Source organism: Vagococcus acidifermentans (genome assembly GCF_003987655.1).
Taxonomy (GTDB): Bacteria; Bacillota; Bacilli; order Lactobacillales; family Vagococcaceae; genus Vagococcus_B; species Vagococcus_B acidifermentans.
The window spans coordinates 1-54,701 of sequence record NZ_NGKC01000017.1; the positions used below are offsets into that span (position 1 = coordinate 1).

53 protein-coding genes, 1 tRNA gene, 1 pseudogene and 1 other annotated feature are annotated in these 54,701 nt (G+C 44.5%); of the genes and pseudogenes, 39 read left to right on the top strand and 16 right to left on the bottom strand.

What is annotated here, in order from left to right; translation table 11 throughout:
- Positions 1-105: 105 nt before the first annotated feature.
- Positions 106-642 (bottom strand): ABC transporter transmembrane domain-containing protein, encoded by a 537-nt coding sequence (locus CBF27_RS12095; RefSeq protein WP_126814673.1) that lies wholly within the window; start codon positions 640-642, stop codon positions 106-108.
- 106 nt (positions 643-748) lie between these two features.
- On the opposite strand from CBF27_RS12095, the gene CBF27_RS12100 reads away from it, so the two are divergent.
- From CBF27_RS12100 to CBF27_RS12180, 17 genes are all read left to right on the top strand, one after another.
- The gene (locus tag CBF27_RS12100; RefSeq protein WP_126814675.1) at positions 749-1,606 is read left to right on the top strand and encodes a helix-turn-helix domain-containing protein; all 858 of its coding nucleotides are present in this window, start codon (positions 749-751) and stop codon (positions 1,604-1,606) included.
- 461 nt (positions 1,607-2,067) lie between these two features.
- Entirely contained in the window at positions 2,068-2,781 is a 714-nt protein-coding gene (gene purC / locus CBF27_RS12105; RefSeq protein ID WP_126814677.1) for a phosphoribosylaminoimidazolesuccinocarboxamide synthase, read from the top strand.
- An 18-nt stretch (positions 2,782-2,799) separates the two neighbouring features.
- On the top strand, positions 2,800-3,048 hold the full coding sequence (purS, locus tag CBF27_RS12110) for a phosphoribosylformylglycinamidine synthase subunit PurS (RefSeq protein ID WP_126814679.1): 249 nt from the start codon (positions 2,800-2,802) through the stop codon (positions 3,046-3,048).
- A gap of 2 nt (positions 3,049-3,050) precedes the next feature.
- Complete coding sequence (gene purQ, locus CBF27_RS12115) at positions 3,051-3,725, top strand: phosphoribosylformylglycinamidine synthase subunit PurQ (protein ID WP_126814681.1); 675 nt, start codon at positions 3,051-3,053, stop codon at positions 3,723-3,725.
- Complete coding sequence (purL, locus tag CBF27_RS12120) at positions 3,725-5,944, top strand: phosphoribosylformylglycinamidine synthase subunit PurL (RefSeq protein ID WP_126814682.1); 2,220 nt, start codon at positions 3,725-3,727, stop codon at positions 5,942-5,944. Before purQ ends, purL begins: the two co-directional genes overlap by 1 nt.
- The gene (purF, locus tag CBF27_RS12125; RefSeq protein ID WP_126814684.1) at positions 5,929-7,350 is read left to right on the top strand and encodes an amidophosphoribosyltransferase; all 1,422 of its coding nucleotides are present in this window, start codon (positions 5,929-5,931) and stop codon (positions 7,348-7,350) included. The genes purL and purF overlap by 16 nt, the downstream gene beginning before the upstream one ends.
- 46 nt (positions 7,351-7,396) lie before the next feature.
- Complete coding sequence (gene purM / locus CBF27_RS12130; protein ID WP_126814686.1) at positions 7,397-8,446, top strand: phosphoribosylformylglycinamidine cyclo-ligase; 1,050 nt, start codon at positions 7,397-7,399, stop codon at positions 8,444-8,446.
- A complete protein-coding gene (gene purN / locus CBF27_RS12135) occupies positions 8,443-9,027 on the top strand; it encodes a phosphoribosylglycinamide formyltransferase (RefSeq protein WP_126814688.1) in 585 nt (194 codons plus the stop codon). Before purM ends, purN begins: the two co-directional genes overlap by 4 nt.
- Positions 9,024-10,514: a bifunctional phosphoribosylaminoimidazolecarboxamide formyltransferase/IMP cyclohydrolase gene (gene purH, locus CBF27_RS12140; protein WP_126814690.1), complete on the top strand. Its 1,491-nt coding sequence runs from the start codon at positions 9,024-9,026 to the stop codon at positions 10,512-10,514. Before purN ends, purH begins: the two co-directional genes overlap by 4 nt.
- A gap of 38 nt (positions 10,515-10,552) precedes the next feature.
- The gene (gene purD, locus CBF27_RS12145; RefSeq protein WP_126814692.1) at positions 10,553-11,809 is read left to right on the top strand and encodes a phosphoribosylamine--glycine ligase; all 1,257 of its coding nucleotides are present in this window, start codon (positions 10,553-10,555) and stop codon (positions 11,807-11,809) included.
- A gap of 15 nt (positions 11,810-11,824) precedes the next feature.
- Positions 11,825-12,469 carry a GntR family transcriptional regulator gene (locus CBF27_RS12150; RefSeq protein WP_126814693.1) on the top strand — a complete coding sequence of 215 codons (645 nt, stop codon included), beginning with the start codon at positions 11,825-11,827 and terminating at the stop codon, positions 12,467-12,469.
- 283 nt (positions 12,470-12,752) lie between these two features.
- Complete coding sequence (locus CBF27_RS12155) at positions 12,753-13,619, top strand: ATP-binding cassette domain-containing protein (RefSeq protein WP_126814695.1); 867 nt, start codon at positions 12,753-12,755, stop codon at positions 13,617-13,619.
- Between the two features lie 12 nt (positions 13,620-13,631).
- Positions 13,632-14,372: a hypothetical protein gene (locus CBF27_RS12160; protein WP_126814696.1), complete on the top strand. Its 741-nt coding sequence runs from the start codon at positions 13,632-13,634 to the stop codon at positions 14,370-14,372.
- Positions 14,373-14,901: 529 nt separating this feature from the next.
- Positions 14,902-16,368, top strand: coding sequence for a helix-turn-helix domain-containing protein (locus CBF27_RS12165; RefSeq protein ID WP_170175111.1), 1,467 nt, complete (start codon positions 14,902-14,904; stop codon positions 16,366-16,368).
- Between the two features lie 174 nt (positions 16,369-16,542).
- Entirely contained in the window at positions 16,543-17,520 is a 978-nt protein-coding gene (gene guaC, locus CBF27_RS12170) for a GMP reductase (RefSeq protein ID WP_126814700.1), read from the top strand.
- A gap of 136 nt (positions 17,521-17,656) precedes the next feature.
- Positions 17,657-18,715, top strand: coding sequence for a histidinol-phosphate transaminase (gene hisC / locus CBF27_RS12175; RefSeq protein ID WP_126814702.1), 1,059 nt, complete (start codon positions 17,657-17,659; stop codon positions 18,713-18,715).
- Positions 18,716-18,966: 251 nt separating this feature from the next.
- Positions 18,967-19,161, top strand: a complete 195-nt coding sequence (locus tag CBF27_RS12180; RefSeq protein WP_126814704.1) for a hypothetical protein — start codon at positions 18,967-18,969, stop codon at positions 19,159-19,161.
- 23 nt (positions 19,162-19,184) lie between these two features.
- On the opposite strand, the gene CBF27_RS12185 is transcribed toward CBF27_RS12180, so the two are convergent.
- From CBF27_RS12185 to hisZ, 10 genes are all read right to left on the bottom strand, one after another.
- Positions 19,185-20,084: an Rgg family transcriptional regulator gene (locus CBF27_RS12185; protein WP_126814706.1), complete on the bottom strand. Its 900-nt coding sequence runs from the start codon at positions 20,082-20,084 to the stop codon at positions 19,185-19,187.
- A gap of 451 nt (positions 20,085-20,535) precedes the next feature.
- Entirely contained in the window at positions 20,536-20,850 is a 315-nt protein-coding gene (hisE, locus tag CBF27_RS12190) for a phosphoribosyl-ATP diphosphatase (protein WP_126814708.1), read from the bottom strand.
- Positions 20,843-21,172 carry a phosphoribosyl-AMP cyclohydrolase gene (hisI, locus tag CBF27_RS12195; protein WP_211334666.1) on the bottom strand — a complete coding sequence of 110 codons (330 nt, stop codon included), beginning with the start codon at positions 21,170-21,172 and terminating at the stop codon, positions 20,843-20,845. Before hisI ends, hisE begins: the two co-directional genes overlap by 8 nt.
- A gap of 5 nt (positions 21,173-21,177) precedes the next feature.
- A complete protein-coding gene (gene hisF / locus CBF27_RS12200) occupies positions 21,178-21,933 on the bottom strand; it encodes an imidazole glycerol phosphate synthase subunit HisF (protein ID WP_126814712.1) in 756 nt (251 codons plus the stop codon).
- The gene (hisA, locus tag CBF27_RS12205; protein WP_126814714.1) at positions 21,923-22,645 is read right to left on the bottom strand and encodes a 1-(5-phosphoribosyl)-5-[(5-phosphoribosylamino)methylideneamino]imidazole-4-carboxamide isomerase; all 723 of its coding nucleotides are present in this window, start codon (positions 22,643-22,645) and stop codon (positions 21,923-21,925) included. The genes hisF and hisA overlap by 11 nt, the downstream gene beginning before the upstream one ends.
- The gene (gene hisH / locus CBF27_RS12210) at positions 22,642-23,250 is read right to left on the bottom strand and encodes an imidazole glycerol phosphate synthase subunit HisH (protein WP_126814716.1); all 609 of its coding nucleotides are present in this window, start codon (positions 23,248-23,250) and stop codon (positions 22,642-22,644) included. The genes hisA and hisH overlap by 4 nt, the downstream gene beginning before the upstream one ends.
- A 1-nt stretch (position 23,251) precedes the next feature.
- Complete coding sequence (gene hisB / locus CBF27_RS12215) at positions 23,252-23,836, bottom strand: imidazoleglycerol-phosphate dehydratase HisB (RefSeq protein WP_126814717.1); 585 nt, start codon at positions 23,834-23,836, stop codon at positions 23,252-23,254.
- Positions 23,833-25,128, bottom strand: a complete 1,296-nt coding sequence (gene hisD / locus CBF27_RS12220; RefSeq protein ID WP_126814719.1) for a histidinol dehydrogenase — start codon at positions 25,126-25,128, stop codon at positions 23,833-23,835. Before hisD ends, hisB begins: the two co-directional genes overlap by 4 nt.
- The gene (gene hisG, locus CBF27_RS12225; protein WP_126814721.1) at positions 25,125-25,769 is read right to left on the bottom strand and encodes an ATP phosphoribosyltransferase; all 645 of its coding nucleotides are present in this window, start codon (positions 25,767-25,769) and stop codon (positions 25,125-25,127) included. Before hisG ends, hisD begins: the two co-directional genes overlap by 4 nt.
- Positions 25,766-26,956, bottom strand: a complete 1,191-nt coding sequence (gene hisZ / locus CBF27_RS12230; RefSeq protein ID WP_126814722.1) for an ATP phosphoribosyltransferase regulatory subunit — start codon at positions 26,954-26,956, stop codon at positions 25,766-25,768. The genes hisG and hisZ overlap by 4 nt, the downstream gene beginning before the upstream one ends.
- Before the next feature lie 49 nt (positions 26,957-27,005).
- Positions 27,006-27,246, bottom strand: a binding site (T-box leader).
- Positions 27,247-27,441: 195 nt separating this feature from the next.
- Between hisZ and CBF27_RS12235 the strand changes: the two genes are divergently transcribed.
- From CBF27_RS12235 to sufB, 14 genes are all read left to right on the top strand, one after another.
- The gene (locus tag CBF27_RS12235) at positions 27,442-27,765 is read left to right on the top strand and encodes a PadR family transcriptional regulator (protein WP_126814724.1); all 324 of its coding nucleotides are present in this window, start codon (positions 27,442-27,444) and stop codon (positions 27,763-27,765) included.
- A 4-nt stretch (positions 27,766-27,769) separates the two neighbouring features.
- Positions 27,770-28,723 (top strand): permease prefix domain 1-containing protein, encoded by a 954-nt coding sequence (locus CBF27_RS12240; RefSeq protein WP_126814726.1) that lies wholly within the window; start codon positions 27,770-27,772, stop codon positions 28,721-28,723.
- Positions 28,724-28,744: 21 nt separating this feature from the next.
- Positions 28,745-29,254 (top strand): GtrA family protein, encoded by a 510-nt coding sequence (locus CBF27_RS12245; protein ID WP_126814728.1) that lies wholly within the window; start codon positions 28,745-28,747, stop codon positions 29,252-29,254.
- A 178-nt stretch (positions 29,255-29,432) separates the two neighbouring features.
- Positions 29,433-32,285 carry a sigma-54-dependent transcriptional regulator gene (locus CBF27_RS12250; RefSeq protein WP_126814730.1) on the top strand — a complete coding sequence of 951 codons (2,853 nt, stop codon included), beginning with the start codon at positions 29,433-29,435 and terminating at the stop codon, positions 32,283-32,285.
- Between the two features lie 243 nt (positions 32,286-32,528).
- On the top strand, positions 32,529-33,020 hold the full coding sequence (locus tag CBF27_RS12255; RefSeq protein ID WP_170175112.1) for a PTS sugar transporter subunit IIB: 492 nt from the start codon (positions 32,529-32,531) through the stop codon (positions 33,018-33,020).
- A 161-nt stretch (positions 33,021-33,181) separates the two neighbouring features.
- Positions 33,182-34,171 (top strand): mannose/fructose/sorbose PTS transporter subunit IIB, encoded by a 990-nt coding sequence (locus CBF27_RS12260; RefSeq protein WP_126814732.1) that lies wholly within the window; start codon positions 33,182-33,184, stop codon positions 34,169-34,171.
- A gap of 33 nt (positions 34,172-34,204) precedes the next feature.
- Positions 34,205-35,005: a PTS mannose/fructose/sorbose transporter subunit IIC gene (locus CBF27_RS12265; RefSeq protein WP_126814734.1), complete on the top strand. Its 801-nt coding sequence runs from the start codon at positions 34,205-34,207 to the stop codon at positions 35,003-35,005.
- Between the two features lie 21 nt (positions 35,006-35,026).
- Positions 35,027-35,941, top strand: a complete 915-nt coding sequence (locus tag CBF27_RS12270) for a PTS system mannose/fructose/sorbose family transporter subunit IID (protein ID WP_126814736.1) — start codon at positions 35,027-35,029, stop codon at positions 35,939-35,941.
- 152 nt (positions 35,942-36,093) lie between these two features.
- The gene (locus CBF27_RS12275; protein WP_126814738.1) at positions 36,094-36,471 is read left to right on the top strand and encodes a DUF956 family protein; all 378 of its coding nucleotides are present in this window, start codon (positions 36,094-36,096) and stop codon (positions 36,469-36,471) included.
- Between the two features lie 290 nt (positions 36,472-36,761).
- Entirely contained in the window at positions 36,762-37,529 is a 768-nt protein-coding gene (gene sufC / locus CBF27_RS12280) for a Fe-S cluster assembly ATPase SufC (RefSeq protein ID WP_126814739.1), read from the top strand.
- 19 nt (positions 37,530-37,548) lie between these two features.
- Positions 37,549-38,838, top strand: a complete 1,290-nt coding sequence (sufD, locus tag CBF27_RS12285) for a Fe-S cluster assembly protein SufD (RefSeq protein ID WP_126814741.1) — start codon at positions 37,549-37,551, stop codon at positions 38,836-38,838.
- A 1-nt stretch (position 38,839) separates the two neighbouring features.
- On the top strand, positions 38,840-40,075 hold the full coding sequence (locus CBF27_RS12290; RefSeq protein WP_126814763.1) for a cysteine desulfurase: 1,236 nt from the start codon (positions 38,840-38,842) through the stop codon (positions 40,073-40,075).
- Entirely contained in the window at positions 40,062-40,532 is a 471-nt protein-coding gene (sufU, locus tag CBF27_RS12295; protein WP_126814743.1) for a Fe-S cluster assembly sulfur transfer protein SufU, read from the top strand. Before CBF27_RS12290 ends, sufU begins: the two co-directional genes overlap by 14 nt.
- A 14-nt stretch (positions 40,533-40,546) precedes the next feature.
- Positions 40,547-41,941 carry a Fe-S cluster assembly protein SufB gene (sufB, locus tag CBF27_RS12300; RefSeq protein ID WP_126814745.1) on the top strand — a complete coding sequence of 465 codons (1,395 nt, stop codon included), beginning with the start codon at positions 40,547-40,549 and terminating at the stop codon, positions 41,939-41,941.
- Positions 41,942-42,030: 89 nt separating this feature from the next.
- Here sufB and CBF27_RS14545 read toward each other — a convergent pair.
- The 3 genes and pseudogenes from CBF27_RS14545 to CBF27_RS14210 form a co-directional block, all read right to left on the bottom strand.
- Positions 42,031-42,193, bottom strand: a pseudogene (locus CBF27_RS14545) (transposase); the annotation flags it as partial.
- A gap of 168 nt (positions 42,194-42,361) precedes the next feature.
- Positions 42,362-42,535 carry a hypothetical protein gene (locus CBF27_RS14205; protein WP_170175113.1) on the bottom strand — a complete coding sequence of 58 codons (174 nt, stop codon included), beginning with the start codon at positions 42,533-42,535 and terminating at the stop codon, positions 42,362-42,364.
- A 615-nt stretch (positions 42,536-43,150) separates the two neighbouring features.
- Positions 43,151-43,247 (bottom strand) — tRNA-Sec (locus CBF27_RS14210).
- Positions 43,248-43,446: 199 nt separating this feature from the next.
- Between CBF27_RS14210 and selA the strand changes: the two genes are divergently transcribed.
- The 6 genes from selA to nspC all read left to right on the top strand — a co-directional run bounded on the left by selA (position 43,447) and on the right by nspC (position 50,866).
- Positions 43,447-44,826, top strand: a complete 1,380-nt coding sequence (selA, locus tag CBF27_RS12310) for an L-seryl-tRNA(Sec) selenium transferase (RefSeq protein WP_126814747.1) — start codon at positions 43,447-43,449, stop codon at positions 44,824-44,826.
- Positions 44,827-45,338: 512 nt separating this feature from the next.
- Complete coding sequence (locus CBF27_RS12315; protein ID WP_126814749.1) at positions 45,339-46,802, top strand: aminotransferase class I/II-fold pyridoxal phosphate-dependent enzyme; 1,464 nt, start codon at positions 45,339-45,341, stop codon at positions 46,800-46,802.
- Positions 46,802-47,659 carry a polyamine aminopropyltransferase gene (gene speE / locus CBF27_RS12320; RefSeq protein WP_126814751.1) on the top strand — a complete coding sequence of 286 codons (858 nt, stop codon included), beginning with the start codon at positions 46,802-46,804 and terminating at the stop codon, positions 47,657-47,659. The genes CBF27_RS12315 and speE overlap by 1 nt, the downstream gene beginning before the upstream one ends.
- Complete coding sequence (gene speB / locus CBF27_RS12325) at positions 47,643-48,503, top strand: agmatinase (RefSeq protein WP_211334665.1); 861 nt, start codon at positions 47,643-47,645, stop codon at positions 48,501-48,503. The genes speE and speB overlap by 17 nt, the downstream gene beginning before the upstream one ends.
- A 12-nt stretch (positions 48,504-48,515) precedes the next feature.
- Complete coding sequence (locus CBF27_RS12330; RefSeq protein ID WP_126814753.1) at positions 48,516-49,718, top strand: saccharopine dehydrogenase family protein; 1,203 nt, start codon at positions 48,516-48,518, stop codon at positions 49,716-49,718.
- Positions 49,718-50,866, top strand: coding sequence for a carboxynorspermidine decarboxylase (gene nspC / locus CBF27_RS12335; RefSeq protein ID WP_245986082.1), 1,149 nt, complete (start codon positions 49,718-49,720; stop codon positions 50,864-50,866). Before CBF27_RS12330 ends, nspC begins: the two co-directional genes overlap by 1 nt.
- A 142-nt stretch (positions 50,867-51,008) precedes the next feature.
- Here nspC and CBF27_RS12340 read toward each other — a convergent pair whose 3' ends face one another.
- Positions 51,009-51,923: an amidohydrolase family protein gene (locus CBF27_RS12340; protein ID WP_126814755.1), complete on the bottom strand. Its 915-nt coding sequence runs from the start codon at positions 51,921-51,923 to the stop codon at positions 51,009-51,011.
- 23 nt (positions 51,924-51,946) lie between these two features.
- On the bottom strand, positions 51,947-52,789 hold the full coding sequence (locus CBF27_RS12345) for a helix-turn-helix domain-containing protein (protein WP_126814757.1): 843 nt from the start codon (positions 52,787-52,789) through the stop codon (positions 51,947-51,949).
- A gap of 426 nt (positions 52,790-53,215) precedes the next feature.
- Between CBF27_RS12345 and CBF27_RS12350 the strand changes: the two genes are divergently transcribed.
- Complete coding sequence (locus tag CBF27_RS12350) at positions 53,216-53,584, top strand: nuclear transport factor 2 family protein (RefSeq protein WP_126814759.1); 369 nt, start codon at positions 53,216-53,218, stop codon at positions 53,582-53,584.
- A 42-nt stretch (positions 53,585-53,626) separates the two neighbouring features.
- Positions 53,627-54,625: an MFS transporter gene (locus CBF27_RS12355; RefSeq protein ID WP_170175114.1), complete on the top strand. Its 999-nt coding sequence runs from the start codon at positions 53,627-53,629 to the stop codon at positions 54,623-54,625.
- Positions 54,626-54,701 lie beyond the last annotated feature (76 nt).

Below are 54,701 nucleotides of genomic sequence, written 5' to 3' on the forward strand. Positions count from 1 at the left end.
ATTTGCTGTTTAAATTCCTTGGTAAATGTCCGTCTCGGTCTACGTTCTGACATGTTGATTCCTCCAGTGTGTTTTATTATAGTTTACACACCTTATTTTTATTGTCTAGTCCAGTGTAGCCTGTCCATTACGTTTAAATATGTTGGGTAACTGCATAATAATTATGACTTCAATCATCGTGATGATTAAAAGAGACCAATGTATATAAAGTAATCCTATCAGGGCTAAAGATAAATTAATTGAATTAGAAAGCAACTCGTAAAACTTTGAAAACCCTTGATCTTCAATTTGGCTAATATCGTTGCTTAACCAAGATGTATAGTATCCTTCATTCTTCTTTTTAAAATCTGTAGCAGACAGACGACTCATTCTATCAGTTATCTGAATACGTAAATATTTCGCCATTTTTTGAGTTGTTTTTCTGGATTGAATAATGTGAAAATAGGTAAAAATCAAAAAAATAGAGAATACAACAACTAATTTAAGAATACTCGATAAGAATAATCCGAAATCAAACTTAATCAAAGCATTGAAAATTGTTGCGTTAACAAAACTTGCAAGTGTTGTACTTACCCCTGCCCCCATCATTAATAGAAACACGACTAAATTTTCTTTCCAGAATTTTTTTATTATATTTTTCATTTTTTCGCTCCTTAGTATGTTTATCTTTTTATATTTAGTATATAGTAATTAAAGATGAGTCGTCTAAATATGTCGTATAAGACAAATGAAAGGAGACATGGATTGAATGGATATAGGCAATACACTAAAAAAAATACGCATTGAGCGAGGGTTATCACAAAAAGAAATGTGTCATGATATCGTCACAACTTCTTACTATTCAAAGGTTGAACGTGGTATCCATCAAATCAGCGCAGATAATCTATTGATCATACTTCAAAAAAACAATATTTCTGTAACTGATTTTTTTGAATTAGTTAACCTGAATGATGTGTATAAAAACTCATTAAACACTGCTATTTCCAATGAAATAGAACAGGCTTATTATCAACTAGATGTGAGTCATTTAAAAAGAATAGAAGAAAATCTGAATAATATTTTTCAAAAAAACGATTACAATTATATATTTTATACTAATTTAATCAAACTTACTTTGTTTAATATAAACCAAGACAAAAACTTATTAACCGAAGAAAACAAACAATTTTTTAAACAAAAAATTTTTGATATGAATAACTGGGATTCCTTCAGATTAAGTCTATATAATAATATGATTGATTTTTATGATTTAGAAAGTAATCTTACTCTTATTAATTCGATTACTTCCAAACCCAATCTAATAGAAATTGAGCCTTTACTCGTAGAAACGATTTTAATAAATTTTATAGGTTATTGTATTGAAAACAATTGCGACTCTTATGCGGCAGCATTTTTTTCCATTATCGAAAACATGCCAACAACACCAAATAACTTTTTTAATAAAAATATGTTTACATTTTTTAAAAATCTAGTTTTTTATAGAGAAATTCCCGACAATTCATTTTTAGAAAAAATCAACCAAGCTGTTAACGTATTCAATTTTTTAGATATGACTGAATATGGAACGAAATTGCATCAATTTTATCAAAAAAACAAGAAATTTTAAGAATAGAGATTTATTCTTAAAATTTCTTGTTTTAGTCTCATAATCCCTAATTTTTGCTGAGTAGCTGAAGCATTAGATTAGGGCTTGATGATTACAATAATCCAGCCTCTAGATTTTGATAATTATATTTCCTCCTCTCTGTCAACTTATACGTTTATTATTATACTTTCCTTAAAACAAGAATAATCAAAATGCCGTAATCGACATTTTTTAGAAATCCCAAGAAAGGAACTGCCTAGGTTTGCTGACAGGAAAACATAATCGTCAAAAATAATTCGCATAAAAGGCAAACAAATTTACGAAAGCGAATTCAAAATAAGAGAACGATTAAAAAATCCGAACGATTATTTGTGTTGTGTGATAAACATACGAATTTTTGTTGACTAAGCGTTTTTCGCTTGTTAGAATAATGGTAATTAATAGTCATACATTTTTGTACTTTATAAGGAGGATATTCGGATTTGAATGAGTTGAAACTGCTTTATGAAGGTAAGGCCAAGCGCATCTATGAAACAGCGGACGAACACGTTCTGCTGGTGCAGTACATGGACCAGATCACTGCTCTGGATGGATTAAAGAAAGAACAGATGGCTTCCAAAGGGGCACTGAACAATCAGATTACCAGCCTGATTTTTGAGATATTGTCTGATTACAATGTGCCGAATCACTTCATTAAAAAAACATCAGAAACCGAACAATTGGTCAAACGACTGCACATGTTGCCGCTGGAAGTAGTTGTGAGAAATGTTGCTGCCGGAAGTTTTTCAAAGAGATTAGGTGTTGCAGAAGGCACGCCGCTAGTCAGACCGATTATTGAATTTTATTACAAAAATGATGCACTCCATGATCCGATTATCAATGATGACCATGTCGTATTTCTTGATATTGCAACTGATGAAGAAATCATTAAAATCAAACGCCGGGCATTTGAAGTGAATGAGGCGCTGATTCGTATCTTTGAATCCATCGGCATCCGTCTAGTGGACTTTAAAATCGAGTTTGGCAAAGATGAAGACGGTCAGATTCTGCTCGGAGACGAGGTCACACCAGATACTTGCCGTTTATGGGACATGGACACGAATGAACGATTAGACAAAGATTTGTACCGCCGTGACTTAGGGGATGTCATTCCTGTTTACAAAGAAGTTTTAAGACGCCTGACACATATCAATTAACTCAAAAGGAGAATAAAAATGTATTTAGCAAAAGTTTACGTCATGTATAAAGAATCTGTTCTGGACCCTCAAGGTGAAGCGGTCAAAAAAGCTATTCACAAGCTTGATTATGAAGAAGTCGCCGATGTGAGGATGGGAAAATATTTCGAGCTGAAGATTGCCAAGTCGGACAGAGACGTTTCTGACGTGGTGGAAGACATTTGTAATAAACTGCTGTCGAATGTGAACATGGAAAGCTATCGTTATGAAATTATGGAGGAAGAATAAGAATGAAACTTGCTGTCATCGTATTTCCCGGCTCGAACTGCGACCATGACTTGTTGTGGGCGGCAAAAAACATCGCCAACATAGATGCAGAGTTTGTTTCCCACAATGAAACAAGTTTGGACGGTTTCGACGGTGTTCTGCTGCCTGGCGGATTTTCTTATGGTGATTATTTGAGATGCGGAGCGATTGCTCGTTTCTCAAATATTATGGATGAAGTTGTTCGTTTTGCAGAAGAAGGCAAACTGGTCTTTGGCACGTGCAACGGGTTTCAAATTTTGACAGAAGCCGGACTTTTGCCGGGCGTCTTGCTGAAAAACAAGAGTCTGTCTTTTATCTGCAAGACCACACCGTTAAAAGTAGTCAACAACACGACCATTTTTACAAATGCTTATGAAGAAAACGAGCTGATTCACCTGCCGATTGCGCACGGCGAGGGCAATTACTATTGCGATGAGGAGACACTTCAGGAGCTGAAAGACAATAATCAAATCGTGTTTACTTATGCAGACAATCCGAATGGCAGTCTGGCGGACATCGCCGGCATCACGAACAAAGCGGGGAATGTGCTGGGCATGATGCCGCATCCTGAGCGGGCGGTTGAGGAGCTGCTGGGGTCTGAAGATGGTCTGAAATTTTTCACGTCCATAATCAATCATTTTAAAGAGGTGGCAAACTAATGACGACATTTGAACCAACTCCGCAGGAAATCAAAGAACAGAAAATTTACCGTCAGTGGGGTATGACAGATGAAGAATACCGGATGGTTGAGGAGGATATTCTAGGCAGAATGCCGAACTACACAGAAGCGGGTCTCTTTTCCGTGATGTGGAGCGAGCACTGCTCTTATAAAAGTTCGAAAAAAGTTTTGAAAAAGTTTCCGACAAGTGGTCCGCAAGTGCTGCAGGGGCCGGGCGAAGGAGCAGGGATTGTTGATATTGGCGATGGTCAAGCTGTAGTGTTCAAGGCGGAAAGCCACAACCACCCGTCTGCAGTCGAACCTTATGAAGGGGCGGCTACGGGCGTGGGCGGTATTATCCGCGATATTTTCAGTATGGGGGCAAAACCGATTGCCCTGCTGGATTCGTTGCGTTTTGGCGAATTGACAAATAACCGGACGAAGTTTTTGCTTGACCAAGTAGTTGCCGGCATCGGCGGCTACGGCAACTGTATCGGTATCCCGACTGTTGGCGGCGAGATTGCATTTGATGCGTGCTACGAGGGCAATCCGCTGGTCAATGCGATGTGTGTCGGACTGATTAATCATGAAGACATTCAAAAAGGACAGGCTAAAGGGGTCGGCAACTCGATTATGTATGTCGGCGCCAAAACCGGTCGTGACGGCATCCACGGTGCGACCTTCGCTTCTGAGGAATTCTCCGAAGGCGAAGAGCAGCAACGTTCAGCTGTTCAAGTGGGCGATCCGTTCATGGAAAAGCTGCTGATGGATGCGTGTCTGGAACTGATTTTAAATCACAGCGATATTTTAGTTGGTATTCAGGACATGGGGGCTGCCGGTTTGGCATCATCCAGTTCTGAGATGGCTTCAAAAGCCGGTGCCGGTCTGCGCCTGAATTTAGACGATGTCCCGCAGCGGGAATCAGGCATGACGGCGTATGAAATGATGCTGTCCGAATCTCAGGAGCGTATGCTTCTATGTGTACTGAAAGGCCATGAACAGGAAGTCAAAGAGCTGTTCTCCGCCTATGATCTGGATGCGGTGGTTATCGGGGAAGTGACTGATGACGGCTACTACCATTTGTTCCACAATGGCGAAGAGGTTGCTCATATCCCGGTGGATGCTCTGGCTGAAGATGCACCGGTTTATGACCTGCCGTACCAAGAACCTGCCCGTTATCAGCAGTTTCAGCAGATGGCAGACTTTAAACCAGTCATTACAGACGGTAACGCCACACTGTTGTCCTTATTGAAACAACCGACGATTGCATCGAAAAAATCTATTTACGAAACGTATGATTCACAAGTAGGTACCAATACGGTTGTGACACCGGGAAGCGATGCGGCAGTGGTGCGCATCAAAGGGACGGAAAAAGCACTGGCGATGACGACCGACTGTAATGCACGTTATGTGTATTTGGACCCGGAAATCGGCGGCAAAATCGCTGTAGCGGAAGCTGCGCGCAATATTGTCGCAAGCGGGGGACGCCCGCTGGCCATCACTGATTGTTTGAACTATGGTTCGCCGGATAAACCTGAAGTTTACTGGGAACTGTGGTATTCTGCCGACGGTATCAGCGAAGCTTGCCGCGTACTGAATACACCGGTTATTTCTGGTAATGTGTCTCTTTACAACGAGATAGACAACACAGCTATTTATCCGACCCCGATGATCGGGATGGTCGGACTGGTAGATGATTTAGCCGATATCACAACACAGGCGTTCAAACAGGCAGGCGATGCCATTTATGTCATTGGCGGCACTCAGGCTGATTTCAACGGATCGGAGCTCCAAAAAATGCTGACTGGCAAAATTGAGGGCAAACTGATGCCGTTGGATTTGACTGTTGAAAAAGCGGTTCAGGATTTTGTCTTGACAGCCATTAAAAAAGGCTACATTGCCAGTGCCCATGACGTGTCGGAAGGCGGCTTGGGAGTGGCTCTGGCAGAGTCGGCATTTGAGAAAGAGCTGGGCATTGATGTGACTGTCGATATGGAGACCGCGCTGTTGTTTTCAGAAACACAATCACGTTTCGTCGTATCCGTTTCGCCGGATAAGCAGGCGGCATTTGATGCGATTGCGCCTGATTTTGTCAAGCAGCTTGGGACAGTAACGTCGTCTGGTTTATTATCCATCACAACCGGCGACGGACAGATTGAATTGTCGACCTCAGAAGCGAAGAAAGTGTGGGAGGAAGCCATACCATGTCTATTGAAATAAAAGGATTACACGAAGAATGTGGTGTGTTTGGCATCTGGAACCATCCTGAAGCGTCAAAAGTCGCTTATTTCGGGCTGCACAGCTTGCAGCACCGGGGCCAAGAAGGCGCCGGTATTGTGTCAAATAATCACGGTGAACTGTATGTTCATCGTGATTTAGGTCTTTTAGCCGAAGTTTTTTCGGCCGATGAAGACTTGGAGAAGTTAAAAGGACACGCTGCCGTCGGTCATGTCCGGTACGGCACATCCGGAGTCAGTAAAATCGACAACATCCAGCCGTTTCTATTCAACTTTTTTGATGGGTCTGTGGCGCTGGCGCACAATGGCAACTTGACGAATGCCAGAAGTTTACGCAATGACCTTGAACGGGGCGGAGCGATTTTTCATTCCAATTCTGATACCGAAGTGTTGATGCATTTAATCAGAAAAAGCAGCCAAGACACATTCAAAGGCAAACTGAAAGAAGCGCTGAATCAGGTGAAAGGCGGTTTTGCCTATCTGTTGCTGACCGAAGAAAGACTGTATGCTGCGCTGGACCCGAATGCGTTCAGACCGCTGTCAATCGGACAGATGAAAAACGGTGCTTATGTAGTCGCCAGCGAGACATGTGCTTTAGAAGTGATTGGCGCCACGCACTTGCGCGACGTTGGTCCCGGCGAGCTGGTAATTATTGATGACAGCGGGTATACAATCGAAACATACACGGATAACACACAGTATGCTATCTGTGCCATGGAGTTCATTTATTTCGCACGGCCGGATTCCAATATCGCCGGTGTGAATGTCCATACCGCACGGAAGCGTTCCGGGAAAAAATTAGCTAAGGAAGCGTTTGTCGATGCCGACATGGTCATCGGTGTGCCGAATTCATCCCTGTCAGCAGCCAGCGGCTATGCCGAGGAAAGCGGCATTCCTTACGAGATGGGACTTGTCAAAAACCAGTACATCGCCAGAACGTTTATCCAGCCGACTCAAGAATTGCGTGAGGAAGGCGTACGGATGAAACTTTCAGCGGTCAGAGGGGTTGTTGAAGGCAAGCGCATCATTATGGTTGACGATTCAATTGTCCGCGGCACGACCAGCCGGCGCATTGTTCAGCTGCTGAAAGAATCCGGGGCAAAAGAAGTGCACGTACGGATTGCGTCGCCGCCGCTGAGATACCCGTGCTTTTATGGTATCGACATCCAAACGAAAAAAGAACTGATTGCGAACAATCATACAGTTGAAGAAATTTGTGGAATGATTGGTGCAGACTCGTTGGAGTTTCTCAGCGAAGAAGGCTTGATTGAAGCGATAGGCTTGAATTTTGACGCGCCGTATACAGGTTTGTGCATGGCTTATTTCAATGGCGACTACCCGACTCCTTTGTATGATTTTGAGGATTGTCTGCTGATAAATAATGAATAAAATAACCTTAAAGAAACAAAATTGTGTCGTATGAAAGGAGAAATAAATGACAAAAAATGCCTATGTTCGAGCGGGTGTTGATGTGGAAGCGGGCTATGAAGTGGTCGCGCGAATTAAAAAACATGTTGATAGGACAAGGAATCTCGGCGTTATGGGAGCTATCGGCGGGTTTGGCGGCTGTTTCGATTTAAGTGCCTATCAGGTGGAAAATCCGGTGCTTGTTTCCGGAACGGACGGTGTAGGTACAAAAGTGCTTTTGGCTATTCAGGCAAATAAACATGATACAATAGGGATAGATTGTGTTGCAATGTGTGTGAATGACATCGTGGTCCAGGGAGCGCGTCCGTTATTTTTCCTTGATTATTTAGCGACAGGCAAAAATGTGCCTGAAAAAATTGAACAAGTCGTTTCCGGTGTCGCTGAAGGCTGTGTGCAGGCGGGAGCCGCATTAATCGGCGGCGAAACAGCTGAAATGCCGGGGATGTATGCTGATACGGATTATGATTTGGCCGGCTTTACAGTGGGAATCGTTGATAAGGAAAAACTGATTGACGGTTCTAAAATCACAGCCGGAGATGTGCTGATAGGCATACCTGCGAGTGGCCTTCATTCCAACGGGTTTTCACTGGTCCGCAAAGTATTTTTCGAGCAAAATGACTTTACTGGCGACAGCCGTTTGCCGGAGCTGGCCGGCAAGCCGTTGATGGAAGAATTATTGACGCCGACTAAAATATATGTGAATGCCTTGCTGCCGCTGTTGGAAAAAAATCTTCTGCACGGGGCGGCGCATATCACAGGCGGCGGTTTTGTGGAAAATATTCCACGTATGCTGCCGGCGGACTGTGCTTGTGAAATCCAGCTTGGCAGCTGGCCTGTACTGCCTGTTTTCGATGCATTGTCAACGTATGGCCAGATTCCTGAGAGGGAAATGTATGAAATTTTCAATATGGGAATCGGCATGGTCTTAGCAGTTTCTGAAACCGATGCTAGAGGGGTGATAGCAGAATTGAACGCTACGGGAGAAGAAGGGTTTGTTATCGGCAGAGTTACCGAAAAAGACACTGAGCCCATCATTTTTAAAGGGGTAGAAAAATGAAGATAGCAGTGTTTGCATCAGGGAACGGCAGCAATTTCGAGGCCATTGCAGAGGCTGTCGAAACCGGCGAGATTCAAGGGGAGATAGTCATGCTTTTTTCTGACCAGCCGGACGCCTATGCGATTGAACGGGCTAAGCGCCGCGATATACCAGTCATCAGCTTCTCGCCGAAATCATGTTCATCGAAAACTGACTATGAGTTGAGAATTCTGCATTTTTTACACGGCTATCAGGTGGAACTGATCGTTCTGGCAGGCTATATGCGGATTATCGGCGAGACGCTGCTGTCATCGTTTCCTAGCCGCATTATTAACATTCACCCGTCGCTTTTGCCGGCGTTTCCCGGGAAAAGCGGCATACAAGACGCTTTTAAAGCGGGAGTAGCGGAATCTGGTGTCACTGTCCATTATGTTGACCAAGGCATCGATACAGGGCCGATTATCGCACAAGTTCGTGTACCGATACACCCTAACGATACGCTGGCGGCGTTTGAGGAACGGATTCATCAGGCGGAGCATCAGCTGTATCCGCGAGTGATTCAAGAAATAATTCAATGCAGAAAGGAAGACCGCAAGTCATGAGGAGAGCTTTAATTAGTGTGTCTGATAAAAATGGTATTGTTGCTTTTGCAAAAGAGCTGGCAAATCAGGGAATCGAGATTATTTCTACTGGAGGGACCAAACGGGCATTGGAAGAGGCCGGTGTTGCGACGGTTGGCATTGAAGAAGTGACCGGTTTTCCGGAAATGCTGGACGGCAGAGTGAAGACACTTCATCCTAAGATTCACGGCGGACTGCTGGCACGGCGGGATTTGGACAGTCATTTGTCGCAGCTGGCGGCGCATGATATTCAACCGATTGATTTTGTCTGTGTCAACCTCTATCCTTTTGCGGAAACCATCAGCAAACCGGATGTCACGCTTGATGAGGCGATTGAGAACATTGATATCGGGGGCCCAAGCATGCTGAGAAGCGCGGCGAAAAATTATGCGGCTGTGACAGTCATCACAGACCCGGCAGACTATGACCGTGTGCTGGCTGAGTTGAAAGCCGGTGGTGAAACGACGCTTGCCACCCGCAAGGAACTGGCAGCGAAAGTATTTGCACACACATCAGCTTATGACGGCTTGATTGCCCGCTATTTGGGCAATCGAGAAACGGTGTTGCGCTATGGGGAAAACCCGCAGCAGCAAGCCAGTTTCATAAGAGATGCGGAGGCACCGGCTTTTTCTATTGCAGCTGCCAAACAGCTGAACGGCAAAGAACTGTCATATAATAATATCCGGGATGCAGATGCCGGATTGCGGATGATTCGCGAATACAGCGAGCCGACAGTGGTTGCAATCAAACACATGAACCCGTGCGGTATCGGGACGGCAGACACGATTTTCGGCGCCTTTCAAAAAGCATTTGATGCAGACCCGGTATCAATTTTCGGGGGAATTGTTATCTTAAACCGGCCGGTGGATTTGGCGACTGCTGAAAAACTGTCAGCTATTTTTCTCGAAATCATTGTTGCGCCGGCTTTTGAACCGGAAGCACTGGCTTTATTATCAAAGAAAAAGAACTTGCGCTTGCTGCAGTTGGATTTTTCTTCCCAGAACCAACACAATGCACGGGAATTTGTTTCCGTATTGGGCGGTTATCTGGAACAAGACATGGATACGACAGCTGACGACCCGGCGGCATGGCAATGTGTGACGGAACGTCAACCGACAGAAGAAGAGATGCGTGCGTTGGCGTTTAACTGGAAAGCCGTCAAGCATGTCAAAAGCAATGCAATAGTGCTTGGAACGGCATCCCAGACATTGGGCATCGGAGCCGGTCAGATGAACCGTATCGGGTCTTTAAAAATTGCTGCGGAGCAGGCAGGTGCACGGACAGCCGACTGTGTGCTGGCAAGCGACGCCTTTTTCCCGATGGATGATTCGGTCGCGTTTGCTGCCGAACACGGCATTCGGGCAATCGTCCAGCCCGGCGGCAGTATCAAAGACCAGGATTCGATTGACATGGCCAACAAGCACGGCATTGCGATGGTCTTTACAGGTGTCCGTCACTTTAAGCACTAATGGGACTGTGCGGGGACAAGGAAAAGCAGGAGGATTGTATGAAAATTTTAGTTATCGGCAGCGGCGGGAGAGAGCATGCGCTGGCGGATGCATTTTCTCAAAGTACGCAAGTTGAACATGTCTATTGTGCACCGGGCAATGCCGGCATGGACAATGCGACAATCACCAGTATCGCAATCGCTGAAACGGCTTTTGAGCAGCTGGCTGATTTTGCGGAACAGCACCAGATTGCATGGACATTTGTTGGTCCGGAACTGCCGCTTTCACTGGGTATCGTTGATTATTTCCAGGAACGGGGCTTAAAAATCTACGGCCCTGACAAAGCAGCGGCCCAGCTGGAAAGTTCCAAAGATTTCGCAAAACAGTTGATGGTGAAATACGGTATACCGACGGCGGCTTACCAGACGTTTGAAAACCTCCCGGACGCATTGGCGTATATCCGGAATCAGCCGTATCCTTTGGTTATCAAGGCAGACGGTCTAGCAGCCGGTAAAGGTGTGTTTATCGTTGCGGATGAACAGGAAGCGGCACATGTTTTGACAGATATTTTAGCAGATAACCGCTTCGGCGCAAGCGGTGCGAAAGTGGTCATCGAAGAATTTCTTGAAGGGGAAGAATTTTCACTGCTTTCATTTGTCAGCGGGACTGATGTCTACCCGATGGTCATTGCCCAGGACCACAAGCGGGCTTATGATGGCGACAAGGGGCCGAACACCGGCGGCATGGGCGCTTATTCGCCGGTCCCCCACATTCCGGACAGTGTGGTAGAAGAGGCTGTCAGGACCATCGTCCAGCCGACAGCTGAAGCTATGACTAGCGAAAATACCCCTTTTAATGGTATTCTATATGCAGGGTTGATTTTGACAGATGTTGGCCCGAAAGTAATTGAGTTTAATGTGAGATTTGGAGACCCAGAAACGCAAGTAGTGCTGCCGCGCTTGAAGAGTGACTTGGCTGCGGTCATTAATGACTTGCTGAATGGAAAAAAACCGCAAATCGACTGGCAACAAAACGGAGTTAGTTTAGGGGTGGTTGTTGCCGCCGAAGGCTATCCGGGAAGTTACAAAAAGGGGATGAGACTTCCGGATTTGTCAAAGGTGGATGGTAAAATTTATTATTCCGGAGTTAGTAGAATCGATGGAAGACTTGTATCAAATGGGGGCAGGGTATTTCTTCTAGAGGTGAACGGAAAGACGTTGCCGGAAGTGCAAGAAAAAGTTTACACTGAGTTGAGTAAAATTAATTTGGAGGGACTTTTCTTCCGAAAGGATATTGGCTTTAGAGGAATTGACTAACGGAGTGTTTAGCCAATGAAACGAAAGATAACGCAGGAAAGGGTATACAACTTTTTAAAGCAAAACATCCAAGAAGAAAAATGGATTTCGGGGATGAAACTTATTGAACAGGATATTGCTGATGAATTGTCTGTCAGCCGGACGCCTGTTAGACAAGCGATGGACCAGCTGGTAGAGGAAGATTATCTGGTTCGTCTTCCGAACCGCGGTGTCTACGTCAGAGGGAAAAAAATGAGCCGGCGCGAATTCGTCGAGCGGATTCAGCTGCTTGAGCTGTTAATGTCCAACTATTTTTTCCAGATTGAGTCGAAAAGCATGATGGTCGAATCTGACGAACTGTATCAGCATTTCGAAAAGATCAAGCGTCTGCTTGCTTTAAGAGACTTTGAAAACTTGAACAAAGAAATTCAACGGTTCATCAGTTGTCTGTTTTCTGAAAATAGGAACCAAATCATTTTAAACTTAATTCTAAGCAACTATGTCAAACTGAGTGCGAGCCGGATATCTGACTTGAAGCCGATTGTTTTCTATGAGCAAGTCGTGCGTTTTTTTGAACGCATGCTGCCGCATTTAGAATCTTATCAATGGGCAATGGTCAGAAAAGAATTGCGGATATTTCTGAACAACCTGGTACTCGAGGTAGTCGACAGACAACTTTAAGCGAGTCGCCAGATTTTCCAAAACGTCATTAATTTAGCACTTGCATTTTTGTTCACTTAAAGGACTGCCAGCTGGATGGAAAGCAGCTGACAGTTCTTTTTGTGTTGCGGCAAAGACCAAAGGATTCTCGGAAACTGAGAAAATAGCTGCTTTTTGGGTGGCAAAGCCGAGTGATTATTGTTACACTAAAAAAAATACGTTTTCCCAAGCTAATTGAATCAGGCAGTCTGGTTGAAAAAAGCAGTCGGGCCGCTTGTGCCAAAAGAGAAGAAAAGAGGGCATCATGGACATAACGATTGAACAATTGAAGAAGCATTACGGAGTATTCGAAGCACTGACTGTTTCTTCGCTGACATTTGAATCAGGCAAAGCATATGGCGTCATTGGACCTAACGGCGCAGGCAAAACAACGCTGTTCAAATGCATGACTAATATCATAGTTGATTACGACGGGCATATTTTTTATGATGGCATATCACCCAAAGAACAGCCTGATGTACTCCTGCAAATAGGCATCGTCCTTGATGACATGTCTGTTTATAAAAATCGCAGCGGCTGGTTTAATATCGCCTATTTTGCCGGGCTAAGAGGCGGGTTCGACCGGGGGAAGGCATTGGATTTGGCGGCAGAACTTGATATTGCTGATGTGCTGAACTCGCCTGTGACTCACTATTCTTACGGCATGACTAAAAAATTGATTTTGCTGATTGCTTTGCTGCATGAGCCGGCAGTATTGATTTTGGATGAACCGTTCAGAGGACTCGATATGGAAACGGTCAGTTGGTTCAAGAATTATTTGCGGCAGTTGAGAGATAACGGCATGAGTTTGATTATTTCCAGCCACGTCAAAAATGATATTGAAGAATTATGCCAAGAAGTTTTTGTCTTGAAAAAAGGCAAAGTGGTCAAGCATCTTGATTTTGCTTCTGTTGAAGGCAAAGAAATTCGAGATATCCGCACGTCGGATTTCAGTCAGTTTCTGTCAATTTTAGACGACGTCAATTTATACTATCAAGAATTAGCAGGCGAAGTGATCCGCGTCAACATCGCTGATGAGCGCTGGGCGCAGGTCAATTCGCAGTTGAGAGAGCGTGACATTGACATCTATGAAATGTCCGTAGTAAACATTCTTGACAACTTACTAAATTAAGCGGGGGATATCATGACAGGAAAATTAATTTTTAAAATGGAAATATTCAAGTATTTGAGAGACAGGAAGTATCTTATCTCTGCCGGGGTCATCGGCTGCCTGAACATCATCGCCTGTGTCTACTTTCTTTTCGCGGCGGACCGTGTGAACGGCTCGGTTAGTGTCTTGGAGGATGTGATGACTTTTATAACATTGATGACAGTAGTTGCCAATCTGGTATTTATGTTTTTATATCCGTTTCATCTGATGGCGATGGATTATAAAAACAATGTGATGGCGCTAATGATTGCTTCGGGGGTGGAAAGAACCAAGCTGTTTTTCTGTAAAATAGGCGCTGCTTTATTGTGGACGATCGCTCTGGTGATTGCGATGAATCTGGTGCCGTTGCTGCTGATTTTTACTGAGGTAGGTCTGGTGGCGGTCAGCGATTTTTTTGGCAATTTCAGCAACATGTTGATCATGGCGGATTTGTCTTTGTGGGAAATGCTGCTGTTTTATTTCGTCGGTTATCTCAATACATTGGTGATGATTTCGACAGCGACGATTATCACGAAAGGAAGCAACATGACTTTTTTTCTATTCTTAGGTTTTCAATTTGTCAACGGTGTTGTTTCTAATCTGTTCTTGACAGTTCCGGTGATGTTGCATTTCAGTGTTATAGGGATGAAAATATTGACTTTCATGTTGACACTACTAATGATGTCTGTGTTTATCCTGATTGCTCTGAACACATTAAAAAAACAGAATTTGTAATGAAAACGGACGGCAGTCTGTTTTTTTTAATGCTTTAAAAAACAAAAATGAATTTATTTTCTTTTCTGCCGTACAAATGAGCACAAAAGAAAATTTTTAATGAACTTACAATTTTTTTGGAAAAATTAAATCCAATCAAAATTGATTCGTGTTATTTAAGTACGTTTTTTTATTGATAATTCAGCTTTTTTGTCACATGTCAGTTTTTTTAAAAAAACATCGGTGAATAACGCTTGTTTTAGTGCTGCTGTTATTTGAAACCACTGTAACAGCCGTTTCTTAATTTAGTTATTGTCTTACCAGACCAAAGTCGGTTAATATAATTGCGAAAGCATCGCTAAATTTTTGGTGGGACTATCAGAATGATGCAGTCAGTTATTTTAAACAGAATAAGGGATTAGATATAACGTGCTTTCATGGGGGTTGTTTTTGGAAAAGTGTTCAAAAAATCAGGATATTATCCAAAAACCAAAGACTATGTGTTGGTAGTCTTTCCTCTACCGAATTTATGCAGAAGGTAGGAGAAAATATGAACTTGTTTTTATCGGCAAAAGAAGAAGCAAAGTTAAAAATGTTAAAGGAACTGATTTTCAACGACAAAATAGTGTTAGCATCTGCATTGAAAGAAAACCTCGAGATTTCAGAACGGACAATCGAACGATATATTGCCGAAATCAATGAGGATATCGCTGCCCATCTGGAAAATGATGATATTTATATCGAAAAAACCTCAGGCAGAGTTATCTTCCACTTGCCTAAAAGCAGTTCGCCGCAATATGTCATCGACTACTTGAAAATGATTTATATGGAAAATTCGCTGGAGTATAACATTCTGGAATGTTTGTTTAAAGAAAAGTATGCGAGTGTTTCTGTACTTGCAGAAAAACTGTACATCACACCCTCCAGTTTATATAAAAAAATCTATCAAATAGAAGAAACATTTAACAGCTTTGGACTGAAATTTATCTGGGGAGAAAATGTCCGGTCAAATCTGGCCATTCAAGAAAAAAAATTACGGTATTTATACTACTATCTGTACTGGAATATCTTTAAAGGCTTCAGAAAATTTCCGGGCATACCTACTAAGGAAATCATGACGATTCAACAAGCAGTCGCGCTGAATCCAGTCAAACTGAAGCAGCTGGAATATATCTTATACATCATCAAACAACGGCTTGTCAGCGGACACCGGGTAGAGCTGCCCAACGAAATAAAAGAAGTCATCCGTATCTTTTCCCAAAAAAAAGATTTGTCCGTCCACTTCATCTCTGTTTTCAACAATTATCCCGAGCAATCGGATGAGCGGTTGTATTTCAATCACTTTGCACGTATCGTCATCAGCGAACTGGATACTGAAAGCGAAAGAATCGAAATCGGCAAGTCGCTGGCTGCGTGCGCCAACCGACTGACCGATACGGCAAATAAATTTCTGATTGAACTAGGGGAACGGTTCAACGGGGAATTTTTGTCTGACGATTATTACGAAAAACTGTATTATGTCACCTTGTTTTTAGTATTTGACGTTTCAATTGATATTGAAGTACCTGATGATTTGGTCATGAAGCCCGACAGCAGTTTTTTTGAGAAGATGTCCCCGGAGAACTATAAGACTCTGGCGAAACTGAAAAATTTCTATTTGCAGTTTGTTTCCTTGGAAAATCTGCCGACTAAAAACATTGATGTCAGCATGCTGATTGTCAGCAATTTAATCAATAGCGAGCACTCGAGGAAACCTTTTCTCATCTATGTCGAGTTCACTGCCAGCATCACCGGAGGCAACATGATTAAAAGAAAAATCAGCCACGTCTTCAATGAGGCCAATGTTCAGTTTACGAATGATATTCGACGGGCGGATTTAATCATTTCAGATACCGTTGTCGAACATTTCGTTGAAAAAGAATATTATTACATGGATGTTCTGACCGATAAAAACCGGTGGGAGAAACTTTTTGAACTGATTCAAAATAAACTGATGAGCATCACGTTTCATTTATAATATTCGCTAAAACACGAACATTATATAGAGGATATCCGCTAAAAATAAGTAAATACTTGCAATTCATCCTAAAATGTTGTAGCGTTATGTGGGAAACCAAAAACAGCATATGATTTGGTCGTCTTTGGTCTTCCCTTTTACAAATGTGCCACATTTTTTAGGAGGAATTCTGAAGTGAAAATTTTTGATTATGAAGATATCCAGCTCGTCCCAAACAAGTGTATTGTGAATAGCCGGTCTGAGTGTGAAACAAAGGTCAAGCTCGGTAAAAGAGAGTTCCGGATGCCTGTCGTTCCAGCCAACATGCAAACAATCATCGATGAAAACATCGCTGAATTTTTAGCTGCCAACGGCTATTTCTATATCATGCACCGATTTGATGAAGCCAGCCGTATCCCGTTCATGGAAAAAATGCGGGCTAAAAATCTGTTCACATCCATCAGCGTGGGAGTGAAAAGCAGTGAATATGCGTTTGTCAAGGAGCTTGCGGAGAAAGCGCTAGTACCTGACTACGTTACGATTGATATTGCACACGGTCACGCGAACAGTGTGATTGAAATGATTGGTCATATTAAAGAATATTTGCCGGAAACATTTGTGATTGCCGGTAATGTCGGCACACCCGAAGCAGTGAGGGAACTGGAAAATGCCGGCGCAGATGCCACAAAAGTCGGTATCGGACCGGGCAAAGTTTGTATCACTAAATTGAAAACAGGCTTTGGCACAGGGGGCTGGCAATTATCGGCACTCAGACGCTGCAGCAAAGCAGCCCGCAAACCGCTGATTGCTGATGGCGGTATCCGGACGCATGGTGATATCGCCAAATCAATTCGTTTCGGTGCAACCATGGTGATGATTGGTTCTTTATTTGCCGGTCACGAAGAATCGCCCGGTGACACAAAAATTGAAGACGGCGTATTATACAAAGAATATTTCGGCAGTGCCTCGGAATATCAAAAAGGCGAGCGCAAAAATGTTGAAGGAAAGAAAATTTGGATTCAGCATAAAGGCAGCTTGGCAGATACGTTAGTGGAAATGGAGCAGGATTTACAATCATCGATTTCATACGCCGGCGGCAAAGATATTGAGGCCATCCGCAAAGTGGATTACGTCATTGTGAAAAACTCGATTTTTAATGGTGACATTTTTTAAAATAAGACTTGAAAACGTTCGTTTTAACTTGCTAGACGAACGTTTTTTTAATCTAATCAACGACGATATCGGTCTGTACTTGTTATTCTCGCTGGATTGGACTATAATTAAAATTCAATGAGAGAGGAGTGAGGGAATGGATGGTATCAGAAAAATAACCCCTTATATTCCAGGCGCTCAGCCTGATTTTGAGGATATGATAAAGTTAAACACAAACGAGAATGCCTATCCGCCGTCGCCAAAAGTGTTAGAGGCGCTTGAAAAAGCGGATTACCGGCAGCTTATGCGTTATCCGTCACTGACAAATCACGAATTAAAGGAAGCACTGGCGGAAACGTACGGGCTTCAAACGGACCAGTTGATTATCGGCAACGGGTCGGATGAGATTCTGGCATTCTGTTTTTTGGCTTTTTTTAATAGCCGCAAACCTGTCCTTTTTCCAGGCATGACGTATGGTTTTTATAAAGTGTGGGCTGATTTATTTCATGTACCCTATCAGGAAATCCCGCTGCAGTCAGATACATTTGAGATTGTTCCGACGGATTATTTCAAGGAAAACGGTGGTATCATCATTGCAAATCCTAATGCGCCGACCGGTATTGAACTCTCAAAAAACGACATCAGACGGATTCTTGCGGAAAATCCTGATGTGGTAGTCGTGATTGACGAAGCGTACTGTGATTATGGCGATGAATCAGTCGTTGATTTGATAGCTGAGTACCATAATCTGGTTGTCACTCATACTTTTTCGAAGTCACGTTCGTTGGCAGGAATCCGTTTAGGTTACGCGATGGGGAATGCAAAGCTGATCAATGTGCTGGAAGCTGTCAAATCCTCCTTTAATCCTTATTCAGTTGACAAGCTGGCGGAAGTAGTGGGGACTGCTGCGGTCGAGGACCAGAGCTATTATCAAGAGAAGAACGCCTTGATTTGTCAAACAAGAGACCGTTTTTCAGAGGAATTGGCAAAACTCGGGTTTCAAACATTGCCGTCAAAAACTAACTTTGTATTGACGACTCACCCTCAGGCGGATGCAGCTGATTTATTCCGTTATCTTGAATCCCGGCATATTTTTGTCCGCTATTTCAAGTCGCCGGCAGTTCTTGAAAATTATTTGCGCATTAGTATCGGGACAGAGAGTGAGATGGCTACAGTGATTCAGGTTATCCAAACTTATCTGCAAGACATTTTATAATCTAAAAACGCATTGCTTCTGGTAGACAGTCAGATGCAATGTGTTTTTTCTATTAATGAGAAGGTGTAAAAATGATGTGTTCGTTTCAAATGTTGTGAAAATGAATATTTACTTTCACTTTTTAATGAAAAATTTAAATAATCAAAACTCATGAAAGGGAAACTGAAAGGATAATAGCTGTTTTGATTCAAGGTTTTCTTTTTCAGCTATGATAAAAGAGGAACAACGTAATAATGGAAGGAGTTTTTTGTGTGAATGATTTAAAGCATTCAGGAAAAGTGAGAAATGGGCTTTTTTTGGCAGGAATAGGATTTGGTATTATGGCGGCGCTAGTAAAGGATTTGGAATCTTATGCACTTATATTGGCTTTAATGTGCGCGGGATGCTTGGCGGGCGGGTTTGCCTTTTGGGGAATGATTGCCAAGGAAAGTCGTAAAATGAAGTAAAAATAGAAGGAATAGGACTGGAGTTATTTCATCCTATTCCTTCTATTTTTACCTAAAGGACTCTTTCCGTAGATTAGATTGAAAAGATGGTGAAGAGCATTGGCGTAATCAGTCTGCTTTAAGGTTGACTCGAAAAACTCGATGATGTCTTCGCAAGTCTCTTTTCCGGAAGGGTCTCCTTTTTGAATTTTAAGCAAGCCTTGGAGAAATAATTCGAAAATAGTTAAAATCAGGTATTGAGGCTTACCAATAGCAGCAAATCTGTCGTTAAACTTTTTCAGCAAATACTCAGCTGATGCGAGCTCATTTCTGCTAATCAAGCTGAGACAAGCGTGGAGATAAAAATCAATAGAATAAATAGCTGTAGAATCGCTTGTTAATTGAGTTGGCAATGCCCGTTCTGCAAAAACCACCAAACTATCGCTGCTAAAATGAAAATAAATATTTGCAGCAATGAAGGCCTCATATTTCCCCCATGTCTCACAATCAAATAAGTACTTTTCTAACTCTTCAATATTCGTCTGGGTGTCAGTAAGAAAAATATTGTCATAAATAGCCTCAGTGACCAAATAGAAGTGGTAATCTCGTATATTGCCCTTTTTTTGATAGGACTCGTTTAAAGAAGCAGCAAATTTTTTAAATTTAATGGAATTTCGTTCATTCATAAAAGCGTCTAAGATTTGTTCGGCCTGGCTGATGTCTTTATCTACGCTGTTTTCTTCATATTCAAACATAAATTCTTCGAAAGTCACATTGATTCGATCCAATAAATCGTAAAAATTTGTCAGGTTGATATCACTATCACCTTTTTCAAACAAACGTAAAAATTGAACGGAGATAATATTTTTAGCTGTATCTTTCGCTGTATATCCTTTTCTTTTTCGAAAATCGGCAAATAATGGCCCAAAGTTCTTCTCTTTCATAAAAAAACTCACTCCTGTTGTGATAAATAACACAAGTATAGCATAAATAGTTTTGTTTTAGTGTGAAGCGACGGATTGTAAAAATTAAGCTAGACAACCAAAAAAGACTAAGCAGTTAAAATGGTTATCATTTTTCAAACAGGGAAGCGTGTCAGATGAAATAATTATATGCTGAATTTACCTACTGTGATGGCAGCGGATATTTTGGTTACGATTAGTGTCATGCTAAATGTCATCATTCGAAAGCCTACCTCTTGATAAGGAATAAAGTCGACTGGAGATTAAACTAGTGCCGGTTATCTTGCTATTTAGGCTTGATTAGACCATGAACACCTCATGTATTCAGTTCTTCAAACATGAGGTGTTCACAATTTAACTATCAAAACGTGTCAATCAATAAAAGCCTTTTTTAGAAATTTTATTTGTTAAGCAGAAAGGCAAATACCAAATGTTAAAGTAGATTGATGTCGCGCCGCCCGTCTGTCCGGCTGATTTTGCCTTCGCGCTTTTCCAGTTCTGCCTGCAGTTTTTCCAGAGAGATATCTTTTTCCGCCAAAAGTACCAGACAATGGTACGTCAAATCAGCCATTTCGCTGATTAACTCTTCCTCATCATCATTTTTTGCGGCAATCACGACTTCTGTGGCTTCTTCGCCGACTTTTTTCAAAATTTTATCCAACCCTTCATCAAACAGGTAGTTCGTGTATGAACCTGATTGAGGGGTTATTTTGCGTTGACGGATTTTTTCATACAGTGACTCAATCATTCATCTGTTCTCCTTTCGCCAAAAGTGTATTGAAGAAACAGCTGTGGGCGCCAGTGTGGCAAGCTGGCCCAGTTTGTTCTACAGTAATCAGCAACGTATCCAAGTCGCAGTCTAAGGTGATACGTTTGACGGTTTGCGTGTGTCCGCTCGTTTCTCCTTTATGCCAGAGCTGACTGCGCGAGCGGGAGTAAAACCACGTCTGGCCCGTCTCTAGTGTTTTTTGGTAGCTCTCTTCATTCATGTATGCCAGCATCAATACGTCGTTTGTCTTTTCTTCAACGATGATGGCCGGCACCAGTCCTTTTGAAAAATCAGGGTGCAGTGTGTTCATAGTCTGACTGTCACTCCTTGCTCATGTAAATACTGTTTGAGGTCGCCGATTAGAATATCGCCGTAGTGAAAGACACTCGCAGCCAGCGCACCGGTCGCACGCGTTTTTTGGAAAACATCCAAGACATGTGACGCTTCGCCGCAACCGCCTGAGGCAATGACGGGCACGGCAACTGCTTCACTGACTGCCGCAGTTAACGGCAAGTCATAGCCGGCCTTTGTGCCATCGGCGTCCATGCTTGTCAACAAGATTTCACCGGCTCCCAGCTTAACCGCCTGTTTTGCCCATGTGAGCACATCAAGCCCAGTGTCTTTTCTGCCGCCGTGGGTGTAGACGTGCCAAGAATCGCCGTGTTTTTTAGCATCAATTGCCACAACAATACACTGGCTGCCGAATTTTTCGGCTCCTTGGCGGATCAGCTCGGGCTCGGCAATGGCAGAGGAGTTTATTGACACTTTGTCAGCGCCGGCCATCAGGAGTGTCTGCATGTCAGCGACGCTCCGGATGCCGCCGCCGACCGTAAAGGGGATGAATACCTGTTCGGCCGTTTCCTTGACGACATCGACCATTGTTTGCCGATTGCTGCTCGTTGCTGTGATATCAAGAAAAACCAGTTCATCTGCTCCTGCGTCATTATAGGCTTTGGCAATTTCAACAGGCGAGCCGATTGTTTTCAGATTAACAAAATTAACGCCTTTGACCACTTTACCGTCTGTCACATCCAGACAGGGGATAATCCGTTTAGCCAGCATCCGCTGACACCTCCTTCATTTCTTCCAAGGTGATTTGACCGCTGTAGTAGGCTTTGCCGACGATTGCACCTGACAGCCCCAGCTTCGCCAGTGCCGTCAAGTCTGCTTTATTGCGGACACCGCCGGAAGCGATGACAGCGATGTTCAACTCATCCAAGAGCTGCTGGTAGTGGGGGAGAGTCGGACCGGTGAGGGTGCCGTCTTTGGCGATGTCAGTGTAAATCAACGTACTGACACCGGCTTTTTGCATTGCCAGAGCCAATGTCAGAAAATCTGTTTCACTGACGTTCAGCCAGCCATCAACAGCGACTTGTCCATTTTTTGCATCAATGCCGACAGCAATCTGCTTGCCATATTTGGCGACTGCTTCTTTGACCAGCTCAGGACGGGAGAGGGCGGCTGAGCCGATAATCACCCGGTCAATTCCGGCCGACAGGTAGTCGTCAATTTGCGTCATTGTCCGAATGCCGCCGCCGACTTGGATAAAGGAGCTGGTCTGTCGTTTAATCTGTTTGATTAAATCGGCGTTGACTGCTTCACCCGTCAGGGCGCCGTCCAAATCAATGATATGGAGATGTGTCATGCCGGCCTGCTGGAAAACGGCCGCCTGTTTCAAAGGGTCTGGATTGACGACGGTCTGTTTGGTAAAATCCCCCTGATAAAGCCGTACACATTGTCCGTCTTTGATATCAATAGCCGGTAAAATATTCATGAATAGATAGCCTCCTTAAAGTTTTGCAAAATGTTCAATCCTGTCCCGGCACTTTTTTCCGGATGAAATTGAATACCGAAAATGTTGTCCCGGGCGATGATGGCCGGGACAGCGACTGCATAGTCAGCTGTGGCCAGCACCATGTCGGCGGGGCAGTCAGCATAAAATGAATGGACGAAGTACGTCCACTGTCCGGCAATCCTCTTAGTCAGCGGATGCTCTGTTCTGACCGTCAGCTGATTCCACCCCATATGCGGTACCGGGAAGTCCCTGTGTTCAGGTAGAGGCCGGCAGATGCCGGGAATCAGGCCCAAGCCGTCGGTCATTTGATGTTCCAGACTGCCTTCCAACAGCAGCTGCATTCCAAGACAAATCCCGAGGATGGGTTTCCCGTCGGCGGCAGCGCGTTTAATGACTGGGCACAATTTCTTGTCGACCAGTTTTTGCATGGCCGCCGGGTAAGCGCCGACTCCCGGCAGTATCAGTCCGTCTGCTTGTTCGATCAGTTCCGGGTCATCCGACAGCTGGCTAGGCAGACCGACAGCTGACAAAGCGGCCTGAATACTGCGGATATTGCCGGTGTCATAGTCGATGATGACAATCATGCTACAGCAGCCCCTTTGTGGAGTTAATCCCTTTGATTTCCGGATTGATGGTGACAGCTTCTCGCAGTGCCCGGCCGGTCGCCTTGAACAATGATTCGATTTTATGGTGTGTGTTGCTGCCGTACAGAACTTTCAAATGCAAGGTCATGCGGGCGTTAAAAGCCAGCGCCCGAAAGAATTCTTCCGTCAGTTCAGTCTCAAAGTTGCCTAAAATCGGTGTCGCAAATGATTCGTCAAAGACCAGAAACGACCGCCCGCTCAAATCCAGCGAACAACACCCCAGCGCTTCATCCATCGGCACAAAACTCGTGCCGTAGCGGTTGATGCCGGCTTTGTCGCCGAGTGCTTCCAGCAGCGCTTGTCCCAGCACGATGCCCACATCTTCCACCGTGTGATGCGCGTCTATTTCTAAATCACCGTCGACTTGCACCACTAGAGACAGCCGTGCGTGTCTGGCGAAGAGAGTCAGCATATGGTCGAAGAAGCCGACTCCTGTGCGGATTTCAACAGGGTCTTGCGCATCCAGATTAAGTGTCAGGTCGATAGTTGTTTCGGTAGTTTTTCGTTTGATTGAGCTGTTTCTCATTCTGTTTCCTCCTTTTGGCATCTGATTTCAACTGCTCGGGCGTGTGCTTCCAGCCCTTCCGCTCTGGCGATTAGGGCGATGTTTTCACAGTCATCGGTGAGAGCGTTCTGGCTGTAATAGGTAAACTGCGAGTATTTGATAAAGTCTGTCGTGTTGAGAGGGGAATAAAAACGTGCTGTCCCGTCGGTCGGGAGCACATGGTTTCCTCCTGATAAATAATCGCCTACCGGCTCTGATGTGTAGTCTCCCAGAAAGATGGAGCCGGCATGCCGAATTTGGTTCAGGCGCATCATCGGCTCGGTCATCTGAATTTCCAAATGTTCCGGCGCAATGGCGTTGGCGATGGCGAACATGTCTTCTTCGTTGTCTGCGAGAATAATTGCACCGAAATCAGCGAGTGCCTGCCGGGCGATTGTTTTCCGCGGCAGCGATGCCACTTGTTTATCCAGCTCTGTCGCCACCTCATCAGCCAGCTCAGCGTTGTTGGTAATCAGCATGGCTCTGGCCATGACATCATGTTCTGCCTGTGATAGCAGGTCGGCAGCAACAAATGCCGGATTGGCACTGTCATCTGCCAGTACAGCAATCTCTGACGGGCCGGCAATCATGTCGATAGCAGTGACACCGTAAACTTGTTTTTTAGCAGTCGCCACATAAATATTCCCCGGGCCGACGATTTTATCAACTTTCGGGATGGTCTCAGTACCATACGCCAGTGCAGCGATTGCCTGCGCTCCGCCGATTTGATACACATCATCCACGCCTGCCAGCTTGGCAGCGGCCAAAATAGCGGCAGGGATGCCGTTTTTACCGGGAGGTGTGACCATGACGATGCGGCCCACACCTGCCAGTTTTGCCGGAAGGACATTCATCAGTACCGAAGAAGGGTAGGCGGCAGTTCCGCCAGGCACATAGACGCCGACAGCATCCAGAGGGGTTACCAGCTGCCCGCGCACAACCCCTTTCCGGCTTGTGTCAATAAACCCGTTCGGTAATTGTTTCTGGTGGAATGACAAAATATTTTCTTTTGCCTGTTTTAACGCAGAAAGTAGGGAATCATCCAAATCTGTGATTGCTTTTTTCAGTGCGGCATCCGGCACTTTTAGAGTCTCCAACTGTACAGCATCAAACGCAAGTGTCAGTTCCTTCAAGGCACTATCACCGGCAGTTCTGACTTGCTGAATGATATCGCGCACCTGCTGTTCGATTTGCTGGTTATCGGTTTGCTGCGTTTGCCGCTGAGTGCGCAGTTCGTTCAGTATGCTTTCTCTATTTCCCTCGAAACGCTTCATATACGTTGTCTCCTTTCAATAATTTCCTCTTCTAACTGGTCGATAAGTCTGAAAATTTCTTTGCGTCTGCGCTTCAGCGCGGCTTTATTCACAATCAGCCGTGTGGATATCGGGCAAATGTCTTCAAAGACTTTCAGGCCGTTTTCTTTCAAGGTTGACCCTGTTTCAACAATGTCGACAATGGCATCTGCCAAATTGACCAGTGGAGCAATCTCCACTGAACCTTCGATTTTAATGATGTTGATATCCTCGCCTTTTTTTTGAAAGAAATCTTCGGTCACTGTCGGGTATTTCGTGGCAATTGTTTTCCGTTTATAATCGTCCGGGTCAAAATCAGCAACAGACGCTAGAGAGAAACGACATTTGCCGATTTCCAAATCCAACATTTCATAATAGCCGTACAGGTCTTCAAGCAAGGTGTCTTTGCCGACGATGCCGATGTCGGCAATGCCGTGTTTGACGTAAGTCGTGACATCCGGGGCTTTGGCAAGCAAGAAGTGATAAGGGCTCTTTTTTTCCGTGAACACCAGCTGCCGCCGTTTGTCGGCAAGGACTTGACAGTCGATGCCGGCGGCGCTCAGCAGCTTGACAGCTTCCTTTTCTATTCTGCCTTTGGTTAATGCGATCATCAGCGGTTTCATTCCCCATCCTCCTTCAAACAGATATCTTGCCGGCCGCTTTCTGTCAGGACAATCACTTTGTCGTAGTGCCATTGTTTGGCAAAAGCAATACTGTCCGGCAGTTCATCAAACAGACTCAAACGTGCATTTTTTTCGGTTGTTTGCAGCTGCCGTGCTTTGCCGGTCTGAGCGGTATCAAAGTGTATTAGAATGGCAGGCGCTTGCAGTTTTGGAAACAAGTTTAATTTATACTGTAAGGCAATCAGTGCATCTAAATTAAACGCGAGTCCCACGGCCGGTGTTTCGGGAAAACCAAAATAATTCAGCAGGGAATCATAACGGCCGCCGTTGAAAACAGCATCGGGCGCGGAATCGGCATAGCCGGCAAACATCACGCCTGAATAGTAGCTCAACGTCGGCACGGTGCATAAATCCACTGAAACCGACAACTCCGGCTGGGTCGCCATCAATGTCTGATAAATCTGAAGCACCTCATCGAAAGCCTCGTGGATGACCGGATGGGACGTGACCTGTTTGGCCCGTCGAATAGTATCGACCGGGTCGCCGATCAGCCGCGGCAGCATTAAAATGAAAGCATCCAAATCACTGGGGTGCGCTGCCACGAACCGGCGCAGCTCAGTCAGATTCTTCTGAATCAGCAGATTGGTCAAGTATTGCTGCTGTGTGTGCTCAAAACCGCTGATTTTCATCAACGTGTGATAAATGGCAGCATGGCTGAGTTCGATATGAAAGTCTTTTATCTGCAGCTTGCGCAACACTTCTTCTGCGCACAACAGACAGTTAATCTCAGCTTTGTGCGAGGCGTAGCCGACAACTTCCACGCCGATTTGTGTCCACTCGTTGCGGCTGCCGGACAAGTCTTCGTTGGCACGAAAAATTTTCCCGCTGTAATACAGCTGAAGCGGCAGGCTGATGTTGGCGGAAGAAATCACCCGTGCCACCGGCGAAGTCATATCGGGACGGAGGACAATCAATCGTCCTTTAGCATCAAACAGGCGGTACAATGACAGGGTTTGTTTTGCTTGCTGGTTAAACACGTCTTCAAATTCCATGACAGGGGTCTCAATACGGTGGAACCCTCTGTCGGCAAACACCTGGCATATTTGTTTTTCCATGTCATATGTGCCCTCAGCTTCTCGGAACAATTTGTCTTTTGTACCGGCCGGCAGGCTTTTTTTCCATACCATGAAATCAAACTCCTTTCAAATAAAAAAAAGTCCCCTTGACAATTATTGTCAAGAGGACGGGAATACATACTCACGCGGTGCCACCTCATTTTGTTTCTATTTTACAATAGAAACCTCAGTTAGTCCGGAAGAACTAAACGCAATAACGGGCGCACCGTTTTTTCCTACTAGCAAATTTCAGAAAAACGACTCAAAGATGTGTTCGCAAAAAGTTCGGCTGTCCTTTTTCACCGGCCAAGGACTCTCTGAAGCGTGGACTGTTTACTACTTGTTCTTCTCTTTGTCTTTTAATCAAATTCTCATAATGATTTAATTGCAGAAATCATAACATATAAGCAGTGCTAAGTCAAACAACATCTGGGAGAATCGGTCCTTTTTTTTAATAATGATTCCGGAAAAAATTACTTGATTAGTCGTAGTAAAAAGAGTATACTGATTTTACTACGACAGATAAAGTACGTCAGACGAAGTAAAGGTGTGATGCTATGATTAGCAGTGACATAATGCGGGGTTATAACGACTTGTTGATTTTGTCGGTCCTTTTGGACGGCGATTCATACGGGTATGAGATTTCCAAACGAATCCGCGATATTTCAGAAGAGCGTTACGTCATCAAAGAGACCACCCTCTATTCTGCTTTTGCCAGATTGGAAAAAAACGGCTTCATCACATCCTATCCGGGTGATAAGACGCATGGCAAACCGCGGACGTATTACAAACTTACCGCTGCAGGTTTGGCTCATTTCATTGAAAAACAGGAAGAGTGGCAAGTGACGAAGGTAGTTGTTGATAAATTTTTAGGAGGCTGACCTTATGGAGACGATTATTAATTATGTGGAAACGATGTTCATTAATTTACCGGAAACAGCTGAGCTGCAGCAGTTGAAACAGGATATTCTGTTGAACATGGAAGATAAATACAATGAATTGAAAGCAGCAGGGAAAAGTGAAAATGAAGCTGTCGGCACGGTCATCTCCGAGTTTGGCAATTTGGATGAAATTATCGATGAGATGGACAGCGAAGGAGGACAGTTTGAAGAGGATGTAGAGCTGCTGCCGGTAGTGGATATGGCTGAGGCATCGAATTATGTGGCAGTCAGACGCAAAACGGGGTTCAATATTGCTTGCGGGGTGCTGTTTTGTATGCTGGGCGTGGCGTCCCTCCTAGCTGTGCAGGGGTGGGCAAACGGCAACGAACAGTTGGAACTAATCGGACTGGTGCCGCTTTTTCTGCTGGCGGCAGTTGGTGTCGGTCTGTTCATCGTCAGCGGTTTTCGCTTGAAACCTTTTGAATACATGGAAAAATCCTTTGTGCTGACAGGTACTACCCGCAAAGAAATCGATCGCCAGAAGGAAACATACTACCGCTCTTATGTGGTCAGTATCACAGCTGGTGTGATGATTTGTATCATTTCTATGGTGGCGATTTTCGTGGCGGAAGCTTTGGCGCCGGACAATGACCAAATGACCCTTTATGCAATCAGCGTCATGCTATTGATTGCGTCGATTGGTGTATTTTTAATCGTCTATGCCGGCAATGTCCAAGGTGCCTATACGACTCTTTTGGAAAAAGGCAAGAACAGGCAACCGACAAAAGAGGAACTGCAGCGGCGGTCATGGACCAAAAAAATCGCAAGTGTCGTTTGGACAGCAACGACAGCGGTCTACTTGCTGGCAGGAATTCTGTTTGGAGCTTGGGGAAAAGCATGGATATTGTTTGCCATTGTTGGTATAATAAGTTCGTTCTGGGAGACCGATGATGACTAACAGAGGAGACATGGACGATACATGAAGAAAAAAGCTTTTTACCGGGAAACGATACTCTACCTTATATTTGGTGTTTTGACGACAGTTGTCTACTTCGTTGTACGCTTCACTGTCAACGATATGACAGGCAGCTCCATGATAGCGGCAGTGGCAGGGCAAGTGTCCGCTATTCTTTTTGCCTTTTTTACTAATAAGATGTTTGTGTTTCAGGACCGCAAATGGAGCATCCGCGCCTTGCTGATTCAACTGCTGGCGTTTACCACAGGCAGACTCTTTGTGTTTGCGCTGGATTTGGGTGTTACATACATCGCGATTGAACGGTATGCTGATTTTTTTATCCGATTGTTCCGATTTAACCGGATCGACTATCAAGGCGCCTTGTTTTCAAACAGTTTGACGGCTAAATATATCGGCAGCCCTGAACTGCTGAATCAGTTTGTATTTGTTTTGCTGCTGCAGGTGTTGGCAATTGTCATTAATTACGTCGTCTCAAAATTCGGGGTATTCAAAAAGAAAAAATCAGTTTCCTGAAAAAAATCAAGAAGTCTGCCGATTGGCGGTCTTCTTTTTTTCTTGCGTCTGCTGCTAAAAAATTACCTTGCTTCCTGACAGATTTTTTAATTTTTTCCGGTGGCAGATGTTTGTCTTTTTTTTTCAAGCAGTGTATGATACACATAAATACACTAAAAGATAAAAGGAACGGGGACTAATGAAGAGAATCGACAAAATCTACCTTTATGTTAAGGAACAAACGAAACACCTGACGCCTGATACCCTTGCCGAAGAGGATGGTGTTACGACAGTTGATGTCTCCACGCGGCTGGGTATTCAGCGGACAAATGCGAGCAAAGATTTGAATCAGCTGGTCCGTGATGAGCTGTTGGCAAAGATTGACGGCCGTCCTGTCAGATATGTCGTGAAATCCGCGCTGCGGCGTCAGCCTCTAACAAGTCATGTCAGCAGCTATCGTGAAAATTCACGCGTTGAACCGGCTGCAAGTTCGTTCCTTGTCGACGAAACAGAAAATATTTTTAACCAGATGGTCGGGTCGAAAGGCAGTATGAAAACACCGGTGGAGCAAGCGAAAGCAGCTATTTTATATCCGCCGAAAGGCTTGAACTGTCTGATTATCGGACCGACCGGCTCAGGCAAGACATACTTTGCCCATGCCATGTTTCAGTTTGCCAAGGCAAAACAGGTCATTGACAACAAAAAAGAACTGGTTGTGTTTAACTGTGCGGACTATGCCCACAATCCCGAGCTGTTGATGTCGCACCTCTTTGGTTATGTCGAGGGGGCGTTCACCGGCGCTAAACAATCGAAATACGGGATTATCCAAGAAGCTGACGGAGGTGTCCTGTTTCTTGACGAGGTGCATCGTCTGCCGCCGGAAGGGCAGGAGATGATTTTTTATTTCATGGATCACGGGACGTATTCCCGGCTCGGTGAAACGACCAAGGAAAATCATGCAGAAGTTCGTATCGTTTGCGCCACGACGGAAGACCCGTCTTCGTCATTGCTGAATACATTTGTCCGCAGAATCCCGATAGTGATTCAATTGCCTAATTTCAATGACCGTCCGGCGCAAGAGAAAATCGACCTTGTCAAAATCATGGCGGCTATCGAAGCCGGCCGCATCCAGAAGCGGATTGTCCTGTCTGAAGATGTGATAAAAGCGTTGATAGGCAGTGTCACGTACGGCAATGTAGGGCAGCTGAAATCCAGTGTACAGCTGGTCATGGCCCAAGGTTTTCTGAATCATATGGACAAAGATGAGCTGGTGATTACACCGGATGAGCTGTCTGACAGCATTAAAGAAGGGCTGTTGAAACTGGCCAGCAACCGCAGTGCCTCTGCCGAGATCGCCAAGTATCTGGAACCGCAGACAGTAATTGTCCCTAATGAACCTGTTTCATTTATTCAGGCGGATTCTTACGAACTGCCTTATAATTTGTATGATATTATCGGCGATAAAGCAGCCTTGTTGAAATCTGACGGGGTCGATCAGGAAGTGATCAACGATTTTATCACGACTGACATCAATGTCCATTTGAAATCTTTTTACCGCAACCACGGGTTCACGTTCGACACCAATGACAAATTGGCGGAAATTGTCGATGAATGGATTATCGACATGACGCGGGAGATTTATGAACTGGTCAAAGAACGCCTAAACTATGAATTTCAGTCCAACTTTATTTATGCCATGAGCCTCCATATCAGTTCATTTATGAAGAGGATTCAAATCGGGAGTAAGCGGGACACACAATTGAATGAAAATATCCGCAACATGGTGCTGGATTACCGGGAGGAGTTTCAAGTAGCTAAGGAAATCAAACAGCTGATTGAAGGGCGCTATCAAATGATGATTCCGGAATTCGAAACCTATTACTTGACGGTGCTGCTTGTATCGTTGAAGAAAAACAATGACATCGGGCGTATCGGTATCGTCGTGGCGGCTCACGGGAAAAGCACCGCAACCAGCATGGTTCAAGTCGTTTCGCAGTTGATGAACGTGGACAACTTGCAAGCTGTTGACATGCCTCTGGAAATGAAGCCCAAGGCGGCGCTGGAGGAAATCATCAAAGCGGTGAGAACTGTCAATCAAGGCAATGGGGTGCTGCTGCTCGTCGATATGGGTTCGCTGAGTACATTCACGGATGAAATTATTGAACGGACAGGCATCATGGTCAAGACAGTCGATATGGTGACCACACCGATTGTGCTCGAAGCAGCGCGAAAAACCTCCATGCTGGAAACGAAACTGACCGATGTGTATGACACTCTGAAAGATTTCCACGGCTATGCACGTCTCGGGCAAGTCAGCCAGCAGGATACCTCGCATATGTTTCCGCCCATCAAGCAGCGGGCGATTATCGCCATTTGCGCATCGGGTGAAGGAACAGCGCAGCGCATGAAAGAATTGATTGAACGTTACTTGGCACCATATGAGAATAATGATCTGGTAGTCTTGCCGTCTTCAATTTTAAATATCCGTCAGGACATTTCTTCTATCAGACACAAGTATCAAGTTGTCGCAGCGACCGGCATCGCAGATCCGGATTTGGATGTGCCGTTTATTCCGATGGAAAACTTTTTCTCCGAAAATTCTGCGCAAATAGTTGCCCAGCTGGTGGAACCGGCAACACCGGTGATTCAGGATGTAAATGTTGATGAGGAGCAAGCGAGAAATGCCTGCATTGATTATATGAGACAGAGCTTCGTGTTTATCAACCCGGACAAGGTAATTGAACCATTATGGCAGTTTGCTGAGCGCGTCAGCGGCAGTTTAAGCCGTCCGGTTGAATATACATTTTACCTCAATTTAATCATGCATTTGGCAGGGATGCTGGAGCGCCTGATTCATCGGGAACCGCTGACCGTTGAGAAAGACCAGATTGACAGCCTGCAAAAAGATGCGGCGTATGATGCGGTGATGCGGGCGGTGGCAGCGCTGGAAAGCACCTTTAAAGTATCTGTTCCCCAGTCAGAGCTCTACTTTTTAGTTCAAATTGCGCAAAATGCGCAAAAAATCAAGACGGACAATACAGATGATCTGTAAATCAATACACAAAAAAGATACACTTATCAGTGTATCTTTTTTGTGCTTAACAGCACTTTTAAATGTTGATATCATCGCTTTATCACAATCAATACACTAAGTTGGCACAATACTTGCATTAATAATAACGAATGTGAAGAATCACTGAATCATTTGTGAAAAAGTATGGAACAGCTTTTAAAGCGGCTAACGATGCAGTCAGTCTGTATCGTGACCTCAGCTGAAAAAGGAGGAGGTATGTGATTGGATATTCGACTGGTAAGGATTGACGATCGGTTAATCCATGGACAAGTTGCCACTGTTTGGACGAAAGCCATGAAGGTCAACCGGATCCTGGTTGTCAGCGATGATGTCGCTTATGATGCGATGCGTAAAGCGATGCTGATACAGGCATCTCCCCCGGAAGTCAAAGTCAACGTCATCACTGTTGCTAAGATGATTGAGATTTACTTTGACGACCGTTTTGATGACTCGTTCAGGGCAATGCTGTTGTTTACCAGACCGCAAGATGTCGTCACAGTAGTGAAACACGGTGTCGTGCTGGACTCAGTGAATATCGGCGGCATGAGTTTTTCTTCAGGTAAAAAGATGATTACCAATGCTGTTGCCGTGGATTCGGATGATATCGACGCATTTAATTATTTGGATTCTCAGGGCATTGCTCTGGAAATCCGCAAAGTGGTGGCAGACTCACAAGTCAATTTGATGGAGCTCTTGAAGAAAAAGGCGCGCTGATTTGCAACTGTTTTGAAAAGGGTGACGCAGGATATTGAAAGGAGTGGGGTTGTCAGTTTTTTGGTTTTATTAACTGATTCTTATTTTATTTGAGTTGCTATTGCCATATTTTTTGGAATCAGTCGGTAAAAGAACAAACATTATATAGGAGGTATCCAAATATGGTAGGGATTATTTTGGCGAGTCATGGAGAATTCGCTGAAGGCATCTTGCAATCCGGCACGATGATTTTTGGTGAACAAGAAGACGTTCGTGCGGTCACATTGATGCCAAGTGAAGGTCCGGATGACTTGAGAGCTAAGATGGAAGAAGCGATTGCTTCATTCAGCGACCAAGAAGAAGTATTATTCCTGGTCGATTTGTGGGGCGGTACGCCTTTCAATCAGGCTAACACATTATTCGAACAGCATAAGGACAAATGGGCAATCGTCAGTGGTCTGAACCTGCCGATGCTGATTGAATCATATGCATCGCGTTTTTCAATGACTTCAGCCCATGAAATTGCGGCTCACATCATTGAGACGGGTAAAGAAGGCGTGAAAATCAAACCTGAAGACCTTGAACCTGAAGAGGCGCCGGCGGAAACTGCTGAAGCCGCTCAACCGGTGGGTGCTATTCCGCCAGGTACAGTTGTGGGCGATGGCAAGATTGAATATGTTTTGGCACGTGTCGATTCCCGTCTGTTGCACGGACAGGTGGCAACAGCATGGACCAAGTCTGTCAATCCTAACCGCATCATTGTCGTTTCCGATGCAGTTGCCAAGGATGATTTACGGAAAAAACTTATTGAGCAGGCAGCTCCTCCAGGAGTTAAGGCCAATGTGGTGCCAATCAGCAAGATGATCGAAGTGGCCAAAGACCCTCGATTCGGTAATACAAAAGCCTTGCTGCTATTTGAAAACCCGCAGGATGTCTTGACGGCTGTTGAAGGCGGCGTTGACATCAAAGAATTGAACGTCGGCTCCATGGCTCACTCTGTCGGCAAAGTCGTCGTCAGCAAGGTGCTTTCGATGGGCGATGACGATGTGGCGGCATTTGAAAAACTTGCCAGCAAAGGTATCACGTTTGATGTCCGCAAGGTGCCAAATGATTCACGGGACAATATGAATGACATCCTGAAAAAAGCTAAAGATGAGCTGGCAAAAGCTTAAGAGAAAAAAATACGTTTAAATAGGAGGTACATCATGTCTGTTATTTCAATGATTTTAGTAGTGGTCGTGGCCTTTCTTGCCGGTATGGAAGGGATTCTTGATGAGTTTCAATTTCATCAGCCACTAGTAGCATGTACATTAATTGGTTTAGTTACAGGTAATTTAGAAGCCGGAATTATCCTGGGCGGTTCGCTTCAAATGATTGCACTCGGCTGGGCAAATATCGGCGCGGCAGTAGCACCAGACGCAGCACTGGCATCAGTTGCATCAGCAATTATTTTGGTTTTAGGTGGTCAAGGTGTCAAAGGTGTCGATACTGCTATTGCAATTGCGATTCCATTGGCTGTTGCCGGTCTGGTTCTGACAATGGTTGTGCGGACTTTGGCGGTTCCTATCGTTCACTTGATGGATGCTGCTGCTGAGCGCGGCGACATTCGTAAAGTTGAAATGTGGCACGTGATTGCGATTTGTATGCAAGGTGTGCGGATTGCTATCCCGGCTGCAGCGCTGCTGTTTATTCCGGCAGACGTTGTCCGTTCAGCGCTGGAAGCTATGCCTGCGTGGTTGACTGATGGTATGGCAATCGGCGGTGGTATGGTTGTTGCGGTTGGTTATGCAATGGTTATCAACATGATGGCAACTAAAGAAGTTTGGCCATTCTTTGTCATTGGTTTTGTTGTAGCAGCTTTGACACAAATTACGCTAATTGGTTTAGGTGCATTAGGTGTTGCTATGGCACTTATCTACTTAAACCTTTCTAAGATGGGTGGTACTTCAAACGGCGGCGGAAGCAGCACGGGTGATCCACTTGGCGATATTCTGAATGACTATTAATCTGGAAAGGGGAGAATAAAAATGGCAGAAGAAAAAATTTCATTAACTAAAAGAGACCGTTTATCAGTAGCATGGCGTTCGACATTTATTCAAGGGTCATGGAACTATGAGCGGATGCAAAATGGCGGCTGGGCATTTGCAATGATCCCTGCTATCAAGAAATTATACAAATCAAAAGAGGACCGTATCGCAGCACTGAAACGGCACCTTGAATTTTTTAATACTCACCCATACATTGCATCACCGATTCTTGGTGTGACACTTGCTCTTGAAGAAGAGCGTGCCAATGGCGCACCAGTTGATGATGTTGCAATTCAAGGGGTAAAAGTCGGTATGATGGGACCTTTGGCCGGTGTCGGTGACCCGGTGTTCTGGTTTACTGTCCGTCCAATGCTGGGTGCACTAGGTGCTTCCCTTGCGTTGTCAGGCAACATACTTGGCCCGATCTTATTCTTTGTTTTGTGGAATGTGATCCGCTGGGGCTTCATGTGGTATACGCAAGAATTCGGCTACAGCGCCGGTTCTAAAATCACTGACGACTTGTCCGGCGGTCTGCTGCAAGATGTGACAAAAGGTGCATCGATTCTCGGGATGTTCGTGCTGGCGGCACTTGTTCAGCGGTGGGTATCCATCAACTGGCAGCCGATCGTTTCAAAAGTCCAGCTGGCCGAGGGAGCTTACATCGAATGGGACAAGTTGCCTAGCGGGGTCGAAGGTATCCGTCAAGCATTTGAACAAGTCAATTCAGGTCTTGCAATGTCGCCGGTGAAAGTCACCACGCTGCAAGATAACTTGGATGCGCTGATTCCTGGGTTATCTGCGTTATTACTGACATTCCTGTGTATGTGGCTGCTTAAGAAAAAAGTATCGCCAATCGTTATCATTTTAGGTTTGTTCGTGGTCGGTGTTGTCGGACACGTGATCGGCTTACTGTAATTGATTGAAAAAAGAGCTTGGGGCATAACGCATCTGTTCATGCTCCGGCTCTTTTTTTTTAAAATAGTAAAAACATAACCTTTTTAATGGCGTATGCCGTGAAAGCAACGTATAATTGAATATATATCATTAAGTGAAATGGAGTTGCCCGCATGGTTCAATCGTTAAACACAAAAATCGATTTGGTGATTGATGCAACGTCATTTTCCGGACTGACAGATTATGGGCAGATTATGATCGGGGACAAAGGGTTTGAGTTTTATCACGGTCAAGATCCCCGGAAGTTCATTCAGATACCTTGGGAAGAAGTGGATTATGTGATTGCCTCCGTCATGTTCAAAGGAAAATGGATTCCGCGTTATGCCATTCAAACGAAGAAAAACGGCACGTTTAGTTTTTCTTCAAAAAAACCTAAAGAAGTGTTGAGAGCAGTTCGGAATTATATCGACCCGGACCGCATGGTTCAGTCGTTAAGTTTTTTTGATGTCATTAAACGGGGCATTCGCTCGAAGTTTAAAAAGAAGTCCTGATAATACAGCAACTCGCCAAATCAGCTGAAAGTCCGTTGGAACGTTTAGTTTAACGGGCTTTTTTCAATGCGCACAAGTGACGGAAATGTATTGTTTTTATTCCGCATTTTTTTTACACTAAAACGGTTACCCGTTTGGTAATTATAGAAATTCTAATCTGGCTTTCACTGATTCCTTTGAAAAATACTAAATATTGACTTTTTCGGTTGAAACTGGTGGAAATTAATTCTCAATTAGGCTAGAATGAAAGAGGTAACATTTTATTAAACAAATGCAGTGGAGGGAAAAGAATGTCCGTTTTAGAAATAAAAAACTTACACGTGTCTATTGAAGACAAAGAAATTTTAAAGGGCGTTAATTTGACCATGAAAACGGGTGAAATTCACGCCATTATGGGACCAAACGGAACAGGTAAGTCGACCTTGTCAGCGGCAATCATGGGGAATCCGAACTACACAGTCACTGAGGGTGAGATTTATCTGGATGGGGAAGACGTACTTGAGATGGAAGTAGATGAACGCGCACGCGCCGGTCTCTTCCTAGCAGTGCAGTACCCTAGTGAAATTCCGGGCATCAGCAATGCCGAATTCATGCGTGCGGCAATCAACTCCAAACGCGATGACGACAATAAAATATCAGTGATGGACTTTTTGAAAAAACTTGACGAAAAGATGGCGCTTTTGGATATGCCGGAAGAAATGGCTGAACGCTATTTGAACGAAGGATTCTCCGGCGGTGAGAAAAAGCGGAACGAAATTTTGCAGTTGTTGATGCTTGAACCGACATTTGCCGTGTTGGATGAAATCGACTCAGGTCTGGATATTGACGCGCTGCAAGTCGTTTCAAAAGGTGTCAATCAGATGCGCGGCGATGATTTCGGCGCCCTGATTATTACGCACTACCAGCGCCTGCTGAACTACATCACGCCAGATGTTGTTCATATCATGATGGACGGGAAAATTGTGATGACCGGCGATGCTGATTTGGCAAAACGTCTGGAAGCAGAGGGCTACAAAGGGTTAAGCGAAGAACTGGGTATCGAGTTTGATGAAGAATAATGTAAAGGAGACAAGATAAATGAAAAACGTTGAGCTGAAAGATTATCTTGACGACATCACATTATTTTCAGCCAGTCAAGGTGAACCGAAATGGATGCTGGACATGCGTCTGGACGCATTGAAAAAAGCGGAAGAACTGGAACTTCCAAAAATCGAGCGGGTGAAAATCCACCGCTGGCCGCTGACGACTGTCGGGGACATCAATCAGGAGGAAACAGTCTGCGATGTACTGTCGGACTTTTCTGAGTCGCCTGACAATCCTGTCATCGTTCAGGGGCGCACAACCACATACATGGAGCAGATGCCGGCTTCTCTGGCGGAACAGGGCGTTATTTTCACCGACTTGTTCACAGCCCTGAGGGAACACGGCGATTTGGTGAAAGAATATTTTATGACGAAAGCAGTGCCGATGGATGAAGATAAGCTGACTGCTTTCCATACTGCGTTTTTAAACGGCGGGGTTTTTCTCTACGTGCCTAAAAATGTCACAGTCAAGGAAGCTGTTGAATCTATTTTCTATCATCAGGCAGCTGATGATGCCGCTTATGTCAAACATGTGCTGATAGTGGCGGATGAAAACAGTGAATTAACCTATCTGGAACGATTCCAGAGTGTTGGCGAAGCAGCTGAAAAGCATAGCGCCAACATTGTCGTTGAAGTGATTGCCAAACCGGGTGCAAAAGTCAAATTCGCAGCCATTGATTTAATGGGTGAGCAGGTGACAACGTATTTAAACCGCCGCGGCTACATCATGAAAGACGCCAGCATCGACTGGGCGCTTGGTATCATGAATGACGGCGACTTGATTGCTGACCTTGATTCTGATCTTGTCGGTGACGGGTCGCACGCCGAAGTGAAGGTCGTTGCCATCAGTGCCGGACGCCAAACTCAAGGCATCGACACACGGGTGACAAATAAAGCGCCTCACTCCGTCGGCCACATTCTTCAGCACGGGGTCATCCGTGAGCGGGGAACGCTGACCTTCAACGGTATCGGCCATATTTTAAAAGGAGCCAAAGGGGCAGATGCGCAGCAGGAGAGCCGTGTTCTGATGCTCTCGGATAAAGCACGCGGGGATGCCAACCCGATTCTCCTGATTGACGAATTCGAAGTGACGGCGGGGCACGCTGCAAGTGCCGGCCGTGTTGATCCGGAAGAGCTCTATTATTTAATGAGCCGCGGCTTGCCGCAAAGTGAAGCGGAGCGTCTCGTCATCCGCGGATTCTTAGGCTCTGTCATTACAGCCATCCCATTAAAATCGGTACAGAAAGAGTTCATTGATGTGATTGAAAGAAAGTTGGCTGATTAAGATGATTAACAGTGAACAATTCAGAAAGGATTTTCCTATTCTGTTCCAAGAAGTAAACGATGAGCCGCTTGTTTATCTGGACAATGCGGCAACAGCACAAAAGCCTGTTCAAGTGCTGGAAGTGCTGAAGCATTATTATGAACATGACAACGCAAACGTTCACCGCGGCGTCCACACGCTGGCGGAACGGGCGACTGCCGGTTATGAGGCAGCCCGTGAAAAAGTCAGACAGTTCATCAATGCAAAAGAAACGGCAGAAGTCTTGTTTACTCGCGGCACTACTACGGGGCTGAACTGGGTAGCTGCCAGTTACGGCGATGCCAATGTCCAAGAGGGCGACGAAATCGTCATTTCACGCATGGAGCACCATTCCAACGTCGTACCGTGGCAAGAGCTGGCCAAACGCAAAAAAGCTGTGCTGACGTATATTGATTTGACTCCTGAAGGATTTTTAGATATGGCAGATGCCAAACGTAAAATCACTGAACGGACAAAAATCGTGTCGGTTGCCCACGCTTCGAATGTGCTGGGTGTCATCAACCCGATTAAAGAACTGGCAGAGTTGGCGCATGCGAAAGGGGCCGTGCTGGTAGCAGACGGTGCCCAGTCCGTACCGCATATGGCGGTTGATGTACAAGCACTGGATGCAGATTTTTATGCGTTCAGCGGCCATAAAATGTGCGGACCGACAGGCATTGGTGTGCTGTACGGCAAACGCGATATACTGGAAAAAATGGCGCCGATTGAGTTTGGCGGGGAAATGATCGACTTCGTCTATGAGCAGGAAAGCACATGGACGGAACTGCCATGGAAATTTGAAGCAGGGACACCAAATATTGCCGGCGGGATAGCTCTTGGTGCCGCAGTGGATTATTTGAGCGAAATCGGAATGGACGCCATTCACGAGCATGAAGCGGAACTGGTCCGTTATGTGTTGCCGAAGTTGCAACAAATCGAAGGACTTAGAATTTTCGGTCCGTCCAATCCAGAGCAGCATACAGGTGTAATTGCCTTTAACATTGAAGGACTGCATCCGCATGACGTCGCGACAGCCATGGACATGCAAGGGATTGCCGTTCGTGCGGGACATCACTGTGCCCAGCCGCTGCTCTCTTATTTGGATGTGCAGTCCACTGCCAGAGCAAGCTTTTACTTTTACAATACCAAAGAAGATGCAGATCGACTCGTAGAAGCGATTATCGCAACAAAGGAGTTCTTTAAAGATGGCCTTATCTAAACTGGACAATCTCTACCGGCAAGTGATACTGGATCATACGAATCATCCGCACCGCAAAGGTGTGCTGGATGAAGCGACAAGCCAAATTGAGCTGAACAACCCGACTTGCGGTGATGTGATCCAGTTGCAGCTGGTTATCGAAGATGGTGTGATTAAAGATATCCGTTTTGACGGCAGCGGCTGTTCCATCAGCATGGCCAGCGCCAGTATGATGACGGATGCTGTCATCGGCAAAACGGAAAAAGAAGCAATTGAGATTATCGGCTCATTCTTAGAGCTTGTACAAGGACATGACGTGGCAAATAAGGATGACTTGAAAGATGCCCAGCTGTTGTCTGGCGTCGCGAAATTTCCGACCCGGATTAAATGTGCGACACTGGCGTGGAAAGCGCTGGAGCGAGGTATCTTGCAGCAAGAGCGTACAACTGTCGAGGGACAGTTGCATACGGAAGATTAAGGAGTGTGACAGGAATGAGCGATGTACCTGCATTAGAAGAATATAAATACGGATTTCACGATGATGTAAAACCTGTGTTCACTACTGGAGAAGGGTTGAGCGAAGACATCGTCCGTGAAATTTCAGAAGCCAAAGAAGAACCAGAGTGGATGCTTGAATTCCGCCTGAAATCGTTGGAAATCTTCAATAAAATGCCCATGCAAAAATGGGGACCTGACTTATCAGACATTGATTTTGAAAAACTGAACTATTTTCAGCGGGCAAGCGACCGCCCTGTAAGAGACTGGGAAGATGTGCCGGATAAAATCAAAGAAACCTTTGAACGAATCGGTATTCCGGAAGCAGAAAGAAAATATTTGGCCGGAGCCTCCGCCCAATATGAATCAGAAGTGGTCTACCACAACATGAAAGAAGAATTCCAAAAACTGGGTATTGTCTTTACAGACACCGATTCGGCATTGAAAGAGTACCCTGATTTATTTAAAAAATATTTTTCCAAAATCGTGCCGCCGACTGACAATAAACTGGCTGCACTGAACTGCGCCGTTTGGTCAGGAGGCACATTCATCTACGTGCCGAAAGGGGTCAAAGTGGACGTGCCGCTGCAGACCTATTTCCGGATCAATGCGGAAAACACCGGGCAGTTCGAGCGGACACTGATCATCGTGGACGAAGGGGCAAGCGTGCACTATGTCGAAGGCTGTACCGCACCAACCTATTCAAGCAACAGCTTGCACGCCGCAATCGTGGAAATATTTACCCATAAAGATGCGTATACCCGCTACACGACCATTCAGAACTGGTCGGACAACGTCTACAACCTTGTAACTAAACGGGCAAAAGCGTACGAAGGTGCAACCGTTGAGTGGATTGACGGCAACCTCGGTGCTAAGACGACCATGAAGTACCCAAGTGTTTATCTTGACGGCAAAGGCGCTCGCGGTACGATGTTGTCAGTTGCATTTGCCGGTGCCGGCCAAATTCAGGACACAGGGGCGAAAATGATTCATAATGCGCCGAATACGTCCAGCTCCATCGTCTCAAAATCTATTTCGAAAGATGGCGGAGAAGTCAACTACCGCGGACAAGTCACATTCGGCAAGAAGAGCCAAGGCTCCATCTCGCACATCGAATGCGATACAATCATCATGGATGAACTGTCCAAGAGCGACACCATCCCGTTCAACGAGTTTCACAACAGCCAAGTGGCTCTGGAACATGAAGCCAAAGTATCAAAAATTTCAGAAGAACAGCTGTACTACCTGATGAGCCGCGGCCTGTCAGAACAAGAAGCAACTGAAATGATCGTCATGGGCTTTGTTGAACCATTTACGAAAGAGTTGCCGATGGAATATGCGGTTGAGTTGAATCGGTTGATAAGTTATGAGATGGAAGGCAGTGTAGGCTAGACATTTTATATAGGCACTTCGTCAAATCGGACTGATAGTATCACCTATGAACATCGGAGTAAGGAATGGTTTCCCTTCTCCGGTGTTTTTTATTTTATTTGAATCAACCCACTCAGCAAAAAGATGCGTGTGGGCATATTGGTAAAGCTTCTAAAGCCATAAGCGATTCGTTTTAAGGTCTTAATACACGTTTTTTAACCGACCATTGGAATACGGTGTGGTGAAGGCTAGGTGAATACCACTCTCGTATTTGAAAAAGGGGTTGCCATACCAATGCCTTGCTACAGGCTGAGTTACCGGCTTTTGACTCTGTTTTCTTTTCTCTCTGAATAATTGATAAAAAGCTTCAACTATTAGCAATCCAAAAGCTAGTCTCGTTTTGGACTATCCTAATTCTATGGTAACATTATTATTCATAAACTATTTTTTTCTTTTTTTATCAACTGCAAAAAATTTAACTTCTTTAGTTTCTGGATCGATCGAAGCTTGTAGCTCAATGTCTCCAAATACTTTAAATTGATTGTGCTCAACAGGATATAACCTGATAAATTTCCCCTCACGAGTTCTAACATTGTACCATTGTTCCTTTTTCATGAGTTTCTCACCTCCGTTGACAATGATTTTACAAGATCATGAATTAAGAAACATGAAACGAGTCTATAAGTTCGAAATTAAAAATTGTTAGTGCTGATTATACACAGTAATCATATGGTGAGGTAAGCTGGTGAAGGAACGCAACCAGGCGCAAGTTATAAACGTTTCAGAGGCAAGTTTTTAGACGTGTGCCAGAGAGGACCTTGGGATTTTGGGAAGATGATGCTGGCTTCGGTTTGTGGCTCTTGGTGTTTCATTTACATAACACCTATTTATTGGTTAATTGGGCAAGAAAGTATAACTAATGTATCTTACCGGTTTGATAAACATCTATCAGCCTGTCAAATTGTCGTTTTATTTTTTAGTTCGTACGTGTTTACAACAATCGCCATCTTACGCCGATTATACAAACGTACATACTTGTCGCAAACCAAGAGCAGTATGAAAAATAAAAAAATCTGGTTATCTACATCGATAAACAGACTGTAATATGCTAATAAATTTTATGTGTTGACGACTATTTTTCAAAATAAAACAAAAAGGTTCAAAACAGTTTCCTGCATGAACCTTTATATATCAACGTTTCGAAACTCATTCAAAACCGTTAAAATCTATTGGCGGGAATGTGTGGGAATCGAACCCACCCAAGAAGCTCCTAACTCCTCATACTGGTTTTGAAGACCAGAGGGCACACCAGAACCCATCCACTCCCACTAGAGAGTATAACATATAAGACAGGAAGTATTCAACTTAATTTTGAATATAAAAAACATCACATATAAATAAAAAAATGTTTAAAATATGTTATGATAATTTATGATAAATACCACTAACATATACCCATCTCGTAATTTTATAAACTTAAGTGAAGACTGTGAATCAACGAAATAATCAAGGAAAGCGGGGAGCTTATGAAGAAAAAAATAGTCGTGCCATCGATTACTGAAATGCTGCAAGCAGATCTCGCACAGGATTTGCTGTTGAATTACCCAAGAAATTTGGTTGTGGAACATTTCAGAAAGGCAGCGGATATTAGCCGTCACCAGCAGCTGACAGAAGAGGCGGAGCCAAAAACTGTCTCTGAGCTCATCAATGAAGCGAAGCGGACGATAGAAGCGGCATACCAGCCGACGCTTGTCCGTGTAATCAATGCAACCGGGACTGTTCTGCATACGAATTTAGGACGTGCCAGACTGTCGTCCAAGCTGAGGGAAGAGCTGGTTGATATTGCGTGCAACTATGTGAATGTTGAGTACACGCTAGAAACAGGTCAGCGCGGGTCCCGCTATGATCATTTGGAACAGACATTGACTAAACTGACTGGCGCGGAGGCGGCGCTTGTTGTGAATAACAATGCTGCCGCAGTGCTTTTGAGTTTGACGACATTGGCACAAGGAAAAGAGGTCATCGTTTCGCGGGGCGAACTCGTGGAAATCGGCGGTTCATTCAGGATTCCTGAAATCATGACGCTGGGCGGTTGTCTGCTGAAGGAGGTAGGCACGACAAATAAAACCCATCGCTTTGATTATGAACGGGCAATTGATGAAGATGAAACGGCGCTGCTTTTAAAAGTACACCGCAGTAATTTTTCGATTGTCGGATTTTCTGAAAGCGTGTCGTTGAAGGAACTGAAAGAAATCGGGCAAGAGGCAGGTCTGCCGGTGATGTATGATATGGGCAGCGGAAGTTTGCTGTCGCTTCAGCAGCATGGTTTGCCAGAGGAAGAAACCGTTCAGGACGCGCTGGCTGCTGGTGCAGATATCGTTACGTTCAGCGGCGACAAGCTGCTTGGCGGTCCCCAAGCCGGTGTGATTGTCGGAAAGAAAGAGTACATTGAACGGATGAAACGGCATCAGCTGACACGGGCGCTGAGGGTGGACAAGTTGACGATAGCGGCTCTGGAAGGGACGCTTCGCCAATATTTTGACGAGGAACAAGCGATTGCCAACATACCGACACTCCAGATGCTGGCGGTCTCCGACGATGTACTGAAAGCAAAAGCAGAAACATTGTGCCGGCTTCTGTCACAGCATGATTCACTGGCTGTCCGTCTGGAACAGGGGACTTCTAAAGTTGGCGGCGGTTCCATGCCTGAGCTTGAATTGCCGACATGGCTCGTTTCCGTGTCGCCAAAACAGATGTCTGTTACAGATTTTGTGACCGAGCTGCGTCATGGAAAAACCCCGGTCATCGCGCGAACTAAGTTTGATTTATGCTTGTTCGATGTCCGTACGATTACCGAGGATGAGCTGTCAATCGTGGCAGACGAAGTAGCAGCAGTGCTTTCGTAAAATGAAGAGCCGGAACGTTTTTCTCTCACCTGTCAGCAAAAGACGGGATGTGTGACAAATTTTTTGAAAATTTTTATTGCATAAATAAAAAAAGAATGATATATTGATTTTGCAATTTTGAATTGCGAACGAGAGAGGCATGGGAATAACTATTACTGCGCCAAACTTATTGCTGTTTTAAAGAACAGATTTGAAGTAGTAAAGGGGCTTTCGCGCCCATTGAAGAGATTCTGAAAAGGGTCGACTCAAATTTTTTATAACATAATGTACAGGAAATATCCGCATTATGCTTGTGAAAACGATCAGTGAGAGTGGTAAAAGTAATAGTTACTATACGAACTCAAACGTTCTACAATGACGAATATGCCAGATGACACATGTGTTGTGTTGTTTGACGTATGATTTCGTAGAGATTTAAACTCAAGCGGATGTGCATAAACTGTGCACGGTGCTTGAGTTTTTTTGTCTTTCGCACATGAAAAAAGAAGTTATCTGTAAAGAAGGTGGACCACATGACAGCACAAAACAGAGCTCCGATTGCTGAGGCATTGAAACAGTTTGAGAAAGCCAAAATTGTTCCTTTTGATGTGCCTGGACATAAACGGGGGAAGGGCAATTTGGAGCTGGCTGATTTTTTTGGGAAAAAAGCGGTGTCGCTTGATGTCAATGCGATGAAACCGTTGGACAATGTGACACACCCCGTTTCAATTATTAAAGAGGCTGAATTACTTGCGGCTGAGGCCTTTCAGGCGAAACACGCTTTTTTTATGGTCAATGGGACCACGTCAGCAGTGCAAAACATGATTTATGCCACGATACGCGCGGGCGAGAAAATAATTTTGCCGAGAAATGTTCATAAAAGCGTCATTAATGCACTGGTGCTCGGCGGCGGTGTGCCGGTTTATGTGGAAACGCCTGTTCTGAAAGAGTTGGAGATTGCTGCCGGCATGACATTGGCTGGCGTCAAACAAGCCATTCGTGAGCATCCCGATGCCAAGGCCGTTTTTGTTAATAATCCGACTTACTATGGCATTTGTTCGGATGTGATGGGAATTGCCCAGCTGGCGCATCAAGCCGGCATGAAAGTACTGGTCGACGAAGCCCATGGTGCGCATCTGTATTTCGGCAAAACGCTGCCGGTCAACGCGATGCTGGCAGGAGCGGACATGGCTGCAGTCAGCATGCACAAGTCCGGAGGTTCGCTGACTCAAAGTTCATTTTTACTGATTGGCGAAGGCATGGACAGTGAATATATGCGTCAAATTATTAATTTGACACAGACGACCAGTGCCAGCTATTTGCTGATGGCGAGTCTGGACATTGCCCGGAAAAATCTGGCGTTGAAAGGGGCCAAAATTTTTGAACGGGTGGCACTTCTGGCACAGTATGCCCGTGATGAAATCAATAGTATCGGCGATTATTACGCCTATGCAACAGAACTGATTGACCGCAGCGGCGTGTATGATTTTGATGTTACGAAGCTGTCAGTCAAAACGACAGATTTGGGACTGACTGGTGTTGAAGTGTATGACATGCTGCGTGATGAGTATGACATTCAAATTGAATTCGGCGACACTGCAAATATTTTGGCCTATATTTCAGTGGGCGACAGGGAACAGGATATTGAGCGGCTGGTCGGGGCTTTAAGCGAGATACGGCGGCGGTTTAAACGGGATAAAAAAGAGCTGTTGCCCTATCAGGAAATCGTGCCGCAAGTGATACTCAGCCCGCAGCAGGCTTTTTATGCTGACAAAGAGAAAACAGTGCTGGCTGCCAGTACGGGACGCATCAGTGGTGAAATGGTCATGTGTTACCCGCCTGGTATCCCGATTGTTGCCCCGGGCGAAAGAATTACCAGCGACATTGTGTCTTATATCGAGTACGCCAAATTCAAAGGTTGCTCTTTGATGGGGACAGAAGACGCCACAGTCGGCAGTATTTTAACTATTTCGGAAAATGAAGGGCGGTGTCATTGATGGATTTGTGGTTTTCAGAAGGGAAGCACCAGTCGGTTGATTTTTCAATCAAGGTGAATCAGCAGTTATACAGTCAAAAAAGCGCATTTCAGCAAATCGATATTTTTGAGTCCGATGTGTTTGGCCGTTTTTTATCACTTGACGGAGAAGTGATGATGACGGAGAAAGATGAATTTATTTACCATGAGATGATGGTACACGTGCCGATGTCCGTTCATCCAGATGTTAAAACAGTGCTGGTGATTGGCGGCGGTGATGGTGGGGTGGTGCGCGAGCTGGTCAAATACAATAGCATTGCACTGATTGATGTTGTCGAAATTGATGAGCTTGTGGTCCGGGCGTGTGAAGCATTTTTGCCAGCCACGGCCGCCAGCTTTCAGGATGCGCGTGTTCATCTGACTTTTCAGGACGGGCTGCGCTTTATCCGGCCGCTGTATGACCGGTACGATTTGATTATTGTGGATGGCACTGATCCGAATGGGTTGGGTGAAGTGCTGTTTACGAAAGAGTTTTACGGTAACTGCTACAAAGCTTTGCGTCCTGAAGGTATCTTAATCAACCAGCATGAAAGTCCCTTCTATCAGCAGGATGCGATAGCCGTGCAGAAAATTCATAGAAAGCTAACGGCCTCATTTCCAATCAGTCTCGTTTATCAGGCTCATGTTCCCAGTTATCCGTCAGGGCATTGGCTGTTTGGCTTTTCTTCCAAACGGTATCATCCGCTGGCAGATTTCAAGGATTCAGAAGGTGCAGACAGGCAATTGGCAACACGCTACTACAACCGGCCGTTGCACAAAGGTGCGTTTGCACTGCCAACCTATGTCAAGGAGTTGTTGGATTATGTTGAAGACAAATAGCGATACATTCATCGGCTGTGAGGCTGCTTTTACTGCGGCTGATATTGTGCTGTTCGGCGCACCGTTTGATTCCACAACCTCTTTTCGACCGGGAACGCGTTTTGCCAGCCGGTCGATTCGCGGTGATTCCTATGGTCTGGAAGTTTACAGCCCCTATCAGGACAAAGAACTGACAGATTATCACATATGCGATGCCGGCGACTTGGAACTGTCGTTTGGGCGCACTGATTTGGCTTTGTCAGATATTTCTGAAACGACTCGCATGATTTTGTCACACGGCAAACTGCCTTTTATGATTGGCGGAGAGCATCTGGTGACCCTGGGGGCTTTTCGGGCTGTTGCAGAGAAATATCCGGATGTCCATGTGATTCAGTTTGATGCTCATACTGATTTACGGCAGGAGTATCTTGGTGCGGAATTGTCGCACGCAACAGTTATCCGGCGAATTTGGGATGTGATCGGCGACGGGCGGATTCACTCTTTCGGCATCCGTTCAGGTGAAAAAGCGGAGTTTGAGTTTGCCAGAGCGCATACGCATCTGTACCCGTTTCACTTGAATCGGGTCGAGGAAGTTGTTCAAAAATTGACAGGAAAACCAGTGTATATCACGCTGGATTTGGATGTCCTTGACCCGGCAGTTTTTCCGGGGACGGGTACACCTGAGGCGGGCGGCGTTGATTTTATGACACTGCTTTCCGCTTTGCTGGCTGTCAGCAAGCTGCAAGTCGTTGGTGCGGACATGACTGAATTGTCGCCGCAATATGATTTAAGCGGCGCTTCGACAGCGACAGCATGCAAACTGGTAAGGGAATGGCTGCTGGCATTGTCAGCAAGACAATTATAAGGGGGAAACATAATGGGGAAAGTATTAGTGATTGGTGCAGGCGGTGTGGCAAATGTTGCGATTCATAAATGCGCACAGAACAGTGAGGTCTTTCAGGAAATATGTATTGCCAGCCGAACAAAGAGCAAGTGTGATGCAATCAAGGAAAAGCTGAAAGACAGCCCGGTCAAAATCACGACTGCGCAAGTTGATGCGGACAAAGTGGACGAACTGATTGCTTTAATTGAAGAAGTAAAACCAGATATTGTAATGAATTTGGCTCTGCCGTATCAGGATTTAACGATCATGGATGCGTGTCTGGCAACGAAAACACATTATCTGGACACTGCCAACTATGAACCGGAGGACACGGCTAAATTTGAATACAAATGGCAGTGGGCGTATCGCGAAAAATTTGAAAAAGCCGGCATCACAGCTCTGCTCGGGTCAGGATTCGATCCGGGAGTGACCAGCGTCTTTTCAGCGTATGCAATGAAGCATCATTTTGATGAAATCCACTATATTGATATTTTAGACTGCAATGCCGGTGACCACGGATATCCTTTTGCAACCAATTTCAATCCGGAAATCAACATTCGTGAAGTGTCGGCTAAAGGCAGTTATTGGGAAGCAGGACACTGGATTGAAACAGAGCCGATGGCCATAAAAAAAGTGTATGATTTTCCGCAAATCGGCCCTAAAGACATGTACTTGCTGCATCATGAAGAGCTGGAATCGCTGGCACTTCACATTAACGGTATTAAACGAATCCGTTTCTTCATGACGTTCGGCGAGAGCTACCTGACACATTTAACCTGTTTAGAAAACGTCGGCATGACGTCGATTGAACCGATTATGTATGAGGGAAGGGAGATTGTGCCGCTGCAATTTTTGAAAGCCGTCTTGCCGGATCCGTCATCTTTAGGCCCGCGGACAAAAGGAAAAACCAATATCGGCTGCATTTTTACCGGTGTAAAAAACGGCAAGACTGTGCACTACTATGTGTACAATGTCTGTGACCATGAAGCATGTTACGAAGAAGTCGGCTCTCAAGCGGTATCTTATACGACGGGCGTCCCTGCGATGATCGGCGCTATGCTGGTGATGAACGGCACGTGGCAGAAACCCGGTGTGTATAACGTGGAAGAATTTGACCCAGATCCATTTATGGCGGCTCTTAACAAGTGGGGACTCCCTTGGCAGGAAGACTTTAACCCGACATTGGTGGAAGACTAATGACAGAAATAAACATGGAACCTGTTTTATCAGCAAAGACGCCGGCCTTTGTCGTATCAGAAGTACTGTTGAGAAAAAACTTGCAGCGGCTGGAGTATGTCCGTAAGCAGACGGGCTGTAAAATATTGCTGGCACAAAAAGCATTTTCGATGTTTCATTTTTATCCACTCGTCGCAGACTATCTTGACGGCTGTACAGCAAGTGGTTTATATGAGGCACGGCTGGGATTTGAAGAACTGGGCAAAGAAAACCATGTGTTTTCACCTGCTTATACTAGTCAGGAATTTGATGCGTTATTGGAGATGTGCGACCATCTTATTTTCAATTCATTTTCCCAGTGGCAGCAGTTCAGGGAAGCAGCTGTCCGAAGCGGTAAAAGCTGCGGCCTGCGCATTAACCCGGAATGTTCCACTCAAATCGGCCCGGCTATTTATGATCCGTGCAGTGCCGGCTCCCGTCTTGGAATAACAGCCGATCAATTCGACGGTCAGGATTTGTCAGGCATTGACGGTCTGCATTTTCATACACTATGCGAGCAGAATGCAGATGCGCTGGTCCGGACGCTTGAAGCCGTAGAACATAAGTTCAGCAGGTGCCTGAAGCAAATGAAATGGGTAAATTTTGGCGGAGGCCATCATATCACACGTGCCGACTACGATATCGAACTGCTTATCAAAACGATTCACACGTTTAAAGAAACATACGATGTCGAAGTATACTTAGAACCGGGAGAAGCGGTTGCCTTGAATGCCGGGTTTTTAGTGAGCACGGTGGTGGATATTGTGACCACACACGGTGTGCAAAATGCCATCCTGGATACATCGGCTACATGCCATATGCCGGATGTACTGGAAATGCCTTATCGGCCGACAGTGATCGGAAGCGGAAAAGCCGGGGAAAAGGCAAACACATACAGGCTTGGCGGTCCGACCTGTTTAGCTGGCGACATCATCGGGGATTATTCATTTGACCTTCCGCTGGAGCGGGGGACTAAAATCGTTTTCTGCGATATGGCTATTTACTCAATGGTTAAAACCAATACATTCAACGGCATGCCGCTGCCGTCGATTTACGCACTAACAGCCAGCGGCCAGCTGGAACTGGTCCGCGCGTTCGACTACCGGGATTTTAAAAATAGATTATCCTGATCCGTACAAGAAAAATATAGCACTTGTGAGCGGATGAAAGAAGCAAGGAGAACAAATAAAACATACCTTTAATCCCCATTGTTTAACAATAGGATCAAAGGTGTGTTTTTATTGTACTATTTAGTTTTAAGAATTAGTCATCTCATGAAATAAGCGTCATATTCATGAGACGGGCTGCGTTATTATAGAACGTTTTTTTGGCTATTTCAGGCTCATCAGCGAAGGCTTTTGCCATTTCTTGTACAGAATAGTCAATCCGCCCGAAAGGAGCATCGCTTCCAAAAAGAATTTTGTCTTCTCCCAATAGCTTGACACCATTTTTCATCATGTTAGCGGAACACATCGTTGTGTCAGTATAGACATTATCCAGATTTTTAACCATTGGAGCAAACTCCTCGATAAAGGTACAGCAATGAGCAGCCACCATCTTATAATTTGGAAATTTATGTGCCATTTCAACAAAACATTCTACCTTACTAAATTGAGGGTTTGTTTCAAATGGCTTGTCAGGCGTGTAATAAGGATTTGTTCCAACGTGCGAAATAATAGGCAAATCCGCATCTCCAAAAACACGAATAGCCGTTTCTGTCAAAGGATGATCCATGGAACGATTTTGTAAAGTGGGGTTCAGTTTCAAGCCTTTCGCGCCTCTTTTTATATCGTGTTGGAGCTTGTCTGTGAGTTGCTTTTCATCAAGACTATAGTCTATGGTCGAAAATACAATTAAACGTGAGTCCAACTTTGATGCTGCAAGATATTCTTCAAATGTTGTGTTTGGCCAGACAGGTAAGACTACGGCATATGTGATGTCCGCTTTATCCATCTCATGAGACATGTTTTCCAATGTCCATTCCCAACTTCGTTTTTGACCAGCCTCAATCAGCTGGCGCAAGTCTTCTTCATCGTCGATAATAAGCGGACGACTGTAGCCGGACTCTTCTGTTTCAAGAAAAGGGTCCTGATAGTTTCCTTTTTTTATGTTGGTCTTAAAGGTAATATTTTTATTTTCGTGAAAGATGTCACCTAAGTGTGTGTGAAAATCGATGATTTGTGGCATTTTTATTTTCCTTTCTATTTTGTTTAATGTCTCAACAGGTTGTCAATTTGCTCAATAAATGCAGAGGGACTGGTATTTGTAAATGATTTGAAATCACGTATCAAATGAGACTGGTCGGAGTAACCGTTTTCATAAGCGATAGTAGCAAAACACTGTTCGTCTTTTAAAAACATATCTTTTAAAACGTTTTGAAATCTGATAATCCGACTATAATAACTTGGTGGAAATCCAAAAATTTCTCCAAATTTCTGTCTGAAATACCGTTTTGAATAACCGACTTCTCGCTCCACGTAGTCCATTTTAGAAACTGTTTCATTGTTATCAGTATCTTCTGTGCAAAGGAGAACAATGACTTCATCAACTAAATGCGAGTCCACATCCAAAGTTAGCATCTCTTCTTCTTTAAAGCGCAAAAGCAGATCAATGCGTTCTTGAAAAGAAAAACAGTTTGTGAGACCAGAGATTAAGTTTTCGGCATTGGGATAAAGGTCAGTTATATCAGCGCTTTTGTTCAGTAAATCTGGAATAGGTGTATGTTTAGGACGCAACCCAAGTACAGAATAAGGTTTGCATGCAAAATAGGTGTGCCCTTTTGTCAGATGGATTCTACGTGACGTTAGATTGACACCTTGGAAGTAACCTTTAGCATAAAAAGGTTCACAGCAAAATATCATGTTACAACAAGCATCCGGTACAAGCAAAATGGTTTCGTCTTTTTTGGCTTCGAATTGATAAATCAGGGCGCTTTTTTTAATACACTGAGGATTCCACTCAACTAACTGTTCTTGATAATTTTTAGCAACTGCATGCAGATACGGCTGAAAAGGTGGTGTTGGTGCGCGAGTACCTGGCATAGTTGTGCTCATGTTTGTTCCTCCTTTAAGATGCCTGAAAACAATGGCTGCAGAAATCTAAGTCATCTGTATGAGTGATGTCTAGTTGAAACTGTTGGAATAGTGATTTTTAAAGCAAAAACAGCAGTTAGCATAATGATTAATTAACCTATCTATAATATATCAAGGAATACTTTTTTTCACAAAAATTATTAATAAAAACGATTATGCCGTTTTTTCCAATCTTTGTGACTAACGATTGTATAAACTAGATGATAGGTGATACGATTTGTTCATTAATCTTATTTTATGCCTTCATTTGTAAAATTGTATAGAAAAAAACGGAAATCAAAAAACGTGTATAAGTATCGGGTTCTATCGCGTGACAAGATTTTTTGGCTAATGTGGGTAACTGCTGTGACCATTGTCTGCTTAGGAAATCAGAAAGGGAGAATTAAAATGAATAAAAGAGAAAGTATTGATCAAATCGTTGCTCTAGTCACTCATTATGCAGAGGCAGTATACAATGGAGATGCGGAAAAATTAAAGGAAACATTTCATAAAGATGCGCGGATGAATGGTTTTATGGGGGACTCGTTACAGCTGGGCACGCCCGAGTCGTTTTTTGAAGAAATTGCAAACAACCCAGCCATGAAAGACCCATTTAAAGCAACCATAACTCATTTAGCTGTTACTGGCAACATTGCGACAGTCATTGTTTATGCAACAGGATTTTTTGGTGAAGGAATTGTAGAAGACCATTTTCAATTGATTAGAGATGAAAACAATGAATGGAAAATCATTGCAAAATGCTTTACCACACTGTAATGAAATCAGATGGCAAGGAGGTATGAGAGAGGAGGTAAAAACGTGAATTCCACTCAACAAAAAAGTAATATCAAGCTAAAAATAGCAATTCTTTCAGTAGCTGCAGTCGCTATGGCCAATGCATTCATTTCTCCAGCACTGGCAGAAATAGCTAAGGCATTTCCGGAAGTCAGTATGACGAATATCCAGTTGATCATGACATTTGCAATGTTAGGTCAATTTCCTTTCACCTTGATTACAGGAATATTGGGGAACCGAATCAATAATAAGATTCTAGTGCTATTAGGACTGATAAGTTTAATTATCGGCGGTATTCTTCCTTACTTTTTAAATAAAAGTATTACGTTTTTGTACATTGGTTCGGCCTTTATGGGCGTCGGGCAAGGTATTCTGTTAACAATGCTTAGTACGATTATTTCAAAATACTTTTCCGGAGAAGAACGAAGTCAAATGTTTGGCTGGCAAAACTCTTTTACTAATGGCGGTAACATGATAATGGCTTTAATAGGCGGCTTTTTAGCAAGTACCCTATGGAAAAATGTGTATTTAGCAACCATACTTTGTATCCCGTCATTACTGCTTGTTCTTTTTTGGCTGCCATCCGAAAAAGAGGATTCAGAAAAGACGACCATCAAAGAAAAAGGAAGTACCATTGCACTCAGCGCAATTCCAGTTGTCATTTTGATGCTAGTTTTTGCAATAGGATTTGCAACTATTATCCTTAATTCGGCTATGCTCATAAACGACAAAGGGTTGGGCGGAGCTGATATTGCAGGGCTGATGGTGTCTTTGTCCGGTTTAGTAAGTGTCGGCGGCGGCTTATTGTATAAGTACGTCATGAGAATAAGCAAATCATTTATTCTTTGTGTCGGCGCGCTTTGCCTAGCATCTGGATTGTTTATTGGTTATTTTTCCAGTCAAATCGTTATCTATTTTATAGGTTCAGCTTTAGTGTATTTAGGTTTTACATTCGGGTTTTCAGGCTGTATGTGGACAGGCTACACTGGACTAGACAATAAAAATAAGGTGTGTAAACTATAATAAAACACACTGGAGGAATCAACATGTCAGAACGTAGACCGAGACGGACATTTACCAAGGAATTTAAACAGCAAAT

Coding starts and splice junctions, on each gene's coding strand:
- CBF27_RS12095 (WP_126814673.1), bottom strand. CDS start 642: ATGAAAAATATAATAAAAAAATTCTGGAAAGAAAATTTAGTCGTGTTT.
- CBF27_RS12150 (WP_126814693.1), top strand. CDS start 11,825: ATGAAACGAAAGATAACGCAGGAAAGGGTATACAACTTTTTAAAGCAA.
- CBF27_RS12245 (WP_126814728.1), top strand. CDS start 28,745: ATGAAGAAAAAAGCTTTTTACCGGGAAACGATACTCTACCTTATATTT.
- hisE (WP_126814708.1), bottom strand. CDS start 20,850: ATGATTGAGTCACTGTATGAAAAAATCCGTCAACGCAAAATAACCCCT.
- purH (WP_126814690.1), top strand. CDS start 9,024: ATGAGGAGAGCTTTAATTAGTGTGTCTGATAAAAATGGTATTGTTGCT.
- selA (WP_126814747.1), top strand. CDS start 43,447: ATGAAGAAAAAAATAGTCGTGCCATCGATTACTGAAATGCTGCAAGCA.
- CBF27_RS12340 (WP_126814755.1), bottom strand. CDS start 51,923: ATGCCACAAATCATCGATTTTCACACACACTTAGGTGACATCTTTCAC.
- speB (WP_211334665.1), top strand. CDS start 47,643: ATGTTGAAGACAAATAGCGATACATTCATCGGCTGTGAGGCTGCTTTT.
- hisC (WP_126814702.1), top strand. CDS start 17,657: ATGGATGGTATCAGAAAAATAACCCCTTATATTCCAGGCGCTCAGCCT.
- CBF27_RS12290 (WP_126814763.1), top strand. CDS start 38,840: ATGATTAACAGTGAACAATTCAGAAAGGATTTTCCTATTCTGTTCCAA.
- purL (WP_126814682.1), top strand. CDS start 3,725: ATGACGACATTTGAACCAACTCCGCAGGAAATCAAAGAACAGAAAATT.
- hisA (WP_126814714.1), bottom strand. CDS start 22,645: ATGAATATTTTACCGGCTATTGATATCAAAGACGGACAATGTGTACGG.
- CBF27_RS12165 (WP_170175111.1), top strand. CDS start 14,902: ATGAACTTGTTTTTATCGGCAAAAGAAGAAGCAAAGTTAAAAATGTTA.
- CBF27_RS12155 (WP_126814695.1), top strand. CDS start 12,753: ATGGACATAACGATTGAACAATTGAAGAAGCATTACGGAGTATTCGAA.
- sufB (WP_126814745.1), top strand. CDS start 40,547: ATGAGCGATGTACCTGCATTAGAAGAATATAAATACGGATTTCACGAT.
- CBF27_RS12160 (WP_126814696.1), top strand. CDS start 13,632: ATGACAGGAAAATTAATTTTTAAAATGGAAATATTCAAGTATTTGAGA.
- sufC (WP_126814739.1), top strand. CDS start 36,762: ATGTCCGTTTTAGAAATAAAAAACTTACACGTGTCTATTGAAGACAAA.
- purN (WP_126814688.1), top strand. CDS start 8,443: ATGAAGATAGCAGTGTTTGCATCAGGGAACGGCAGCAATTTCGAGGCC.
- CBF27_RS12240 (WP_126814726.1), top strand. CDS start 27,770: ATGGAGACGATTATTAATTATGTGGAAACGATGTTCATTAATTTACCG.
- CBF27_RS12235 (WP_126814724.1), top strand. CDS start 27,442: ATGATTAGCAGTGACATAATGCGGGGTTATAACGACTTGTTGATTTTG.
- hisF (WP_126814712.1), bottom strand. CDS start 21,933: ATGCTGGCTAAACGGATTATCCCCTGTCTGGATGTGACAGACGGTAAA.
- CBF27_RS12275 (WP_126814738.1), top strand. CDS start 36,094: ATGGTTCAATCGTTAAACACAAAAATCGATTTGGTGATTGATGCAACG.
- hisZ (WP_126814722.1), bottom strand. CDS start 26,956: ATGGTATGGAAAAAAAGCCTGCCGGCCGGTACAAAAGACAAATTGTTC.
- hisD (WP_126814719.1), bottom strand. CDS start 25,128: ATGAAGCGTTTCGAGGGAAATAGAGAAAGCATACTGAACGAACTGCGC.
- CBF27_RS12250 (WP_126814730.1), top strand. CDS start 29,433: ATGAAGAGAATCGACAAAATCTACCTTTATGTTAAGGAACAAACGAAA.
- sufU (WP_126814743.1), top strand. CDS start 40,062: ATGGCCTTATCTAAACTGGACAATCTCTACCGGCAAGTGATACTGGAT.
- CBF27_RS12270 (WP_126814736.1), top strand. CDS start 35,027: ATGGCAGAAGAAAAAATTTCATTAACTAAAAGAGACCGTTTATCAGTA.
- CBF27_RS12330 (WP_126814753.1), top strand. CDS start 48,516: ATGGGGAAAGTATTAGTGATTGGTGCAGGCGGTGTGGCAAATGTTGCG.
- purS (WP_126814679.1), top strand. CDS start 2,800: ATGTATTTAGCAAAAGTTTACGTCATGTATAAAGAATCTGTTCTGGAC.
- CBF27_RS12185 (WP_126814706.1), bottom strand. CDS start 20,084: ATGAAAGAGAAGAACTTTGGGCCATTATTTGCCGATTTTCGAAAAAGA.
- purD (WP_126814692.1), top strand. CDS start 10,553: ATGAAAATTTTAGTTATCGGCAGCGGCGGGAGAGAGCATGCGCTGGCG.
- CBF27_RS12345 (WP_126814757.1), bottom strand. CDS start 52,789: ATGAGCACAACTATGCCAGGTACTCGCGCACCAACACCACCTTTTCAG.
- CBF27_RS12100 (WP_126814675.1), top strand. CDS start 749: ATGGATATAGGCAATACACTAAAAAAAATACGCATTGAGCGAGGGTTA.
- purQ (WP_126814681.1), top strand. CDS start 3,051: ATGAAACTTGCTGTCATCGTATTTCCCGGCTCGAACTGCGACCATGAC.
- sufD (WP_126814741.1), top strand. CDS start 37,549: ATGAAAAACGTTGAGCTGAAAGATTATCTTGACGACATCACATTATTT.
- purM (WP_126814686.1), top strand. CDS start 7,397: ATGACAAAAAATGCCTATGTTCGAGCGGGTGTTGATGTGGAAGCGGGC.
- CBF27_RS12315 (WP_126814749.1), top strand. CDS start 45,339: ATGACAGCACAAAACAGAGCTCCGATTGCTGAGGCATTGAAACAGTTT.
- CBF27_RS12350 (WP_126814759.1), top strand. CDS start 53,216: ATGAATAAAAGAGAAAGTATTGATCAAATCGTTGCTCTAGTCACTCAT.
- hisH (WP_126814716.1), bottom strand. CDS start 23,250: ATGATTGTCATCATCGACTATGACACCGGCAATATCCGCAGTATTCAG.
- CBF27_RS12265 (WP_126814734.1), top strand. CDS start 34,205: ATGTCTGTTATTTCAATGATTTTAGTAGTGGTCGTGGCCTTTCTTGCC.
- purF (WP_126814684.1), top strand. CDS start 5,929: ATGTCTATTGAAATAAAAGGATTACACGAAGAATGTGGTGTGTTTGGC.
- nspC (WP_245986082.1), top strand. CDS start 49,718: ATGACAGAAATAAACATGGAACCTGTTTTATCAGCAAAGACGCCGGCC.
- CBF27_RS14205 (WP_170175113.1), bottom strand. CDS start 42,535: ATGAAAAAGGAACAATGGTACAATGTTAGAACTCGTGAGGGGAAATTT.
- speE (WP_126814751.1), top strand. CDS start 46,802: ATGGATTTGTGGTTTTCAGAAGGGAAGCACCAGTCGGTTGATTTTTCA.
- hisB (WP_126814717.1), bottom strand. CDS start 23,836: ATGAGAAACAGCTCAATCAAACGAAAAACTACCGAAACAACTATCGAC.
- hisG (WP_126814721.1), bottom strand. CDS start 25,769: ATGAAACCGCTGATGATCGCATTAACCAAAGGCAGAATAGAAAAGGAA.
- CBF27_RS12260 (WP_126814732.1), top strand. CDS start 33,182: ATGGTAGGGATTATTTTGGCGAGTCATGGAGAATTCGCTGAAGGCATC.